The organism is Saccharopolyspora kobensis (assembly GCF_900108315.1).
In the GTDB taxonomy this organism is placed as follows: Bacteria; Actinomycetota; Actinomycetes; order Mycobacteriales; family Pseudonocardiaceae; genus Saccharopolyspora; species Saccharopolyspora kobensis.
In genome coordinates this window covers 1,030,971-1,077,102 of record NZ_FNVB01000002.1, presented here as the reverse complement: position 1 = coordinate 1,077,102, position 46,132 = coordinate 1,030,971, and the positions used below count along the sequence as shown (strand labels likewise).

Below are 46,132 nucleotides of genomic sequence, written 5' to 3'. Positions count from 1 at the left end.
ACTGCTGGAACGGGACGACCAGTGGGCCATGACGACGGAGACCGGGAGCAGGCGGATCGTGCGCAGTGATGCGGAACGAAACCGGCGGCGGCTGATCAAGTCGGCGGCGTTCCTCGTCAACAGGCGCGGAACCACGGTGAAGATGACCGACGTGGCCGAGCGCGCTGAAGTCGCCACGGCCAGGGCGTACCGCCACTTCAGCTCGATCGACGAGATCCTCGCCGAATTCGGGTGCAATGTCGGGCTCCGTCTGCTGAAGTTCCAGCCAGAAGCCCGAGAGCCGCGGCGTGGCGCTGCTCTCCGAGGTGAGCGCTGAGTGGGTCCACCTGGTCGTCAAACACGGCCGAGCGATGGTGCACACCCGGTCCGACGAGGGCTGCGTGGCCAGGCTCCGCTCCGGAGCGCGCTACCTCACGGTCCAGGCCGAAACCCTCGAAAGCCCGATCACCGAGGCAGCCACGGAGCTCGGCATCCCGGACCCGCCGGGCGACGAAGGAATGTTCCTCTGGAACATCCTGTGCGCCCCGCGCGAGCTCTTCGACCTCATGAGCACCGTCGTCCTCTCCGAGGAGCAGGTCAGCCGCCGCCTGGTCACGGCGTACTGCGGAAGTCTCCAAGGCTGGTCGGCCGACGCCTAGCTGTGATCCGGGTGGTGAAGCGGCTGCGGAGTTGGTGCCGTGGACTCCTTTACTTCGCCTAGTAGACTGTGTGGTGACCTCGAAGAATGAGTTTGAGCATGCCGCTGTCCCTCGCTTTAGCTGGAGTCAAGGGGCCGCAGGTTCAAATCCTGTCATCCCGACGGAGAGAAGAGCCCATTGATCGGCACGTAAGTGGATGTCAACGGGCTTTTTTGCGTATGGTCGTGGTTCTTCGGTGATCACTCCGGAGGGGCCTGTCTCGGATTTCGGCGATTTTTGGGGGTTTTTGGGCTGACCTCTGTCTGGACGAAATGGGGCCGGGCTGAGCCTGATCGGGATCGGCACCTGTCTGGGCGAACTGGGTTGTGTCATGGGCCGCTGTTGATGTGGCTGTGGCGCTACGTCGGGGGTGCTCGTGATGATCACGAAGGTGTGGGCACAGGTCGTCGTATAGCTCGCCGGTGGCGCTGGTTGGAGGTGTCTGTCGGATTGACGCGCTCGTCGTGTGGTGACCGGTTGCCGTGGTCACGGTTTCGGCCGGGCATTCCACGACGGTGCGCTACCTGCGTCGCCGTCCTATTCTTGTCGATGCACGTGCGTCGCGCCGCGCATCCAGGCTCTTGGAGAGCGTTGCTTCCAAGCACCGCCCACTGCATTTGGTCCGGACTCACGACAGTCGCGTTGTGCTCCTCACGTCACTCTTCCTCGCCGGCCGAACTTTCAGACGACGTGTTCGTGTCAAAATGCACCCGGTTCTTGCTGGCCCGCTTCTTGCGGCCGCCCGCAGCCGCACCGGCGGCAGACGTCTCGTCGGCCGCGTCCATCTCCACGTCGCTGGCCTCGCCTTTCACCTTGGTCTTGTGCTCGGGGCACTGGAGTTGGATCGACGCGAAGGTGCCGCCCGCACGGACGATGGCACGGTGGATCTCATCCGCGAGGGCCCGGACGCCGAGCGGGCTGTAGTTGTCGAAGCCGACGTTGGCTGCTTTGCTCGGCCAGTACGGGCCGGGGCGTATTCCGGGCGCGCCCTGGAAGAGGTCGACGTAGCAGGCAACGCACGGCCGCTTCGTGCCCGCGGTCGGGCCGGTGAGTATGGCGTTCCGCCCGACCTTGTCGGCCAGTCGGCGTTCCGCATGCTTGCCGTCCGGTTTGGCGTTCTCGGGCACTACGGGCTTTGCGGTGAGGGCCTCCCGAATCTCGGCGTAGGCCTCCGGATTCGCCTCCTCGGTTAGCCGGTCGCGGGCCTTGTTCTTGTGCCGTTCCTGCCGTTCGTTGAGGCTTCCTCTGTCGTTTGCCTCAATCAGTTCCTTCAGGAACTCCGTTCCGGTCGCCTTCTTCTCGGCAAGCTGCCGCAGCACGTTGTTGGCGGCGTTCGTGTTGGACGAGATGTACAGCACCTTGTTGTGGAGGGTGGCTTGCACCTCCTCTGGGTGCTTTTTCAGGTCGTTGAGATAGTTCAACGCGAGCGTCGAGATCCACCGGATGGCCTGCTTGGCCCGATCGTTCTTGAACGACTTCGGTGGCACGGTGTTCTCGCTCCCGCCGTAGATTTTCGCCCTGCCCGGGGGTTTGAGGTTCTCTTCCTTCGCCGCCTCGGCGGGGTTTTCCGCATTGACCGTGTAATGCATGGTGAGGGTTCGAGTAGCGCCGTACGGCTTCCATCCGCGGTGCCTCAGCTCTTTCTTCATGAGTTCGGCAACCGTCTCGCCCTTCGTCTTCTTCCCGGCGATCGTGAGATTGGCGAAATCTTTCACGAGTTTGTCGGATGCTTTATCGCTCGCATTCTTGCGACGTGTCTGCTTCCTCCTGGTCTTGGTTTCTTTATCCTTGCGCTTGGTCTTGGTTTTTATCGTCGTCCGCTGGATCCGGTCACTTCCGCTCTGCGTGGCATCCGCGTGTGCTTCCGGCTGGGCGCTCGGGGACACTGTTCGGCCAGCTTCTCTCCAATCTGCCGCGTGCTGCGGGCGTTCCGTGTCCCGCACGGAGGGCATCCCCTGGGACATCACCTGTCGTGCGTTGGCCTCCGCCTCCTGCTCGAAGCGGTCGGTGGGGTCGCTGATACTCAGTCCGGCGCCGTTGTCCGTGCCCGCAACCGGGCCGGAGCGCTGTTGCAGGACGTGGCTGAGTTCGTGCGCCAGGGTGTGCTTGTCCAGGCTGGCAGTGCCGGCGACGATGTGATGGCCGGAGCTGTAGGCACGCGCCGATCTCGGCCGCGGAGCGTTGAGCGGCCGTGTCGGTGTGCATGCGGACGTCGGAGAAGTCCGCACCGAGTCGGGCTTCCATCTCGGTGCGGGTGTTGTCGTCGAGGGGACGGCCTGGCGAGTGCAGGACGTCGGGCACCGCCGAGCGCTGCACGGGCTGGTCGTTGTCTTCGCGAAGGTCATCACCCTCACATCGCTGGGCTTCGATGAGGTGGGCCACGGCGGCGTTGCCGACGGTGCGCTGCAGGTGCAGGAACGCCTGCGGTGCCAGGGACATCGCAGGGTGGACAGGCACTGGCGCCGGGGCGGCGGCCTGCGTGGGCGCTCGCCGTGGCCGCGACCGGGATGTGCTGGTCGGTTCCTGGTCCTGTTTTCGCATGAACCCCACTACTCCTGGCGGCCGGGAAGACGTGGCGGTTGCGTATGACGTTGCCAGCCGGGACCAGGCGGAAGGAAGGGTCGCGAGGGCACGGTCTCCTTCCTCGTCATAGCCCGGGAGGGCACCATTGCGGCCGCCCAAATGGTGGCGACATCGTTCCCGCTGCAGGCCCCAACGATCCCCGTTCCGCCTGAGCGTGGGGGTTCCAGGACTTCTGGTTGCAGTTCTGGGGTGCTTCAATCGAGCGGTGACCTCCAACAGCCAGTCCCCGAATGTCGTGACCAGCTACCGGGAGATCGCCGCCAGTGCGGAGCGGATCTTCGAACTGATCGCCGATCCGGCGCAACAGCCGCTGTGGGATGGCAACGACAATCTCGCCGAGGCTTCCGAAGGTCAGCGCGTGCGCGCCACTGGAGAGGTGTTCACGGTGACGCTCACCCAGGGCAGCGTCCGGGAGAACCGCGTGGTGGAGTTCGAAGAGGGACGTCGCATCGCCTGGCTGCCGTCGGAACCGGGCCAGCAACCACCCGGGCACCTTTGGCGGTGGGAGCTGGAGCCGGCCGGCGAGGGGCGCACCAAGGTCAGGCACACCTATGACTGGTCGCGCTTGACCGACGAGAAGCGCCTGGCCCGCGCCCGCGCCACGACTTCGGACAGGCTCCGGGCTTCTCTGGACCGGCTCGCCGAACTCGCCGAGTCGTGATCGGCCGCGCGGTCTGATCGGGTGGCCGGAAACCGGCCAAGAGCCGCAGGACTCGGCTCCGGCCCGCGGCATGTCGCGGACAGGGTCACACCGGGCCCGGCCGCGTTCTCACCGCCCCTGCGTGGGAGTGCAACATGATCTCGTCGACGGCGTGCAGCGCCGCTTCGGCCGGTTCTCACCGCCTACGAGGCGAATGACACCTCCAGCCGCAGCGGAATGGCAACCTCCTGGCTCAGTCATGGACACGGGTGGCGTTCGGGTCGGCGCGGAAGGCGTGAGCGCAGCCGGGTGGGGCGACCAGGAAGTGTTACCCGGTCCCACGAGCATCTCGATCGTCCCGTCGACGACGAAGAATATTTCGGGCGAGTGGTCGTGCCGATGCAGGACCGCGCCATCGGCGCCGTGAGCTGAGCGCACCGTGGCGCCAGTCAGTAGATGGTGACCGATCTCGGGCGGCTTTTCGGCCTCGCCGGAGCGGATGACAACCGGATCGTGCGGGTTGGCCGCAAAGCAGACATGTGCAACCCTATGCCATCTAGGTTGCTAGCATGCTAGCATCGGTGCATGGGTGATGCGGAGGTCAAGCAGTTCAACGTGTACCTGCCTGTGGGGCTGATCAGGCAGGTCAAGCATCACGCGATCGAGGAAGGCATGTCCTTGTCGGCGTTGGTCGCCGACGCGTTGCGCGCCTACCTCGACGACGCTCACGGGCAGCGACAGCACTCTTCCGAAAAGGAGTCGTGACATGGCAACCGAAGGGATCGAGGCGGTTTTCCTGGAGACCCACAACTGGGGGAAGGCCGCGAAGTTCTTCCAGGCGCTGGGTTTCGAACTGGAGGTCTCCGCCGGCGATGGTTCCGGCGTGTTCCGCAACGGCGAGGGGACTTATCTCGTCGTTGCGGAGGTCCCCGAGGACCGAGAGCCCGGGGTTCAGGTCGCGCTGAGGGTGCCCGATGCGGACGGGTTCCGGCCCGATCCTGCCGTCGAGGTGGTCATCCCGTTCGAGGACACCCATTACGGGACCCGGGAGATGACCGTCCGGGATCCCGACGGGCGGCTGTGGAGCCTGCAGGCCCCCATCAAGAACTGACGCCCATTTCTTCGGTCGCCCCTGTGCCCTGCGCTGTGATTCCTGGGCCTGTTTCGACCTGCTCGCCGGCGAACCGGTGGAGACGAGGGCGCCCGGGATGCACCGGCTGCGTATGACGGATGCCGAACACGACCGGTTGTCAGGCCGGCGAGCCGCTTCGCGGTTTTCCGGAGCAGCCCGCGCCCGGGCGCCCCCAGGGCGCTCGCCTTCCGGCTCGGCGCCGTCCAGCCTGCGCGGGGGTTCGATCAGGCGCCTGCGGGCGCAGTGCCACACGAAACTGGGCTGAATGCGGGGCGCCGGCCGAGGCATCCGGAGCAGCAGGCCTGTTGACCCCGCCCGATGGCGGCGCTTTCCGCCGCCGGCCGTGGGATGCGAGCAACAAGATGCGAGCAACAAATGGTGGGATTCGAATGACCAAATGGCGCGGCAATCCCTGGGCGGTGCTGCTGACGCTCAGCCTGGGCTTCTTCCTCACACTGCTGGATCTGACGGCCGTCAACGTCGCCATCCCCAGCATGATCGACACCCTCCACGCGTCACTGGACGAGGTGTTGTGGGTGATCAACATCTACATCCTCGCCCTCGCCGCGTTGCTGATCACGTCCGGTCGGCTGGGGGATGTGCGTGGGCCACGAACCATGTTCATCGGGGGCGTCGCGCTGTTCACGGTGGCGTCCGTGCTGTGCGGCCTGTCGCAGGATCCGGCGCAGCTCATCGCCGCCCGCGCCCTGCAGGGCCTGGGTGCGGCAGCGCTGGTGCCGCAGACGATGACGATCATCATGGCCACGTTCCCGGCCGAGCGTCGGGGCACGGCGCTCGGCGTTTGGGGCGCGGTCGCGGGCGTGGCCACGATCTCCGGGCCCACACTCGGCGGGCTCTTGGTCAGCACGGTCGGCTGGCGCTGGATCTTCTTCGTCAACGTCCCGATCGGCGCGATCGTGCTCGCGATGGCAGTCGCGCTCGTGCCGGATGTCCGGCACGGAGCCCGCCGCAGGCTGGACGTCCTGGGCGTCGTGCTCGCCGCCGCAACGCTGGTGTGCCTGACCTTCGCGCTCACCGAGGGTCAGCGGTACGACTGGAACGCCGGGATCTGGGCGTTGCTCGGCGGGGCCGTGCTGCTGCTGGTGGTGTTCCTGGTCCACCAGCGCAGTCGGCAGCACGGTGAACCGCTGCTGCCCTTCGTGCTCTTCCACGACCGAAACTTCGCGGTCATGAGCTTCGTGTCCGCGACAGTCCAGGTCGGGATGCTCGGCCTGTTCCTGCCGGTGATGATCTACCTGCAGTCGGTGCTGGGCTTCAGCGCGCTCAAGGCCGGTCTGGTGATGGCGCCTGCGATGGTGGTGTCGGCGGTCCTGTCACCGGTCGCGGGCCGGATGGCGGATCGGTTCGGTGGCAAGTACGTCCTGATGAGCGGCCTGACCCTGTTCGCGGGCGGCATGGCCGGGCTCGCCTGGGCCACCGATGTCGGCCGCGCGTGGTGGGAATTCCAACCGGCGCTGCTCGTCACCGGAGTGGGCATTGGGTGCGTGTTCGGCCCGATGGTCACAGTCGCGATGTACAACGTGAAGCCCGAGATGGCCGGGGCCGCCTCTGGTGTGCTGAACACGATCCGACAGATCGGCACGGTCATCGGCAGCGCCGCGGTCGGCGCTGTGCTGCAGAACCGCTTGGCCGCCTCGCTACAGGACGAAGCGGCCAAGCAAGCCACCGACCTTCCGGAGAGCGTCCGCGGCCAGTTCGTGGCCGCCTTCGACAACGCCGCCAAGGGCGGTCTGGAGGTCGGTGCCGGGCAGTACGGTACGGCGTTCCAACCGCCGCCGGGAACGCCGACGAGCCTCACCCAGCACATCCAGCAGACGGCGGCGTCGGTGTTCGAGCACGGGGTCGTCCACGCGATGCGGCCGACCCTGGCGGTGCCCATCGTCGTGATCGCGGTCGGCGCCGTCTCGTGCTTGTTGGTGCGACGCCGGCGGGTCGACAGCCCGCGAAAGGCTCAAGAAGAAGTCGGGGCCTCGGGCTAGCAACTGCGTAGTCCCACCCTGCGCTGGTTGGTGCCGAAACTGTCCGATCGGGGTGCATGCGTCGTCGGGCGTATTCGCGTTGGGCGGACTCGGCTCGGACACGTTCGTCGGGACGTGGTGCTGCAGCGCTCCGTTCTGCGCCAGCGCAGCCCTCGTTCTGGTGGGCCTGTACATCCGGCGGTGCGACTGCCCCTTGCGTTCACGTTCTGGCAAGTGCTCACCGCCCATGCGCGGGAGCAACTGGCGATCAACCGAGTGCGACAGCGCCACGGCGGCTGTCGCCGTCTACTGTGGACTTTGTTTGGGCTCAGAGGGGCCGCAGGTTCAGCGCTCGATGCGCTGGTCCGCCGCAGCGATGACGACAACTTCGGCAGCGCGTGGTGAAGTGATCTGCCGACCAGCGGCCCGGGAATCTCGCCAGGTGCCATCGAACTGGGAGAGGACCATGTCGGCGGGGGCCGTCCGGCGTCGATGAGCAGCCGGGCTTGCCAGCGGATCGGTGGCGCCGAACGCGTTGATCGGCCGGTTAAGCTCGGCTGCGTGAGTGATCAGTGCGTGTTCTGCGGCATCGTGGCCGGTGACGTCCCGAGCGTGAAGGTGGCCGAGGACGAGACGACTTGCGCGTTCATGGACATCAACCCGGCCTCGGACGGTCACCTGCTGGTGGTTCCCAAGCGGCACAGCAAGGACCTGTTCGAGATCCCGGCCGATGACCTGACCGCCGTCACCTTGGCCGCGCAGCGCGTCGCCAAGGCAGCGGCTGGAGCGTTCGGTGCTGACGGGGTGAACCTGCTCAACTGCTGCGGCGCTGATGCGTGGCAGTCGGTGTTCCACTTCCACCTGCACGTGATCCCCCGGTACACCGACAAGGCCAAGGACCGCCTGGTGCTGCCCTGGAAACCGGAGGTGCCGGGCGACGCGGAGGCGATCGCCGTCCTGGGCGGCAGGCTCTCCGCCGCGCTGGCCTCGCAGCAGGCATGATCGTCGTAGATCCGGAGGACGTGGAACCGAAGCCGTGGCGCAACGGCAGGGGGATCACGCGGGAGTTGTGGGCGGAGCCGTCCGGTTGCGGCGCGGGGGATGACTTCGAATGGCGGCTGAGCCTGGCCGATCTCGGTGAGGACGGGCCCTTCTCCCGCTTCGACGGTGTCGAGCGCGTCTTCACCCCGGTCGTCGGCGGATGTTTCGAGCTCACCGTCGACGGCCGCACGCACCGCGCGACCCGGTATCAGCAGGTCCGGTTCCCGGGCGAGGCCGCGGTGGCCGTGCGCGGCCTGACCGAACCGGCGCGGGTGCTCAACCTGATGACGCCGCGCGGCCGTTGCCGCGGTGATGTCCAGGTGCGGCGGTGCCACGGCGAGATCGCCTGGCGCGCGGGTGTCCGGTCGTTGCTGCTGGTGGCTGGACGGCTGGCGGTCGGGGGTGTCGAACTGCCGCAGCTGGGGCTTGCGGTCACCACCGGGCCAGCGTTGTCCGGAACGGCCGAAGACGCCCTCGTCGCAGAGGTCCACATCTTCCGCGGCGTGCGGCCGGGAACCGGCTGACAGCCCAACCCGCCGGTCGATCGTGGCGAACGACCGGTCTGTCGCTGGACTCACCCGGTCGGCGCCGAACAGGAACCGACGTCCTGATCGCCGCCGACCGGGAGCGCATCCGCGGTGGCCTCACCGTCCCCGCGCGGATGCGGCGGAAGAGCCCTGGGGCGCGAGCGGGCTGATCAAGGGGTGGTCATCGGCCGACCTTGTCCAGCCCCGTCCGGAGCCGGGCCAGGGTTCCCTCGACGTCGCCGAGCTTGTCGAGTCCGAACAGGCCGATGCGGAAGGTGGAGAAATCAGCCGGCTCGTCGCAGTGCAGTGGCACACCGGCCGCGATCTGGATGCCTGCTTCCTTGAAGCGGGCACCGCTGCGCAGCTCCGGGTCGTCGGTGTGGACGACGACCACGCTGGGGGCGGCGAACTCGTCGGTGGCCACCGAGGGGAGCCCGTGCTCAGCGAGGAGCGCGCGCACTCGGCTGCCGAGGTCGACTTGCGCGGCGCGGAGGTCCTCGAGCCCGCGATCGCGGGTCGCGAGCATGAGTTCCAGGTTGTGCGCGAGGGTGTCGGTCGGCATGGTCGCGTGGTAGGGGGTCTGGCCCCGGGTGTAGGCGTCGGCGATCGACAGCCACTTCTTCAGGTCAGCGGAGAAGCTCGTCGACGTGCTCGCCTCGACCGCGGCGCGGCCGGCCTCGCTGAGCATGACGTAGCTGGCGCAGGGCGATCCGCTCCAGCCCTTCTGCGGCGCGCTCAGCAGGACGTCGACGCCGAGATCGGTCATGTCGACCCAGAGCGCCCCGGAGGCGATGCAGTCCAGGACCAGCAGACCACCGGCCTCGTGGGTGGCCTCGGCCAGGCGGCGGACGTAGTCGTCCGGCAGCAGCATGCCCGCGGCGGTCTCGACGTGCGGCGCGAAGACCACATCGGGCTGCTGCTCGCGGATGACGGCGACGACCTCGTCGATCGGCGCCGGCTGCCACGGGGCCTGATGCGACGAATCGACCGGTCGTGCCCGGCACACCGCGTGTTCCTGCGCGATCGAGCCCATTTCGAGGATCTGCGACCAGCGGTAGGAGAAGAGCCCGTTGCGCACCACGAGGCAGCGGCGGCCAGTCGCGAGCTGGCGGGCGACGGCCTCCATGCCGTAGGTGCCGCCTCCGGGCACCAGCGCGACGCTGTGCGCTCGGTAGGTGGTGCGCAGGACATCGACGATGCCCTGCATCACGTCCACGAAGCGCTGGGACATGTGGTTCAGCGAGTAGTCGGTGAACACCACGGAGTACTCGAGCAGGCCACCGGGATCAACATCATCATGAGGCAGAGCCATGCCCGTAGCCTGACACAGGCGGAGAAGTCGGGTGCGGACAGCATCGCGGGGCCGCGATGCCGACCGGGGCTGCACGGCGTCCGCGGCTGCGGTCGATGGTCACCACCACGGCTCCCGGGCCGCATCCGGTTCCGGAGCCGGTTGCGCATCGCGCCTGTTCCCGGATCTCCTTCACGCGGAACGCGAGGACCGGCTGCGGACGCAGAGCGCGCACCGATCAGGTTTTCGCGCCGCGCCCGTCCGTACGTGTGAGATCGACTCACGGGAGGCTGATGCCATGCGGAAACTGACCTTCGGGATGAACGTGACCTTGGACGGCTACATCGCCGCGCCCGGCGACGACCTCGGCTGAAGCGGGGGTGAGGGACCGGACTCGTCGCCGAGCGACGAGCTGTTCCAGTGGTGGTCCGACCGGGTGGCGGCGACGGGCCTGGCGCTGTACGGGCGCAAGCTGTGGGAGGCGATGAGCTCCCACTGGCCGACCGCCGACAAGCAGCCCGGCGCCGCCCCGGCGGTGGTCGAGTTCGCCCGCCGCTGGCGGGACATGCCGAAGGTGGTGTTCTCCTCGACGATCGACCAGGTCGACTGGAACACCCGCCTGGTCACCGGCGACGCGGTCGCCGAGATCACCCGGCTCAAGGCCGAGGACGCGGGCCCGATGGACATCGGCGGTGCGACGCTCGCCGGGGCTGCCATGCGGGCCGGGCTGATCGACGAGTACGTGCTGGTCACCGCGCCGGTCATGGTGGGCGGCGGCACGCCGTTCTTCACCGCGCTGGACAGCTGGGTGAACCTGAACCTCGTGGAGACGCGGACGTTCTCCGGTGGCGTGGTGCTGACCCGCTATGAGAGGAGGCGATGAGCACGCGCCGGACGATCGGCTCGTGAGACCAGGTCGAAGTCGTTCCTGGCGTGCTCACCGTGACCCTCGGCTATGACGGAACCCTTCCCCCGGCCCTTTCCTCGCGTTCCGAGCGACCTGTTGTTGTTCCTCGAGCGACCAGGGCGGCGGCTGCTTCGCGACCGGCTCGTGCGCTAATCACCGGTGGTCCGCCGGTGGATCGTCTAGTTCGGCTCGGAGGCGTTGCAGCTCGGTGAGGGTTTCGTCGAGCGTGTCGCGGTGCTGCTCGATCCCCGCGATCACCTTGTCGATCACGGTGCGCTTGCCCTCGACGGTCTTCGCGTCGACCTCGGCGTGCACGCGGTTGGTGACGAGCTGGACGAGCTCCTCCGCGCTGTCGGTCAGGCGCGCGATCGGCGACCGGCGGCGCTCCGCCTCCTGCTCGGGATCGCGTTCGTTCCACACCGCGTCACTCATCGTGTGCGTGAGGGCTTCATCGATGGCGCGGAAGTTCAGGATCACCCGCTGCATCGCGTCCCGCACCGCGGCCTGACCGTCCGGCCCGGCCGGTCGCTCCCGCCAGTTCCGCTCTCCGCCGCGCCGCTTGTAGTGCTGCTGCATGGCCTGCTTGGAGCGGTCGCCGTAGACCGAGCCCAGACGTTCCCACGTCCAGCCGTTGTCGATGACCGACTCGATGAGGGTGAGCTCGGCGTGGTTCACGGTCTCGTGCGCCCCGGCCATCATGCGCAGCGCGGCGACGGACTGGGTGATGGCGGGTGGCTCTCCCGCGGTGGCGGGGTCGATGTACTTCACACCGTCAACGTATGCGTTGACGGATGCGATGTCAACGCATACGTTGACGTCCGCTCGACGTCTCCGCGGACGTGCTCGGCGAACGCCCGGTGAGTGCTGGCCACGCTCGGGTGGCGCGAGCTGGGCGACCGCACGCCGCCCAGACAGCCGTCGCCGAGCACCTTCCGTGGCGGACGTCGGCTCAGCGGTGTTCGAGCCTGGCGTTGCTGTGCTGCCCTTCGGGACTTCTGGGGCGGGGCACCGGGTGGTGCGTGCTGGGGTCGAGCAGGACCAGTCGGGCGGAGTCGATCGCGGCCATCCAGTCGTCGAGGGTGGCTTCCGGGTCGGTCAGTTCGAGGTCGGTCAGGCTGCCTGCGACGGGCAGGTCGGTTTCGGCGGCGCGGTCGGCGGGGACCAGCGCGTTCCACCACAACCAGTGGTTGGTCACCGCCGCGGCCACGATCAGGGCACCGTGTCCGTCGTGCTGGCCCTGGATCCAGTCGACGGTGTCGCCGGGTGCGCCCACGACCACGGGCACTCCGCCGATCCGGCAGGCGGGCAGGGTGGCCAGGCGGGCTCGCAGTCGCTGATCGCCGAGCGCCTCCATCAGGACTCGGGTGGCGTGATCGCGCTCCAGGACCCTGTCGTCGAAGGCTTCGCGCACCCACAAGCCATCACCGGCCGCGTGCTCGGTGTGCTCCACCCATTCCGACCGCTGGCCGTTGCCCGCGACGGTGGCAGCCATGAGCTGTTGGGCCTGTCCCAGCGAGTCCGCGCGCACGTGGACGGGGATGCCGTCCGTGCTCGCCGCATAGCCGCGCCACCGCAGCGGCTGGTCCAGTTCGCTCCGGTAGATCACATGCCGCGCAGCCATCGCTATGCACACCACCTTCCACTGGCGAATACCTCACCACGTGCCGATAAAGAATGTGGCCCAGTGGCCTTGCAAAAATTGCAGTGACGGTTTCAGAATAATTGGTGCAAGGCTGTTGGCAAGAGGCCTACCAGCACAAACAAGGGGGTGAGGAACTGGCGTTCATTGCTCCTGCGGAGTGCCGGCCGGGTGCGTCCGGATTCCGGGCCGTTCCTCCGCACTCCGCTTCCGATCACGTGTTGAATCGACGAACATGCGTGACAGGAGTGGTCAGTGATGACGTTGGCGTTCGATCCGTTCTTCCGCGATCTTAACCGGCTGACCAGTGAGGTGTTCGGCAGCGCCCGGGCACCGCAGACGATGGCCATGGACGCCTACCGGGCCGGGGACGAGTACGTCGTCGAGTTCGACCTGCCCGGCATCGACCCCGAAACCCTGGAAGTCAGCGCGGAGAACAACACCCTGACCGTGCGCGCCCAGCGCCAAGGGCGCCCGACCGGGGAGGGCGATTCCGAGGTCAGCTACCTGACCGCCGAACGGCCCCGCGGTACCTTCTCCCGCCAGCTCTCCCTCGGCAGCGGCCTGGATGTGGACAACATCCGAGCCGACTACACCGACGGGGTCCTCACGGTGACCTTGCCGGTGGCCGAGCGGGCCAAGCCGCGGCGCATCGAAGTCGGCCACGGCAGCGGCCGCAAGGTCATCGAAGGCGGAACCCGATGACGCCCACGTCCAGGTCCGCAGCCGCTGCGGGCCTGGACGTTCCCCGCTCGCACATCGCGTGAGGTGGGTATGACCGATCATCCCCCGACCAGCCGGGCAGCCAACGCGTTCGACGACGACTACCCCGCCTACACGATGGGGCGCGCGGCCGACATGCTCGGTGTCACGCCGGAATTCCTGCGCAGCCTCGATGCCGCCGGCCTGCTGGCGCCCGACCGCTCCACCGGCGGGCACCGCCGCTACAGCCGCACCGAGCTCGTCCTCGCCGCCCGCGTCCGCGAACTCCTCGACTCCGGGCTCACCGTCCTCGCCGCCTCCTGCCGCATCACCAGGCTCGAACGCGACCTGGCCGCCGCCCACGCCCGGATCGCAGAGCTCGAACGCACGACCTCCGTACCTCCGACATCGCGCAGCTGATGACATCGGGCGCTGGTCGCTCCGATCCGTGCGGCAACCATGCGGCGATCTCCCAGATCGCCGACCAGTTCTCGCTCGCATTCGTCTTGCCCGCACGAGGGGGGCTGGATCGGTCAGCCGAGTGACAGGCCATAGATTCTGCCCATGACAGACACGGCGATCACTGACGAAACCCACGAGGCGAGGGCCGCTCGCTTCCGTGCCGAGGCCGCCGCACGGGGCATTCCGGCTGCCGAGGTGGAGGCGTACATCCGCACCGCCCGCACTGCGATCTACCTCGCTGCGGACGGCCCCGGCCCGAAAGTCGCGCTCACCGGCGGGAATCCACCGCTGCCCGAGGGCGCCCCGGCTCCGAAGGCCGCGTTCGTCGCGGCCGTCGACTGCGCGGCCCTGCCGCTCGGAGCGACGGACCTGCCGCTGCCCACCGAGGGCCGACTGCTGTTCTTCGCCGACCCCGCGCCGGGCACCGGGGCAGTGGTCGCCGACGCCGTGCGCTACCTACCGGCCGGCCAGCCGGCGACGGAAGATCTGGCCACCCCGGACGACGGGTTGAGCACCTACCGCCGTGCCCGACTGGACTTCTGCTTCCACCAGTGGTCGTGGCCTTGGCACGAGGAGGACGACGACGAGGAGTCGCAGCGGGTCGCCGAGCTGGAGTCGGCCTGGTCGCACGCGGTCGGCTGGCGCCCCCGCTGGCGATTCCAGCTCGGCGGTGAGCCGATTCTCTTCAACTGGGATCCGGTCGAGGCGGCCCAGGAGGACGTGCCGCTGCCCGCCGCGGACGGCGACGAGTGGGCGCTGCTGGCCACCTGGCGCGGTGACGACGACTGCGACGAGCTGGAGGCGGGCCTCTTCCACTGGGTGATTCGCCGCGCCGATCTGGCCGCTCTCCGCTTCGACCGGGTGTACGTGTACGTGGACGCCTTCTGATCGCCGAGGCCGCGGACGGCAATTCCTCACCGAACTCGGGCGGGGAAGCGAGGCACGACCGCCCGGGAGCGAGCGGTCATCGTGGCGGTGCCGCGTAGGTGGCGGCGCCGGACCAGTCGATCGCGATGTAGTCCTCGTCGCCGACGACCCATGCGTCGTGCCCGGGGGAGACGACGCCGGTCTCGCCGGTGCTGATCTCGCTTTCCTGGCCGTCGTCCATCACGATGTGCAGCCTGCCGGACAGGACGTACATGGTGTGGGCCTGCTGGCAGCTTTCGGTCTGCACGATCGGCTTGACGTCGTTCGACCAGCGCCAGCCGGGGTGCAGCACGGTGCGTCCGACGGTCACCCCGGGAAGCTCGACGATGTCCAGCTCGCCGTGCTCGAACGTGCGCGACTCGTCCGGCTTGCCGAGGTCCTTGACTTCGAGCGTCATCGATCCTCCTCGAGTGCGTGCGACTTTCGTCCAGTTCGAGTCTGTGCCGCGCGGGGTTCGGGGACCAGGGTCGAAGGACGCATGCCGGACCGCGACCTGCCGGACGTGGCAGAGGTGCGGTCCGGTCAGCGCCTCGACCACTGCACCGGTGCGAGGTGCAGGCCGCCTTCTCCCCAGCCGGCGCTGGTGATCGAGGTCGTGCCGTCGGGTTCGGTGACGATCTCGGAGGCGTGGGCGTTGATGTGACCGGCCGGTCTGTCCACAGAGAAGCGGAATGGGTTCGTGCTGGAGTAGACCCGGGTGTCCTTGTAGCCGGGGTCGCAGCACACGAACAGGTACCAGCCGTCCGGGCGCCGTACGACGAACGGGGATTCGGTGGGGCCTCCGAAGGTGCCCGAGGCCGGGTGCTCGAAAGCGACCCGCTTCTCGCTCCAGTGCACCAGGTCCAGGCTGGTCCGGTAGGCCACCTGGTGGTTCCCACCGGAAGGAGCGCTGGTCGCGGTGTAGTACATGACCCACAGGACGCCGACCCTGGTGACCATGGGGTCTCTGGCGTCGAATCCGTCGGTGAACAGCGGGTTGGCCGCGCTGCGGGTCCAGTTCCACAGGTCGGTGGAGGTAGCGAGGTGCATCCGGTAGGCCGTGTGGTCGGGGGTGCCCGCGGCGTAGAACATGTGGTAGACGCCGTTGGCGAAGACCACGTGCGGTGCCCAGATGTGGCTCTCGCCGGCGGCCGGGTCCGCGGTCAGCGCGAACGGCTGCTTCGTCCAGGGACCTCGCGGCGAGGGGGCCGTGGCGTGCCCGAACTGCTTCTCGTCCAGGGGATCGGCCGGTTCGGCGTGGGTGATGGCGTAGACGTGCCACACACCGGTGGCCGCGTCCAGGATCATCGCGTGGTCGTTGTAGTACCACTGCTCGGCCTCGCCGACCGACGGGTCGTAGACGTGGATGAACTCGCCCGCCGACACCGAACCGGCCATCGAAGCGGACGCGGTGCCCGTCGTGGCCAGCTGCGCCACGACGAACAGGGCTATCACCGAGCGGAGCACTCTTCTACCGGACGCACTGATCATCGTCGACCCCTGCCTGTCCCGGCCGTTTTCATCTCGCTCGAAGCGGCGTGTCACTTCGGTATAGCGACTGCCCGGTTCTACCGATATCCGCGAATCGGGTGTTTGGCGCGGGAGTCCTTACCATCAGTGCCCGCGAGGTCATGCCGCCGAGAACCAGGAGGTTGCGGTGCCCGACGTGCCGGCGGACGAGCAGTTGCGGATGTCCGGGCTGGCTTCCGATGCGCTGTCGATGTTCCGGTTGATCGCGTACTTCGACGTGCTCAGCGAATCCGCCGCGAACGCCGACGCTCTCGTGCGGTCCGCCGCGCTGCTCGCGGAGTGCCCGGTCGGTGCGCGGTGGGCCTCGGGCACGGTGATCAGGTACGGGGCGTTGGGCGATCCGCTCGACGAGAGCTTCCCCCCGACGCCGAAGTCCGCGGAACCGGCCGTCTGGCTCGAACGCGCCGCCGATGCCGAGCACCCGCTCGATTCGCTCCTCCTCGACCGGCTCCAGCACACCTTGCGCGTCGCGGCGCCGCGGTCGGGAGGTGGGCCGCGGCTGGGGCACCCGGCGCTGCTGGAAGTGGTGCTCTCCGACAAGGAACGGCGCGAGGACCGGGTTCGGGCAGTCGGCCTGCTCGGGCTGGACACGTCCCGCGAGGTGCGCGCGCTGGCCGTCTCCGCGGCGTCGAGCAAGGCCGCTCTGGACCTGGTCGCGCGCAGCTGCCCGGGTCGCCTCGTGCATTCGGTCGAGGTCGGGAACTTGACCGCGGTGCTCCTGCAGGACGACTCGGACGACGGGGAGCTGGCCGAGGGCCTGCACGCCGCGATCGTCGCCGAGCACCCGATGGCGCTCAGCGGTACCGGTGGCCTTCGCGGCCCGTGGGTGGGGATCGGCGGCCGGATGAGCGTGTACGCGGCGCCTGCGTCGTGGAAGCAGGCGCGTCGAGCGCTGCGCTTCGCGTCCTCCACCCGGTACGGGCGGCGAGCGGTGTCCTACGGCGCGCTCGGCTCCCTGGAGCTGTTGGCCGAACTGCCGCTGAAACGCCTGCTCAACGATCCTGATGCGGCGCGGATCAACGCGATCGCGACGTCTCCGGGCGGTGAGCAGGAGGTGGCCACCTTGGAGGCCTACTGCGTCTTCGGATCGCTCCGGCGCACCGCCGAGGAGATGCACGTCCACCACAGCACCGTCGCGGCCAGGCTGGCGCACCTGGAAGCGGAGATGGGGTGGGATCTGGCGGATCCGATGGACCGGTTCAAGGCGACCCTGGTGCTCATGGTCCGCCGGGTGACGCTGTCGTCGACCGAGCTGGCCTCCTCGGCGGTGTTCGGCGAGACCTTCTGAGCTCCTCCGACGCGCGTCGGGGGAACCGGTCGAACCTGCCGACGCGCGTCGGGTGATCCGGCGACGTTCCGGGGCCACGATCTGGCGTGACATCCGCTCCCGCAGAAGGGAACGCCCCGTGGCCGTCATCGATCCCAGCCGCACCTGGGAACTGCTCGAGAAGCGCCTCGCCGTCACGACCGACGAGCGGCACCGCGTCGTCCTCGGCATCGTGCTCGAACACATGAAGGCGGAAGCCGAACCGGACCTGGACCGCCTGATGGCGACGTTGAGCCCCACGCCGAACTACCACTTCTGGCAGGGCGGCCAGGACGTCGGCCCGGAAGGCTTCGAAGGGGTTCGGACGTATTACGCGGAATTCCTCGAGACCCGGACCAACATCCTCGAGTTCGCCCTGGACCGGCTGGTGGTCGACGACCACTGCGTGGTCACCGAAGGGTTCCTGAAGATGCTCTACCCCGGTTCCCACGCCGCCCGGAGCGGGATCCCGGTGGGCGACGAGTCGGCCGACTACCTCGTCGTCCACCGGCAGGTGATCCTGTGGCCGGTCGACGAGAACGGCCTGGTGCGAGGCGAGGACTCGTACAGCTCCGGGCCGGTCAGCGTCACCGAGGTGCCGTTCGACGAGCTGCCGCAGGCCTACATCGATCTCGTGCACCCCTCCAGCGACCGAGCGACGCCCACCGGCACCTGAACCCCGCCGAACGCACGGCCGGGGCAGTCGCTTCGGCCGTCGCGGGCGGTTTCCGGGTTCCGCTGTCAGCGGGGGCGGGGCCAGCTGCCCGCGCCATCCTCGGTCAGGTTGCGAAGCCGTCGAGGAAGATCTTCATGCAGTCCCTGGTCAGGTCTTCTGCGGTGTAGGCGTCTTCCGGGTGGCGCCACTTGACGGAGAGCCAGACCGCGTCCCGGATGAAGCGGTGGAAGACCTTGGTGGGAACGTCTTCGCGGAAGACCCCGGCTCGCTTGCCGTCGTCGATCGCTTCCAGCCACACCTGCTGGGCGGCGTCGGCCAGCTTCTTCGCGTCCTGGTAGCCGGGATCGTCGCGGAGGTTGGGCAGTTCGTTCTGGTAGACGATCGTGGCGTGCGGGTTCTCCTCTGCGGTGCGCAGCGACACCTCCACGATGGCGCGCAGGCGCTCGCGCGGGTTGAGCCCGCGCGGTGCGGCCTCGTCGTAGCGGGCCTTCAGCTGCTCCAGGTAGTTGGTGACGACCTCGCGCGCGATCGCGTTCTTCGACGGGAAGTAGTGGTACAGCGCGCCGGAGCGCACCCCGACCCGGGCGGCGATCTGGCGCACGGTGGTCGATGCGACGCCCTTGTCGGCGAACAGCTCGGCGGAGGCGTGCAGGATGTCGGTCCGGCGGAGCTCGACGGCGGTCATCCGCCTCCTCTCGGCGATTGAGCGCTTGCTCAATCGAGTTTAGAGCGCCGATCGCGCCGGGGTCAATCGAGTTCGCTGGGTACAGCCAAAGTGACTGGCGAGTAGGGGTTTTCGCTCTACTCCGGGGGCCGCATCGCCGGATGCCGACGTATTGACCAAGCGCTCGCTAGGGAGTAATACTGCCTCGCGTCGGTCCGTCGGAGGGCCGGAACGGAAGGCCGGTGGTGTCGGTGACGGGCCGGAACGAATCCCTGGACAAGTGCTTCTCGCTGGCCGATCTGCATCACGTCGGCGTCGTCGTGGCCGACATCGAGCAGGCCGCTGCCGACGTGGAGCGTATCTACGGCACGCCGGTCGCGCTGTTCGACGAAACCCGCTTCACCTGCCGGATTCGCGGGATCGAGCAGACCGTGGTGCAGCGCATCGGGCTCACCCCGGGACCGCCGCACCTCGAACTGCTCCGGGAGGTGCGCGGGTCCGAGATCTGGACGCCCGTTCCGGGAATCCACCACCTGGGATTCGTGGTCGACGACCTGGCGAGCGCGGCGGGTGAGTTGGAGCGGGCGGGCGCGCCGGTGTGGATGGCCGGAGTGCGGCGCGGGATCTGCCCGGCGGGCGCCACCTACCACCGCGATCCGCTGGGGCAGGTCTTCGAACTGCTGGACCGCGCGCTCGCCGACTCGATGGCCCGCCGCATCGACCACAGTGGACTGCGCAGCTGAACTTGCTGCAACAGAGGGAATCCGTTCGAGAGGAAGGCGCGAGGATGAAACTGGCGGGCAAGGTCGCGTTCATCACGGGAGCTGCGCAGGGGCAGGGCCGTAGCCACGCCGTGCAGCTGGCCGCCGAGGGCGCCGACATCATCGCGCTCGACATCTGCGAACAGCTCGACTGCGTGGCCTACGAGATGGGCGACGACGCCGGGCTCGCGGAGACGGTCCGGCAGGTCGAAGCCCAAGGGCGCCGGATCCACGCGGCCAAAGCGGACGTGCGCGACGCGAAGGCCGTCGAAGCCGTGGTCGCCGAAGGCGTGCGGAAGCTCGGGAGGCTGGACGTCGTCGCCGCCAACGCCTCGATCTGCACGGTGCAACCGCACGAGGAGCTGACCGCCGAGGTCTGGCGGACGACGCTCGACGTCAACCTCACCGGTGTGTGGCATACCTGCGCCGCGGCGATTCCGCACCTGGTCGCCGCCGGTGGCGGCAGCATCGTCATCACCGGATCCACCGGCAGCGTCGTCGGCCTGCCGTTCTACCTGCCCTACGTGGCCAGCAAGCACGCGCTGATCGGGGTGTGCCGGTCGCTCGCGCTGGAACTGGCCGACCGCAACGTCCGCGTGAACGTCGTCCTGCCGACCGGCGTGGACACCGCGCAGGGGCACTCCGAGGTGCTGCCCGAGCTGCTGGCCGGACGGCCCGACCTCGGGCCGGTGTTCATGAACAGCCTGCCGGTCACCCGCATCGAGTCCGTCGACGTCAGCAACGTCCTGTCGTTCCTCGCCTCCGACGAGGCCCGCTACATCACCGGTATCGCGATGCCGGTCGACGCCGGTTCCACCATCCGCTGAACCCCGAGCACAGAGGAGAACTCATGAGTCCCCGTGTTGTCTACGCCCGCAGCGTGCACGACGACGCCGAGATCGACGCTTGCCTCGATGTCCTGCGCGGCGGCCCGTTCGGGCTGAAGATCGGCAAGAACGTCGCGGAGATGGAGCGCACCGTCGCAGAGCTGTACGGCAAGCGGCTCGGCGTGATGTGCAACTCCGGATCCTCGGCGATCTACCTGGCGCTGGAGCTGCTCGATCTGCCCGGCGGTGCGGAGGTGATCACCTCGCCGCTGACCTTCTCCACCGACGTCGCGCCCATCGTGCGCGGTGGCTGGGTCCCGGTGTTCGCCGACGTGGAGCCGGACACCTACAACGTGGACGCGGGCAGGATCGAAGAGCTGATCACCGACCGGACGAAGGCGATCCTGATCCCCAACCTGGCCGGGAACGCGCCGGACTGGGACGTCATCCGGGACGTCGCCGACCGCCACGGCCTGAAGGTGATCGAGGACTCCTGCGACTGCATCGGTACGACGTTGCGCGGCACCAGGACCGGCAGCCGGTCGGACATCACGGTCACCAGCTTCGCGATGGCGCACATCGTGACCTGCGCGGGCAATGGCGGCATGGTGTGCCTGGACGACGAGCTGCTGCGGGACAAAGCGCTGATGCTGCGGCGGTGGGGACGGCGCTCGGAGCCGCACCTGTTCGGCTCGGCCAGCACCGGGCGGGTGTTCCGCGAGGATCTCGACGGGGTGGCCTACGACAACGACTTCATCTTCGACGTGCTGCCGTGGAACTTCGAACCGTCCGAGCTCGGGGCGGCGTTCGGCTTGCAGCAGCTGAAGAAGCTCGATGCCAACTTCGCCCGGCGTGCGGAGATCTTCGACGCCTTCAACGACGCCTTCGGCAGCTACCCCGCGTTGTTCTCGCTGCCCCGCCAGCTGCCGGACTGGCGCACCGCCTGGCTGTGCTACCCGGTGATGGTCCGGCCCGGGGCCGGGTTCGCGCGCAGCGACCTGCAGGAATCGCTCGAAGCCGCGGGCATCGACACGCGCACGGTGTGGAGCGGCAACATCACCCGGCACCCGATGATGCGGGGCGTCGAGCACCGGGTTCCCGAGGGCGGGCTGCCCAACGCCGACGCGGTGTTCGAGCGCGGCATGTCGCTGGGGATGAGCCACGGCACCACGGCAGCGGAGCTCGACCACGTGGTGGCCAGCATCCACGCCTTCGCATCGCGCTTCGCGCCCGCCGTCGGCCCGGTGGGATGAGCGCCGATGCCGAGCAGACCCATCAAGACCGCGCTCTACGCGCCGGCGCTCGGGCGTGATGTGGCGGCGTGGCAGGCGGAGCTGCGCCGGCTGGACGACAGCGGGCTGTCCGCGCTGTCGGTGTCCGACCACTTCATGGTCGGGCGGGTGGATCCGGTCGCCGCGCTGACCGCCATCGCGATGAGCACCCGGCGGTTGCGGGTCATGGCGCTGGTGCTGTGCAACGACTACCGGCACCCGGTGATCACCCACCACGCCGCGGCCAGCATCGACGTGCTCTCCGGCGGTCGGCTGGACCTCGGCCTGGGCGCCGGTTACCTGGCGGCCGAGTACGCCGCGGCCGGTCTGCCCTACGACCCGCCGGGACAGCGCGTCGACCGGCTGGCGGAGTCGGTGGGGGTCATCAAGGCGCTGTTCGCCGGTCGGCCGGTGCACCACGAGGGCGCGGCCTACTCCGTGACCGGGCTGGCCGGGGTCCCGGCGCCGGTGCAGACCCCGCACCCGCCGCTGCTGATCGGTGGCGGCGGGAAGCGGATGCTCACCATGGCCGGGGAGCACGCGCAGATCGCCGGGATCCACTCGAACCTGCGACACGGCTCCGCCTACGACGCGGCCGTCATCGAGGACATGCTGCCGGACCGGATGGCGCGCAAGATCGCGTGGGTCCGGGAGGCGGCGGAACGCGCCGGACGTGACCCCGACCAGCTGGACTACCTGTCGATCACCTGGACCTGCCGGGTGGTGGACAGCCCGCGGCAGACCGACGCCGCGCTCGCCGAGGTGTGCCGCGCCTACGCGGTCGATCCGGAAGTCGGGCGGCGGTCCGCGGGCCTGCTGGTCGGGACCGTCGAGCAGTGCGTCGAGCAGCTGCTGCAGCGGCAGGACGAACTGGGGCTGAACTACGTCGACTTCGGGGCCGCGAAGGCCGCGGAGGTCGAACCGCTGGTCGCAGCATTGTCCGCTTTGGACTGAGAAGTTCCCGGATCCGACAACGGAGTCGAAGATGTCCGAAACCGCCGTGCGTAGATCTCCCGACCAGGCCGTGCTGCGCAAGGTCGCGCTGTCCGGCCTGCTCGGCACCGTCATCGAGTACTACGACTTCCTGCTCTACGGAACGCTGGCCGCCATCGTCTTCGGCGAGCTGTTCTTCCCCGGATCCGACCCGGTGGTCGGCACCATCGCCTCGTTCGGGACGCTGGCCGTCGGTTACGTCGCCCGGCCCGTCGGCGGGATCGTCTTCGGGCACTTCGGCGACCGGATGGGCCGCAAGTCGATGCTCGTGGTCACCATGGTCATGATGGGGCTGGCGAGCGTGCTGATCGGCCTGCTGCCGACCTACCACGTGATCGGGGTGTGGGCGCCGGTTCTGCTGGTGCTGTGCCGGATCGTGCAGGGCGTGGCCATCGGCGGTGAATGGGCCGGTGCGACGCTGATGGTCGTCGAGCACGCCGACGCCGGGCGCAGGGGCCTGTGGAACGGTCTGCTGCAGATGGGTTCGCCGCTGGGCTCGGTGCTCTCGACGATCGCGGTCGCACTGGTGACCAGGCTGCCCGAGGAGCAGCTGATGTCCTGGGGTTGGCGGGTGCCGTTCCTGTTCAGCGCGGTGCTGCTCGGCGTCGGGCTGTACGTGCGGATCAGCATCACCGAGAGCCCGCTGTTCGAGCAGTCGCGGAGCGCCGCGGACAAGCCGAAGGTCCCGCTGGTGGAGGTGCTGCGCAATCCCGGCACCTTCCTGCTCGCCAGCGCCGTCGGCATCGGCCCGTTCGCGCTGACCGCGTTGATCAGCACCTTCATGATCACCTACGGCCGGTCCATCGGGTACGACACCGCCGACGTGGTGACCGGAGTGCTGATCACCGCCGTGATCGGGCTGGTGGCCATCCCGCTGTTCTCCGTGCTGTCGGACCACCTCGGCCGCCGGACCGTGGTGGTCGGCGGTGCAGCGGGGATCGTGCTGCTGGCCTTCCCGATGTACGCCCTGGTCAACACGAAGGTGGTGGCTCTGCTGTTCGTGGGCATGGCGCTGGGGCAGTTGCTCCAGAACGCGATGTACGCGCCGCTCGGCCCGCTGCTGTCGGAGATGTTCGGCACTGGCGTCCGCTACACCGGCGTCTCGCTCGGCTACCAGGTGGGCGCACTCGTCGGCGGAGGCTTCACGCCGCTGCTCGCCAGCAGCGTGTTCACCGTCTCGGGCGTGCCGTCGAGCACTCCGCTGGCGGTGCTGGCGGGCGCCTGCGGCCTCGTGACGCTGCTGGCCATCTGGCGCACCGGTGAGACCCGCGGTCGCGATCTGTCGCGGGAGGTCGAGACGCGCACTGGTGCCGCGACGTGAGCAGGCGCGAGCCCGTGCTTGCGGCCCACTGACCGGGAATCGGCCTCGCTCCGCCGGTTCCCCCGCGTGTATGGTCCCACCGCGCCAAGCAGAAGACGTTGCGCCGTAAGGGTTTCCATGCCCGGTTGAACGGCTGCGCCGAGGAGGGCGATCGTGTTCGACGAAGAGGTCGCGGCGGTCATCCGGTCGCTCGACGCGGATTTTCCGCGGGTCGAGGAGATGACCGGACCCGAAGCACGCGCCGCCATCGCGGCCCGGCGGCAACCGGTGCGCAACCCGGACGTCGTGGCCAAGACCGAAGACCGGAGGATTCCCGGGCCCGGCGGCGAGATTCCGGTCCGCCTGTACTTCCCGCACCGCGACGGGGACGGGGTGCTGCCGGTGGTCGTCTTCTGCCACGGCGGCGGCTTCGTGTTCTGCGACATCGAGTCGCACGACGGGTTCTGCCGCGAGCTGTCGGCAGGAACGGAGTCGGTGGTGATCTCGGTGGACTACCGGCTGGCACCGGAGCACAAGGCACCCGCGGCAGCCCACGACGCCTTCGCCGCGCTGACCTGGGCTGCCGAGAACGCCCGCGAGCTCGGGGGAGACCCGGACCGGCTGCTGATCGCCGGTGACAGCGCCGGCGGCAACCTCGCGGCCAGCGCCTGCCTGCTGGCCAGGGACGCCGGAGGGCCTGCGGTGGCGGCTCAAGTGCTCATCTACCCCGCGCTCGATCCCGCTTGCGACACCGCGAGCTACCGCGAACGCGGCACCGGTTACGGCAACACCAAGGCCGCCATGGAGTGGTACTGGCGCCAGTACCTGCCCGCCGACGGCGCGGTCGAACCCCGGTACCAGGTCGAACCGCTGGCCGCGGACACCTTCCGCGGTCTGCCGCCCGCCATCGTCGTGACCGCCGGCCTGGACCCGCTGGCCGACGAAGGCCGGGCCTACGCGGTGGCCCTGGCGCGGGACGGGGTGGCGGTGACGCACCGGCACTACCCGGGCCTGTTCCACGGATTCCTGACCATCCTGCCGCTGCGGGCCGGGCGATCGGCCCGCGACCTGCTGTGGCACGACCTGCGCGCAGCCGCGAAGCGAGGAGCACCATGACCACCGGAGTTCACGAGGTGCGCGACGTCCTGGTCGTCGGAGCCGGATTCGCCGGTCTTTACGCCGTGCACGCCTTCCGCGAGGCCGGACTCGACGTCGGCTGCCTCGAAGCGGGCGAGGCCATCGGGGGGACCTGGTTCTTCAACCGGTACCCGGGCGCCCGCTGCGACGTGGAGAGCATCGACTACTCGTACTCGTTCGACGAGGACCTGCAGAACGACTGGGTGTGGAGCGAGCGCTACGCGACCCAGCCGGAGATCCTCGCCTACCTCGACCACGTGGCCGACCGCTTCGCCCTGCGCCGGCACATCCAGCTGGGCAAGCGGGTCGTGGCCGCGCACTTCGACGAGCAGGCGTCGCGTTGGACGGCGCGCACCCAGGACGGCGACGAGCACATCGCGCGGTACCTCGTGTTCGCCACCGGCTCCCTGTCGACGCCGAACAAGCCGGACATCCCCGGTGCCGACTCCTTCGCCGGCGAGACGTACTTCACCGCGCGCTGGCCGCAACCGGGCCCGGCGCTGGAGGGCAAGCGCGTCGGCGTCATCGGCACCGGCTCGTCGGCGATCCAGTCGGTGCCGATCCTGGCCGAGCGAGCCCGCTCGCTCACCGTCTTCCAGCGCACGCCGAACTACAGCGTGCCCGCGCTGAACCGGAAGCTCACCGACGAGGAGCAGCGCCGGATCCGCGCGGAATACCCGGCGCGGCGGCGGAAATCGCGCATGAGCGGCGGCGGTTCGACGCACGAGCCGTACCCGAAGCCGGCGCTGGAGTGCACCCCGCAGGAGCGGGAGGCGGCGCTGGAGGCGGGCTGGCGCAACGGCGGTGTGCTGTTCGGCAAGACCTTCCCGGACCAGTTCACCAACAGCGCGTCGAACGACTTCGCCCGCGAGTTCGCCGCGCGCAAGATCCGGGAGATCGTCGAGGACCCGCGAACCGCCGAGGACCTGATCCCCACCGATCACCCCATCGGCACCAAGCGGATCTGCACCGATTCCGGCTACTTCGAGACGTTCAACCGGGACGAGGTCTCGCTGGTCAACCTGCGCCGGGACCCGATCGAGCGGATCACCGCCACGGGCATCGAGACCCGCGCCGGGTTCCACGAGCTGGACGTGCTGGTCTACGCCACCGGGTTCGACGCGATGACCGGCGCGCTCATGCGGATCGACATCACCGGCCCGCTCGGCGACCGGATCCAGGACGCGTGGGCGGACGGGCCGGTGACCTACCTCGGCGTGCAGATCCCGGGCTTCCCGAACCTCTTCACCGTCAACGGCCCGGGTTCGCCGTCGGTCCTGGCCAACATGGTGCTGACCGCGGAGCAGCAGGTCGACTGGCTCACCGAGCTGATCCGGCACGCCGACGACACCGGGGCGGTCCAGGTCGAGGTGCGCCGCGATGCCGCGATCAAGTGGACCGAGCACGTCCAGCGGGCCGCGGACGCCACGCTGTTCCCCCGCGCGAACTCGTGGTACCTGGGCGCGAACATCGAGGGCAAGCCGCGCCGGTTCATGCCGTACGTGGCCGGGCTGGGCGCCTACCGCCGACGCTGCGAGGCGATCCGGGACGACGGCTACGAGGGGTTCGTGTTCACCTCCCGGGGAGTCCTGAACAGCGGGACTGGCGCTGGGACTGCCCGGAGAAGCGTGCGAACGTGACGACGTGCGTGCATCGACAGCCGGTACCAAGAACTCCCGAGACCTCTCGATCGCCGACGCGGTCGCCCGCCTGAGCGCAGCCGAGCGGACGGGAACGCCCGCGGCACCGGTGCGGGACGTGCTCGGCGACACCGACATCGCCCTCGCCTACGCCGTGCAGCAGGAGCTCGCGCGGCAGCGGGAGGCCGGGGGCGCGGTGGCGGTGGGCCGCAAGATCGGGCTGACCTCGCCCGCCGTCCAGCGGCAGATGGGCGTCGACCAGCCCGACTTCGGGGTGCTCTTCGCCGACATGGACGTCTCCGGCCGGGCCGAGATCCCGTCCGGCCGTCTGATGCAGCCACGGGTCGAAGCCGAGATCGCCTTCGTGCTGGCGGAAGACCTGGCCGACGGTGAGCTGGACGTGGCGCGGGTGCGCGCTGCGGTGGACCACGCGGTACCGGCGCTGGAGATCGTCGACAGCCGGATCGCCGGTTGGGACATCGCGATCACCGACACCGTCGCCGACAACGCCTCCAGCGGGCTGTTCGTGCTGGCCGACCGGCGGTTCTCGGTCGAGGAGTTCCAGCCGCGGGACACCACCATGCGGCTCTACGCCGACGGCCAACTGGTCTCGGAGGGCGACGGGACTGCGTGCTTGGGCGATCCGCTCGCCGCGCTCGCCTGGCTGGCCCGCACAGCGCGGTCCTTCGGCGACCCGCTGCGAGCCGGGCAGATCGTGCTGTCCGGGGCGCTGGGGCCATTGGTCCCGGCGAGCCCGGGAATGAGCTTCCGCGCCGAGATCGACCCGCTCGGCGAGGTCACCGCGACGTTCTCCTGAACGCCCACCTCGCGCTCGCACGGCGGAGTCCCGGTGCCCATCACGGGAACCGGTGCCCGGACAACAACGGTCCGACGAGCCGGTGGGCCGCCAGCCGGATGTCGGTCTCGGCCTGCCCGGCGGTCGTCTTGCCGCTGAGCCGCGAGATGAGCACGCCCCACCAGCTGAACACCAGCAAGCGGACGGTGCTCTCGACCTCTTCACCGGGCGCGGACCGGGTGAGGGTGTCCAGGATCGCGTGGAACAGCGCCGAATCGCGCTCCGCCGACCCGAACGGTCCCGAGGTGTAGTTGGTGGCGGCGCTCTGCACCATCGCGGCGCACAGCCGGGGGCGCCGGAGCAGCTCCTGGCTCAGCGATACGAGGGCCTCGCCGATGTCGTTGACGAGGTCCTCGCTCTCCGCCGGCCACAACCGCCCGAGGAACGCGCCGAGCTGCGCCTCGAAGACCGCGGCGAACAGGTGCGTCTTGGACGGGAAGTAGCGGTAGAGCGTCCCGATCGCGACCCCGGCGTCCTTGGCCACGTCGTTCATCTGCACGTGGTCGAGGTCCGCCCGGGCGCCGAGTTCGGTGGCGGCGTCGAGGATGCGGTCCCGGCGCGCCACCTGGTCCTCGGACATCGGAGCTGCGGGCGGCCGCGTCTCGGCGATTCTCGCCACTGTTCCCCCGTTCCGGTCGCGCCTGGTTCGAGCCCCAGGACAGGGGCGCGTCAGCCGGCGGACCTGCCATCCCGTCGGGTGAGGAAGGCGAGGGCCGCGCCTTCCCAGAGCTCCTCCTGCTCGATCATCGCCCGGTGCCCCGCAGCCGGGGACTTCACAACCAATCACCACCGACCGCGAGCAGCTGGGCGACCGGCTCGTTCGGCCACGACCGCTGGGCGATCGGGAGGTCCGGTCGCGGCTGCTTCGGCACGTCCGCGATGGTGGCGAGTTCGGTCGAGATGGCGTGGGCGGCCTGGACGAGCAGGGGAGCGACCCGCTCCAGGGGCGACTGCACGTCGCCCACCAGCGAGATCGCGCCCACCGGCCCTTCCCGTCCGCGCAGCGCGATGCCGACGCAGCCGACCGTCGGGAAGCACTCGCCGCGTTCGAAGGCCAGTCCGCGGCGGCGCCGGATCCGGTCGAGTTCCTGGTGCAGGACGCCGGGATCGGCGATGCTGCGCGCGGTGCGGCGGACCGCGTCGCGGTACTCGGCCTCGACCCGTTCCACGGGCAACCAGGCGAGCATGGCCTTGCCGAGCGCGGTGCAGTGCGCCGGGGCGCGGCCGCCGACGCGCGAGGGCACCTCGACGGCTGAGCGGCCGCCCACCTTGTCCAGGTAGTACACCTCGGTATCGACGAGGACGGCCAGGTGCACCACCAGCTCGGTGCGGATCGCCAGGTCGTGGAGCACCGGTGCCGCTGCGCTGCGCAGCGCGTTCTGCCCGATCTCGCGGCCGCCGAGTCCGAGCGCGCGCTTGCCGAGCCGGTACCCGGACGTCGTGTGGTCGAGCCACCGCAGGCGGACGAGCTGGTCGAGGATGCGATGGGCCGTGGAGCGGGGGAGGCGGGTCCGCCGGGTCACGTCCTCCAAGGTCTGATGGGTGTGCGGGCGTTCGAACAGGTCCAGGATCAGTGTCAGCCGCTCCACCATGGACGGCGGGACGCGCTGCTCGACTGCCGACTCGGCACTCGTCCTCAGCGTTGAGGTCATGCCACACCTCTCGATCGGCTCGATCGGCGGAATGAAATTGATTCTAACGGCATGCTAACAGCGGCGGGCGCGGCCGGAAAGCGCCTGAGCGGTGAAATCCGTTGTGCGGGAGCGGAAACCGGACATGGGGGACGGGAGCATCAAGGTTCCGGTCCGGGTCCCGCACAGCGGGAGCGGGCGTTGAACCGCGGCCTCCGGTCGTCTTCGCTCCCGCTGGAGCGAGGTGCCCGCGCGGACCGGTGGCCGCGGAGGCCACTGTGGACCGACCGCCGCCCCGCGATCGCCGGAACGGTTCCGATGGAGGGGATTCATGCCCACAGCGCGGGAGGTCTTCGCCGGAGGTCTCGCCGTGGTGACCGGAGCCGGGGCCGGTATCGGTGCCGGGCTGACCAGGCACCTCGCCGGTGATCTCGGCATGACGGTGATCGCCGCCGACGTCGACGCGGAAGCCGTCCACCGCATCGCCGGTGAGCTGGGGCGGCACGTGGTGCCGCACGTCGTCGACGTCCGGGATCCCGACGCGGTGGACCGGCTGGCCCGCCACGTGGAAGAGGAGTTCGGCCCCGTCCGGCTGCTGATCAACAACGCGGGCGTCGAGCAGTTCGGCTACCTGTGGGACGTCTCGCCGACGAACTGGCAACGCGTCGTGGAGGTCAACATCAGCGGGGTCTTCCACGGCATCAGGGCCTTCCTGCCCGGCATGATCGCCGCTGGCGGGCGCAGTCACGTGCTCTCGCTCGCCTCGATCGGCGCGGTCACCTCGCTGCCCCTGCAGGCGCCCTACATCATGAGCAAGCACGCGGTGCTGGCCATGACCGAGTGCCTGCACCAGGAGGTCGCCGAGGTCGGCGCCGACATCGTCGTCTCGGCGGTGCTGCCGGGGCTGGTGGAGTCCGACATCTTCCGCTCGGCGGGCGGCGTCGAATCCGGCGACGTCGCCGCTGCCGAGGAGCAGCGGAGGACCATGCTGGCCATCCGCGAGCAGGCCATCAGCGCCGACGAAGCAGCGGAGGCCATCGTGGCGCAGGCGGCGCGCGGCGAGTTCTACATCGTGACCCACCCCGAGCTCGTGCACGCGGCCATGGCGGCGCGCGCCGAGCAGCTGGTGAACCGCCGCCCACCGGCACCGCACCGGAGCCGGTTCGCCGCGGCGGAGCAGGCACGCCGACGCATGCGGCGCCAGTCCCGTTGAGCGGGAGGAACGCTGCACCGCAGGTGAGAGCAGTGGTGCGATGCCGTCGAACGCCAGCACCACGCCGAGGAGACGTCGATGCCAACGAGCACACCGCCCGCGCCCACTCCCGCGCGGGATGCGGCAGTCGACCTGGTCGTGATCGGTTCCGGCACCGGGATGGCCGCCGCGCTCGCCGGGCACGAGCAGGGCCTCGACGTCCTGATCGTCGAGAAGACCGACCACGTCGGCGGCTCGACGGCCCTGTCCGGTGGCGCGTTCTGGATCCCGGCGAGCTCGCTGCTGGCGGAGGAAGGCGCGGTCGACTCGCCCGAGCGCGCCGAGGCGTACCTGCGTTCCGTGGTCCGCGGCACCTCGCCGGACGAGCGGTGGGAGAGCTTCCTGCGCCACGGCGACGAGACGATCCGGATGCTGCAGCGCACCACGTCGATGCGCTTCATGTGGAGCAAGGGCTACTCCGACTACCACCCGGAACTGCCCGGCGGCGTCGCTGCCGGCCGCAGCTGCGAGTGCAAGCCCTTCGACGTCGCGACGCTGGGCGCCGAACGCGCCCGGCTCCGTTCCTCGGCGCTGAAGTCGCCGGTGCCGATGCCGATCACCGGTTACGACTACAAGTGGATGAACCTCATGGCCCGGGTGCCGAGCCGCGGCGTTCCGCGGGTGGCGCTGCGGATGGCGCAGGGCATCGGCGGGAAGCTCCTCGGCCGCGAGTACGTCGCGGGAGGCCAGGCGCTCGCCGCGGGACTGTACGCAGGAGTGCTCCGGGCCGGGATCCCGGTGTGGACGCGGACCGCCCTGCAGCGGTTGACCGCGGAGGACGGCCGGGTGACGGGAGTGGTGCTGGAGCAGGGCGGGCGCGAGGTGACGGTGCGGGCCCGGCGCGGCGTCGTGCTCGCCGCCGGCGGTTTCGACCACGACATCGCGTGGCGCAAGGAGTTCCAGTCGGAGGCGCTCGAACCCGGCTGGAGCCTGGGCAACAAGGGCAACACCGGCGATGCCATCCGGATCGGTCAGCAAGCCGGGGCCGACATCGACCTGATGGACCAGGCGTGGTGGTTCCCCGCCGTCGCACCGCTGCCCGGTGGGGCGCCGTCGGTCCTGCTCGCCGAGCGGTCGCTGCCGGGATCGCTCATCGTCGACGGGCGCGGAAACCGGTTCGGCAACGAGTCCACCGACTACATGAGCTTCGGCCAGCGAGTGCTGGAACGGGAGCGCTCCGGCGACGCGGTCGGGCCGATGTGGATGGTGTTCGACCAGCGCTACCGCAACAGCTACGTCTACGCGGGCGGGCTGTTCCCGCGGATGGCGCTGCCGGATCGCTGGTACGAGGCCGGCATCGCGCACCGGTCGGACGACCCGGCGGACCTGGCGCGTCGAGCGGGGCTGCCGGAAGCGGACTTCGTCGCGACCCTGCGCCGGTTCAACGAACTGGCCGCAGCGGGTGTGGACGACGACTTCCACCGCGGAGCCAGCGCGTACGACCGCTACTACGGCGACCCGACCGTCACGCCGAACCCGAACCTGCGCCCGCTGAACGGCCCGCTGTACGCGGTGCGGATCATCCTCGGCGACCTCGGTACCTGCGGTGGCCTGCGCGCGGACGGTCGCGGGCGCGTGCTTCGGCCCGACGGATCCCCGATCGGCGGGCTCTACGCGATCGGCAACACCGCGGCCAACGCCTTCGGCGCCACCTACCCGGGCGCCGGAGCGACCATCGGCCAGGGGCTGGTCTTCGGCAACGTGGCGGCGAAGCACGCCGCAAGTCAAGGTTGACGACAGCGAGTGGCGAACGGCCCCCTCGACCTCGGGCCCGGTCGGCGTGCGCGCGGTCGGCGGACTTCTCCCGAAGACCTGCTCTCCCGGTCAGTGGGACCGGCCCGCCACGACGGGGCGTCCGGCGAGCATCGTGCTCCCATGGCGATCTGGGACGACGAGTGCGACGTGCTGGTGGTCGGTTCCGGCGGCGGCGCGCTGACCGGGGCGTACACGGCGGCCCGCGAGGGGCTTTCGGTGCTGGTGGTCGAGGCGGCCGACAAGTTCGGCGGCACCACGGCGTATTCCGGCGGCGGACTGTGGTTCCCGGGCAACGCCGTGCTCAAGCGGGCCGGCGACCAGGACACCCCGGAGGAGGCGAAGACCTACTACCGAGCGGTGGTGGGCGACCGCACGCCCCGCGAGCTGCAGGACGCGTTCTTGGACAACGGTGCCCGACTGGTCGACTACCTGGAGGAGGACGACGACTTCGAGTTCATCGTCTACCCCTGGCCGGACTACTACGGGTCGGCGCCGGGAGCCAGCGCGACCGGCAGGCACATCATGCCGATGCCGATGCGGCCGGAGCGGATCGGCTCGCTGCGGGAGCAGCTCCGGCCACCGGTGGACGTCGACCGGGCGGGCGCACCGCTGCCCGACCTGCTCGTCGGCGGCCAGGCGCTGATCGGCAGGCTGCTGCTCGCGCTGTCCAAGCAGGACTCCGCCCGGCTGCGGCGCGGATCGGTGTGCGACGAGCTGCTGACCTCCGACGGCGGCGTGATCGGCGCGGTGGTCGAGGAGGGCGGTGAGCGACGGCGGATCCGCGCGCGGCGCGGCGTGCTGATCGCCTCCGGCGGGTTCGAGCGCAACCAGGCGATGCGGACCGAGCACGGGGTGCCGGGCGCGGCGCGGGACACGATGGGGCCGGCGGAGAACCTGGGCAAGGCGATCCGGGCCGGGATCGACGTCGGCGCGGGCACCGACCTGATGGCGGAGGCCTGGTGGTCGCCGGGCATCACCCACCCGGACGGGACCTCGACGTTCTCGCTGTGGTTCACCGGCGGCATCTTCGTCGACGGCGCGGGCGAGCGCTTCGTCAACGAGTCCTGGCCGTACGACCGGATCGGCCGCGCCGTCCTCGACCGCCTCGGCGCGGGCCGGATGGCGCTGCCGTTCTGGATGATCTACGACGACCGCGAGGGCGAGCGGCCGCCGGTGCGCTCGACGAGCGTCCCGATGGGGGAGACGGCTGACTACGTCGACGCCGGGCTGTGGTTCAGCGCGGGCACGCTGGCCGAACTCGCGGAGAAGATCGGTGTTCCCGCGGAGAACCTGGAGCGGACCGTGGCCCGGTTCAACGGTTTCGCGACCGCCGGGACCGACGAGGACTTCCACCGGGGTGACGAGCCCTACGACCGGTCGTTCGCGGATGGGGGCTCCCCGCTGGTGCCGATAGAGAAGGGCCCGTTCCACGCCGCGGCCTTCGGCCTCTCCGATCTCGGCACCAAGGGCGGTCTGCGCACCGATGCGCGTGCCCGGGTGCTCAGCACCTCGGGCGAGGTGATCCCCGGCCTGTACGCCGCGGGCAACTCGATGGCCGCGGTCAGCGGGACCACGTATCCGGGCGGGGGCAACCCGATCGGGTCCTGCATGGTGTTCAGCCACCTCGCCGCGCTGGACATGCTCACCCGCTGACCCACGAGGAGCACCATGTCTTCGCCGAACACACCCGTGCTGATCACCGGCGCCGCTTCCGGGATCGGTGCTGCCTGCGCTCGCGCCCTGGCCGCCGGCGGGCGACCAGCGGTCCTGTGGGACCGCGACGAACGCGGTGTGGCGGCCGTCGCGGAGCAGATCGAGCGGGCAGGCGGCGTGCCGGTCGTCGCGACCGGGATCGACGTCGCCGACGTGTCCCGGTACGACGACGCGCTGGCCGAGGCGCGCCGAATCGTCGGCAGGATAGGCGGTTTCGTGCACTGCGCCGGGATCGTCGACTCGACGCCGATGACGGAGGTCCCGCTGGCGGCGTGGCAGCGCGTCTTCGACGTCAACCTCACGGCCTTCGCCTACGGGACCGCCGCGCTCGCCGAGGACCTGATCGCGTTGCCGGACTCGGCCGTGGTGGCGATCTCGTCCATCAACGCCACGCTCGGGCAGGCGGACATCCCGTCCTACAGCGCCTCCAAGGCCGGACTCCTCGGGCTGACGCGGTCGCTGGCCGCGCAGCTCGGTCGCTCGGGGGTCCGGGTGAACGCGGTCTGCCCGGGCTACATCGAGACGCCGATGCTCCGCCGCAGCCTCGCCGATGCCCGCCGCGGGGCGCGGATGCGCGGTGACGCGATGCTCGGTCGCGTCGGGCAGCCGGAGGAGGTCGCATCCGTCGTCCGCTTCCTGCTCAGCGCCGAGGCCGGTTTCGTCACGGGCAGCACGGTCTTCGTCGACGGCGGGGTCACGGCCAGCGATCGCCTCGGTTCCCTCGACTGACCCGCCCTCCCGCTCGGCGACGCCGCTGCTCCCGACTCACGGCATGTCGGCGTCCGACGCGCCGACGCCTGCGGGTGTTCTGCGCGATGTCAATGGAAATCAGACGTTGGATTTCCATTGAAATCGCGGGAACTGGCCGCGGGCGTCGGTCCCGTTGAGCGGGAGAGGGCCTGTTCCGGGTGGCCCGGACTTCTCACCATTGAGGCGGGTCCACGCTACGGAGTCGGAGGAGTTCCTCATGGCAGCACCGCGGACGGCTGATGAGAACGAGGTGCGGGTGATCGAGGCGGAGGCCCCGCCGACCCGCTACGCGCGCGGCTGGCACTGCCTCGGCCTCGCCGACGACTACCGGGACGGAAAGCCGCACGCGATCGAGGCTTTCGGCACCAAGCTGGTGGTGTTCGCCGACGGCGGCGGGAAGCTGAACGTGCTCAACGCCTACTGCCCGCACATGGGTGGTGACCTGAGCCGGGGCGAGGTCAAGGGCGACGAGGTCGCCTGCCCGTTCCACGACTGGCGGTGGTCGGGCAGCGGGCGCTGCGCGAGCATCCCGTACGCGCGGCGGGTGCCGCCGCGGGCGCGCACGAAGGCGTGGACCGTCCTGGAGCGCAACGGGCAGCTGTTCGTGTGGAACGACCCGCAGGGCAACCAGCCGCCGCCGGAGGTGACCATCCCGGAGATCCCCGGCGCGGGTTCGGACGAGTGGACCTCGTGGACGTGGAACTCGCTGCGGATCGACGGCTCGAACTGCCGCGAGATCGTGGACAACGTGGTGGACATGGCCCACTTCTTCTACATCCACTACTCGTTCCCGACCTACTTCAAGAACGTCTTCGAGGGCCACATCGCCAGCCAGACGATGCACAGCAAGGCCCGGCCGGACGTGAAGATCGGCACGAACTACAGCGACGACAGCACGCTGCGGTCGAGCGCCTCCTACTACGGGCCCTCCTACATGATCGACTACCTGTGGAGCGACACCGGTGAGGCGACGATCGAGACGGTGCTGATCAACTGCCACTACCCGGTGTCGCCCACGAGCTTCGTGCTGCAGTGGGGCGCGATGGTCAAGAAGCCCGACGGGATGTCCGACGAGGACGCCGAGCAGATGGCGCAGGGCTTCGCCGCCGGCGTCGAGAAGGGCTTCCTGCAGGACGTCGAGATCTGGCAGAACAAGGCCCGGATCGACAACCCGCTGCTGTGCGAGGAGGACGGGCCGGTCTACCAGCTGCGGCGCTGGTACGAGCAGTTCTACGTCGACGTCGAGGACGTGACCCCGGAGATGAACCGGCGGTTCGAGTTCGAGATCGACACCGAGCGCGCGATCGAGTTCTGGCAGGCCGAGGTCGACGACAACCTGGCCAACGGCCGCGTGATCGTGGACGACAGCGCTCCCACCGTCTGATCGGAGGCAGCAGGTGCAGCCCTTGTCCTGCCGCAGCTGCGGCACGTGCGTGCTGGTCAAGAAGAACAGCGCGGCCCACACGCAAGTGCAGTGGACGACCGACACCGACCGCTGCGCGGAGCTCGCGCAGCACCCGGCCGCCGACCGCGCGAGCGTGCTGACGTGCCTGCAGCTGCGCGACAGCATCGAAACCGCGGTGCGGCGCGGGGAGCTCCAGGTGGACGCGCCGTGAAGGTGCACCGGGTACGACGAGACCAGGAGGAACCATGCCGGAGCAGTCGGTCATCCGCGACGCCGTGGCGAGCTACCTGAAGGCTGTCGCGACCGGGAGCGCAGCGGACGTCGCGGCCCTCTACGCCGCGGACGCCACGCTCGAGGACCCGGTGGGCAGCGACCCGGTCCGCGGGCGTGCCGCGATCACCGAGTTCTACACCGCTGTCGAGAACATGCGCCAGGACGTCGAGCTGCTGGCGCTCCGGATCGCCGGGGACAGCGCGGCGTTCCACTTCCGCGTTCGCACCGAGCTGCCGGACGGTGCCGCCGAGATCGAGCCGATCGACGTGATGACCTTCGACGAAGCGGGCCGGATCACGGGCATGCGCGCGTTCTGGTCTCCCGAGGACGTCCGCATCGCCCGGTGATCCGCCGAGCGTTCCGGGCGTGCTGTGCGGTGGTGGAGGCCGGAGAACGGGTCCCGGTCAGCGGGAGCGGGGGTGGGGGCCGTCAGCACGTCGGTCCTAGCTTCATCGAACCGCCGCGGACCGGTGGCGGAGGCGGTCGTCCGAGCAGTCCGGAGGTGCGGGCATGGCGCACGAGGTGGTTCGCCGAGTGGAAGAGGTCGCAGCCCGGCTCGCGGCGACCGCGGAGGACAGCGAGCGGCTGGGCCGGCTCGCGGACGAGAGCGTCAAGCTGGTGCGCGAAGCCGGGGTCATGCGGCTGCTGCAGCCGACCGACTTCGGCGGGTACGCGGCACATCCGCGGGACTTCGCCGAAGCCGTGATGGCGGTGGCGAAGGCCTGCGGGTCGACCGGCTGGGTGTGCGGGGTGGCCGGGGTCCACCCGTGGGAGATGGCGCTCATGGACCGGCAGCTCCAGCAGGAGGTCTGGGGCGAGAACCCGGACACCTGGATCGCCTCGCCGTACATGCCCAGCGGCATCGCCACCCCGACCAGCGGCGGTTACGTCCTCAAAGGACGGTGGCAGTTCTCCTCCGGCACCGACCACTGCGACTGGGTCTTCCTGGGCGCGCTGGTCGGCGATGCCGGCGGCAAGCCCGCCCAGCCGTCCAAGGTGCTGCACGTGGTCCTGCCGCGGCAGGACTACACGATCGTCGACGACTCCTGGGACGTCATCGGCCTGTGCGGCACCGGCAGCAAGGACGTCGTCGTCGACGGCGCGTTCGTCCCGGCGTACCGGACGATCGATTCGGAGGAGGTCGCCCGGGGAGAGCTGGCCGCCGAGCGCGCCGGCCGCACCGAGACGGTGTACCGGCTGCCGTTCTGGACGATGTTCCCGCTGGGCATCACCTCGGCGGTCGTCGGCATCGCGGAAGGCGCGCTGGCCTGCCACCTGGAGTACCAGCGGGACCGGGTGATGGCGGCGGGCACCCGGGTCCGCGACGATCCGCACACGCTCTACGCGATCTCCGAGGCGGCAGCGGAGATCGCGGCTTCCCGCACGCAGCTGCTCGACGGCGTCAGCCGCCTCCACGACCGGGCCGAAGCGGGCGAACCGATCACCTTCGAGGACCGCTCGACGGTGCGCCGCAACCAGGTCCGGTGCGCGTGGCGCGCGGTGTCCGCGGTCGACGAGATCTTCGCCCGCTCCGGCGGCAACGCGGTGCGCCGCACCAACGCGGTGCAGCGGTTCTGGCGCGACGCGCACGTCGGCCTCCAGCACGCCATCCACATCCCCGGCTCGATCTACCACTCGAACGCCCTGACCTCGATGGGCATCGAGCCCGCCGAGCAGCTCCGGGCCCTGATCTGAACCGCGATCCACCACTGGAGAGGAAGTCATGACCGACATCAGCTCGTTGGGCTACGTCCGCGTCCGCGCCACCGATCTCGAAGCCTGGCGCGAGTTCGCCCACGACACCATCGGTTTCGCCGAAGGCAGCGGTCCGGAGGAGGACGCGCTCTACCTGCGCCTGGACGAGCGGATCGGCCGGATCGTGGTGCTCCCGGGCGACGAGGACAGGGTGGAGGCGGTGGGCTGGGAGGTCCGCGACCACCTGGCCCTGCGACGGGTCCAGTCCGCCGTCGAAGCAGCCGGGCTCGCCCCGAAACCGCTGACGCCGGAGGAAGCCGACACCCGCAGGGTGGAGGCGGGCATCGCCTTCGAAGCCCCTGGCGGCACTCCGCTGGAGATCTTCCACGGCCCGGCGCTGGACCACAGCCCGGTGGCGACGAAGTTCGACAACCGCTTCGTCACCGGTCAGCTGGGCCTGGGCCACGTCGTGGTCCCGGTCAGCGACCTCGACGAGGCCTACCGCTTCTACGCCGAAACGCTCGGTTTCCTGCCCCGCGGTGCTTTCCGGCTGCCCGCCCCGCCGGAGCACGGCCCCGTGCGGCTCCGGTTCATGGGCGTGAACGCTCGGCACCACAGCCTCGCGCTGCTGCCCTCACCCGATCTCAAGGCGCCCGCCCTGGTGCACATCATGGTGGAGCTGGAAGATCTCGACCAGGTCGGCCGCGCGCTGGACCGGGTGGTGGAGGCCGGATTCCACGTCTCTTCCACGCTGGGCCGCCACACCAACGACAAGATGGTCTCCTTCTACGTCCGGACCCCGGGCGGCTGGGACCTCGAGGTCGGCTGCGACGGCATGCTGGTCGACCAGAACTCCTACACGGCGGAGGAGATCACCGCCGACAGCTACTGGGGCCACAAGTGGGACTTCGGGGCCTGATCCACCCGGCGGCGCGGCGCGGAGGGCTTCCTCCGCGCCCGATCGGCACAGCGAAGACGTGGAGTGGGACATGAAGCGCTACGAACGCCGGCGAGTACTCATCACCGGGGCGGGCTCGGGCATCGGACAGGCGACCGCGCTCCGCGTGCTGGCTGAAGGCGGCCGCGTCGTGGCGGCGGACATCAGCGAGCAGGGCCTGGCCGACACCGCGCACAAGGCCGGTGCGGACGCCGGCCGGCTCACCGCGCTCGTGCTCGACGTCTCCGACGAGGAATCGGTCAAGGACGTCGTCGCCAAGGCCGTCTCCGCGCTCGGTGGCCTGGACGTCCTGGTCAACGCGGCCGGAATCCTGCGGTCCGCCCACAGCCACGAGGTGTCCCTCGCGGACTTCCAGGAGATCCTCTCGGTGAACCTGGTGGGCACCTTCCTGGTGATCCGCGAAGCCATCCCGGCGCTGCTGGCGGGCAACGACTCCGCCGTGATCAACTTCAGCTCGACCTCGGCGGCCTTCGCGCACCCGTACATGGCGGCCTACGCGGCGAGCAAGGGCGGCATCCAGTCCATGACGCACGCCCTCGCCGGTGAGTACGCCGAGCGCGGCATCCGCTTCACCGCGGTGCAACCCGGCTCCATCTCGTCGGGCATGACCGACGGCAGCGGCGCCAGCAGGACCAGCGTCGGGCCTGGCCTGCCCGAGGACGCCGACATGTCCCTGTTCGCGAAGCTGAGCCCGGCCATCGGCGACGGATTCGCCGGTCCGGAGACCGTCGCGTCGGTGGTGGCCATGCTCGGCTCCGAGGACGGCAGGTTCATCACGGGCACCGAGATCCGCGTCGACGGCGGAACGCACTTCTGACGCCCGGCCCCGGCGTTCCGGGAGGAACGCGCGCCGGGATCGATGTGCCGGGTCCGGCACCCTCCTGGCCGCCGCCGAGGGCGGCGATGACTTCCGGTGCGTATCCAGCGGCGAGCAGCGGCTGCCGGATGTCGCGGTCGTGGTCGGGCAGGTAGCCGACCAGGAGGTCGGCCGGGCCGGTGAGGACGATGCGGCCCAGGACCGCGGGCAGCAGCAGGGTTTCGGCCGGGCCGAGTTCGCCCGCCCAGTCCGGTGTTTCCAGTCGGGTCGGTGCGCCGGCGTTGCTCAGGATCAACGCGCGGTCGACAACGTGCTCCAACGAGGTGCGGGCGGCGAGACGCCAGCGCTCCAGGGCGAAGTACGGTCCGGCGCAGCACAGGAGCCGGTCGGAGTCCGTGGTCAGCGGTAGGCGCAGGCCCGGTGTCGGGTGGGGGCGCGCGTGCGGTTCCCACTCGTCGAGGAGGCGTTCGATGTTGGCCCGGCGCTGATCCGGTTCGACAGCGGAGCCGTCTTCCATGTTCCAGGGCATGGCGTGCTGCTGGATGTTCGAGGTCTGCTCGATCTCGTAGATCACCGTGCTCGGCCCGAAGCTGTGCAGCGTCCCGCCCGGGATGTAGATGGTGTCGCCGGGCCGGACGGGCAGCGTGCGCATCACCGAGTCGAAGTCCTCGTCCAGCAGCGCATCGCGCAAGGTGTCGCGGTCCACGCCTCTCCGGACGCCGATGTAGGCCGTGGCGCCCGGGACGGCTTCGAGGACGTGCCAGGCCTCGGTCTTTCCGTTGGGCTGGCCTTCGAGACGCTGCGCGGTGGCGTCGTCGGCGTGCAGGTGCACCGGCAGCATGCCGGTCGCATCGATGAACTTCGTCAGCAGCGGGAAGACGTCTCCGCGCCAGCCTCCACCGACCAGTTCCTCGGGGTGCTCTCGAGTGAGCTCCCGCAGCGTCCGGCCCGCCAGCGGGCCGTCGAGAACCGTGCACCCGCTGCCCTCGACGTCGCTGACTTCCCAGGTCTCGGCGATGCGACCGCCTGGCAGCCCGCGGCGGCCGAGCCGATCGGCGATGGCCCGCCCACCGAAGACGTGGGCGGCGATCGGCGTGGACAGCCGCAGCGGGTACCAGTGCGTCCTCATAGGATCGGCACCCCGCCGGTGACCGCGATGCGGGCGCCGGAGACGTAGCTGGACTCGTCGGCGGCGAGCATGACGTAGGTGCCTGCGAGCTCGGCGGGTTGCCCGGGACGCCGCATGGGGACGTCCTCGCCGAAGTGCTCGACCTGCTCGGAGGGCATCGTCGCGGGAATCAGCGGGGTCCAGATCGGTCCGGGGGCGACGCTGTTCGCGCGGATGCCCCGCGGGCCGTAGAGCCGCGCGAGCCCGGCGGTGAAGTTGGCGATACCGGCTTTGGTGGTGTCGTAGGCCAGCAGTGACGGCGGCGGCATGTCGGAGTTCACCGAGGTCGAGTTGATGATCGAGGAACCCGGCCCCATGTGCGGCAGCGCGGCCTTGCACAGGTGGAACATCGCGCTGAGGTTGACCGCCAGGGTGTAGTCCCACTCCTGGTCCGGGACGTCTTCGAGCCGCTCGCGCGTCATCTGGAACGCCGCGTTGTTGACCAGCACATCGATCCGGCCGAAGGCGTCGACGGCGCGGTCGATGATGCCGCGGCAGTGCGCGGGATCGCTGAGGTCGCCGGGCACCAGCACCGCCTTGCGGCCCGCTTCCTCGACCAAGCGCGCGGTGGACTCGGCGTCCTCGTGCTCGTCGAGGTAGGACAGGAGCACGTCGGCGCCCTCCCGGGCGTAGGCGATCGCCACGGCCCGGCCGATGCCGCTGTCGCCGCCGGTGATCACGGTGGCCTTGCCGGTCAGCCGCCCGGAGCCGACGTAGCTGGTTTCGCCGTGATCCGGCACCGGGTTCATCCGGCCCGTCACGCCGGGTGGTTCTTGTTGCTGCGGGGGTAGGCCCATCACCGCCTCCAAAGCCGAGACATCTCGTTACCCCCATACCCGGGGTTCGGGCGCGGAACACCGCATCGCCGCTGTCGGCTCACCGGGTCGAGGGCTCCGCGACCGGGCATCCTGAACGAGGACTAGCCGACAGCCGGGGGCGGTCGATGGTGGGATCAGTGCTGCGGGCGGTCGGCCGGCGCGTGCGCCACACCACCGTGCGGGTGCTGCTGGCGGCGGTGACGGCAGGCGTGGCGTGGTGGCTCGCCCAGCTCCTGCTGGGTCAGCCGGCGCCGATCTTCGCGCCGATCGCGGCCGTGGTCAGCCTCATCGACGAGCCCGGTGCCCGGGGGCGCCGGGCGTTTCGCATGCTCAGCGGGGTTCTCGTCGGTGTCGCGGTCGGTGAGGTGCTGGTCCGCCACACCGGGGCGGGTCCGGTCGAGATCGGGGTGGCGACCGCGGTGGCGATGTTCCTCGCCTCCGCGTTCAGCACCAACCCGTTGCCGATCCTGCAGGCCGGGATCGCCGCGCTGCTGGTGGTCGGCGTGCACACTCCCGAGAGCGGGTTCAGCCGCCTGTTCGGGGCGCTGATCGGAGGCGCGCTCGCGCTGCTGGTCAGCCAGGTGCTGGTCACGCCGTCACCGATGGCCATGCTCAGCGACGCCGCCCGCACCGTGTTGACCCCGGCCGCGAGGGCGCTGCGCGGCGCCGCCCGGGCGCTCGCCGATTCGGACCTCGATGCGGCCGAGGACACCGCGAACATCGTGCGGGAGGCTCACAAGGACGTGGCCGCGTTCGACGCGGCGCGGTCGGCGACCAGGGAGATCGCGTTGCGGACGTTGCGCGGTCGCCGGGAGCGGCGCCGAGCACGACAGCTCGACCTCCGGCTCAGCGGACTCGACTCCTTGCACGCGAGCGTGGTGCTGATCGTCCGGCTCACCCAGGAAGTTCTGCGGCAGCACGACGAAGTTCCGTCGTGGACGTCCCGGTCGATCGCGGAGTTGGCCGAGGCGGTCGAGATCCTCGCCGAGTCACCCGCTTCGGCTGAACATCGCCGCCGAGCGCACGATCTCGCCGAACGCCTGGCACGCCTGGAGACCACCGGTCTGTCCCATCCGGTCGCCGCGCTGGTGACTGAAGTCCGCTTGGCCGCCGCGGACCTCGTCGAGCTGACCGCGACGGGGGAGCAAGCCACCTAGCACCGCACGCACCCGGCCGAGCAAGCTCCGCCCGCTAGATCCCAGCGCCGGCTCGTTGGATCTCCTCGTCGACGCGGTGAGCGAGATCGACGTCCAGCCGGGTGACCCCGCCCACTGCCTTGGTTCGCAAGGTGAGCACGGCGGTGCCGCCCTTGCGGTCGATGTCCGGTCCGCGCCCGGACCTGCGGCGCAAGCCGTCGAGACGATCCAGCACCGCGTCCAGGTTCTCCGGTGGCAGCTCGAGGACGCGGGAGATCCCGTCGGTGTCCCCGGACCACTGCGGCAGCCGTTCCAGCTCCTGGCGAAGCTCCTCATCGGTGAGGCGCGGCTGGTGACCGGTCGGGCCCGTCACGCCACCCCCGGCGTCCAGCGGTCGCGTGAGCGCGCGCACGTCCTCGGGCAGATCGAGCTGTTCGACCAGCTCCGGGTCCTGGCCGGCGATCGACGAGAGAACCGCCTGCGCCCGGTAGCGGGCCTCCTCCGGCGGTCGGCGCCCCAGCAGCGCGAGCCGCTGCACGAAGTCGGCCGGCTCGGACGGGTCTTGCGCGGTCTCGCCGGAGGTGTCCTTGGCCAGCTCCGCCGGCAGCTCCGCCAGCAGCACTGCCCGTTGCGACTCGTCGAGCACGTGGGCGAGCGCGGTCACGGTCACCTCGGCGGCGGCACGCGCTTCACCGGCACCGAGACCGGTCCTGCTGCCGATGTCGTCGAGCAGTCGGTCGTACTTCACCATCGGCTGCCTCCTTTCCCTCTGGATCCGCTTTCGCCGCACTGACGGGTTCAGCCCACAACCATGCGCCGCCGGACGTGCGGCAGGTAGCCGATGTCCTCGTGCGGGAGCCCGTCCAGGTCGATCTCCTGGGGCAGCGCCGCGGCCGGTACTCGCTCCAGCAGGTACCTGACCGACTCGACCACGAACTGCTCCTCATCGGGTGCCGCGACGTTGAGCTGGTCGAGGAGTTCCGGGGAGAACAGCACCCGGTGGGTCGTGGTCGTTTCGGCTTGGCGCACCTCGACGCGGTACTCCCCGCCCGCAGTCCGCAGCGCCGTCACGCCCTCAGCTGCCATTGCACCGCCCTCGTTCACGTGGTTGAACGGCCGGAGCCGCTTTCCTCGCCGGGTACCCGAACACCGGTGCTGGTACGCAGCAGGGCCGGAACGGCGCGGGCTCAGCTCGTGCTGCGGGGTCGCCGGTCGGCCCTGAACAGCCGATTCTTCCTGCGCATGGCTCAGCGCGAACTCGCCCAGCGGGTCGGTGTTCCTCAGTTTCACGCGAGTTCGTTTTTGCACCGGTGGTATCGGGTAGGGCGCACCTGGAGATGTTTCCGGACCGCCATCGCGCGGCGAATTGGGGTGACTAATGAGGACGGTGACCGACCTGCCGCATACCGTCGCGGAAGAGGAGCACGTCTGGGTGCCCCTGTCGGACGGCACCCGGTTGGGGGCGAGGATTTGGCGCCCGGTCGGTTCCGAGGAGTCGCCGGTCCCAGCAGTGCTGGAATTCATTCCCTACCGAAAAGGGGATTTCACCGCTCCCCGCGACTCGATTCACCATCCTTACATCGCAGGGCACGGCTATGCGTGCGCGCGGGTGGACCTGCGGGGCAGCGGCGAATCGGAAGGCGTGCTCACCGACGAGTACCTGGAACAGGAGCTGCTCGACGGGGAAGACGTGCTCAAGTGGCTGGCAGAACAGCCCTGGTGCGACGGACGAGTCGGCATGATGGGGATTTCCTGGGGCGGGTTCAACGCCCTCCAGCTCGCCGCTCGACGCCCTGAAGAGCTCCGGGCGATCGCCACCGTGTGCTCCTCCGACGACCGGTACGCCGATGATGTCCACTACATGGGCGGTTGCCTGCTCGGCGACAACCTCTCGTGGGCCTCGACGATGTTCGCGTACAACTCGTGCCCTCCCGACCCGGAGCTGGTCGGTGAGTCGTGGCGCAAGATGTGGCTGGACCGGCTGGATGGCAGCGGGTTGTGGCTCGACGAGTGGCTGCGCCACCCCACTCGCGACGAGTACTGGCGGCACGGCTCCGTCTGCGAGGACTACTCGGCGGTCGAATGCCCGGTGCTCGCGGTGAGCGGATGGGCGGACGGCTACACCAACACGGTGTTCCGGTTGATGGAATCCCTCGACGCACCCCGAAAAGGACTTGTCGGACCGTGGTCCCACACCTATCCGCACCTCGGCCAGCCAGGGCCCGCGATCGGATTCCTGCAGCAGCTCGTGCGTTGGTGGGACCGGTGGCTCAAGGGCATCGACAACGGCGTGATGGACGGGCCGATGCTCAACGTGTGGATGCAGGACAGCGTCCCGCCGTCCACGTCCTACGAAGAGCGGCCGGGGCGTTGGGTCGGCGAAACCACGTGGCCGTCGCCGGACGTGCACGTGCAGCAATGCCCTTTGGGATTGAACGCGCTGGAGCCCGCTGGTCGCGATGTGCCGGTGCGCCCGCTCAACGTGATGTCGCCGCTGTCGGTGGGCCAGTACGCGGGCAAGTGGTGCTCCTACAACACACCACCGGATCTTCCGTACGACCAGCGGGAGGAGGACGGCGGCTCGCTGGTCTTCGACAGCGCTCCGCTGCAGGAGCGTTGCGAGATCCTCGGTTCGCCGTCGGTCGACCTGGAATTCGAGGTGGACAAGCCGGTGGCGATGGTCGCGGCGCGGCTTTCGGACGTGGCACCGGACGGTCGGGCCACGCGCGTGACGTACGGCCTGCTGAACCTCACGCACCGAGATGGCCACGAGTCGCCGCGCACCCTCGAACCGGGACGGCGCTACCGCGTCAGGGTTGAGCTCAATGCGTGCGCGCAGGCCTTCCCTCGGGGGCACAAGATCCGGCTGGCGTTGTCGACTTCGTACTGGCCGCTGGCGTGGCCGCCGCCGGAACCGGTGTGCATGAGCGTCTACAGCGGACTGAGTTCGGTCGGCCTGCCGGTGCGGCCGAACTCCGCGCCGGATCGTCTCCCGGCCGTGCCCTTCGGCGAGCCCGAAGGCGCTCCGCCGGTGCTCCAGACCCAGTTGCGGCCGGGGGAGGAGCGCTGGCAGGTGTCGCGGAACCTCGCCGATTACGTGTCCGCGCTCGAAGTGGTCGGCGATGCGGGTGTGATCCGGTTGGAGGGCCTCGGGCTGGAGATCGCTCGCCGGTGCTACGAGCGCTACGGCTGGGTCGGCGACGACTTCGGCTCCGTGAGCGGCCAGGCCGAGTGGACGCTGCGATTCGCCCGCGACGGTTGGCAGGTGGAGACGGTCACCCGCACCGTGCTCACCTGCGACGCGGAGGAGTTCC

The 46,132-nt window shown here is 69.8% G+C and carries 45 protein-coding genes and 2 pseudogenes (1 of these 47 running past the window's edge); 34 read left to right on the top strand and 13 right to left on the bottom strand.

Going from position 1 to position 46,132, the window contains the following annotated elements:
• Both C4T78_RS04790 and C4T78_RS04785 read left to right on the top strand, forming a co-directional pair.
• Positions 1-316 (top strand): TetR family transcriptional regulator (locus C4T78_RS04790; protein ID WP_181138254.1); only part of this gene is annotated, 316 nt, incomplete at its 5' end.
• Positions 306-638: a hypothetical protein gene (locus tag C4T78_RS04785; protein WP_143185729.1), complete on the top strand. Its 333-nt coding sequence runs from the start codon at positions 306-308 to the stop codon at positions 636-638. The genes C4T78_RS04790 and C4T78_RS04785, both read left to right, overlap by 11 nt.
• 695 nt (positions 639-1,333) lie before the next feature.
• Here C4T78_RS04785 and C4T78_RS04780 read toward each other — a convergent pair.
• Positions 1,334-2,921, bottom strand: a pseudogene (locus C4T78_RS04780) (eCIS core domain-containing protein).
• Between the two features lie 544 nt (positions 2,922-3,465).
• Here C4T78_RS04780 and C4T78_RS04775 point away from each other — a divergent pair.
• The 6 genes from C4T78_RS04775 to C4T78_RS04750 all read left to right on the top strand — a co-directional run bounded on the left by C4T78_RS04775 (position 3,466) and on the right by C4T78_RS04750 (position 8,576).
• On the top strand, positions 3,466-3,921 hold the full coding sequence (locus tag C4T78_RS04775) for an SRPBCC family protein (protein WP_093346761.1): 456 nt from the start codon (positions 3,466-3,468) through the stop codon (positions 3,919-3,921).
• A 564-nt stretch (positions 3,922-4,485) separates the two neighbouring features.
• On the top strand, positions 4,486-4,665 hold the full coding sequence (locus tag C4T78_RS04770) for a ribbon-helix-helix domain-containing protein (RefSeq protein ID WP_093346763.1): 180 nt from the start codon (positions 4,486-4,488) through the stop codon (positions 4,663-4,665).
• Position 4,666: 1 nt separating this feature from the next.
• The gene (locus C4T78_RS04765) at positions 4,667-5,011 is read left to right on the top strand and encodes a VOC family protein (protein ID WP_093346766.1); all 345 of its coding nucleotides are present in this window, start codon (positions 4,667-4,669) and stop codon (positions 5,009-5,011) included.
• Positions 5,012-5,337: 326 nt separating this feature from the next.
• Positions 5,338-7,032 carry an MFS transporter gene (locus tag C4T78_RS04760; protein WP_218161446.1) on the top strand — a complete coding sequence of 565 codons (1,695 nt, stop codon included), beginning with the start codon at positions 5,338-5,340 and terminating at the stop codon, positions 7,030-7,032.
• A gap of 540 nt (positions 7,033-7,572) precedes the next feature.
• Positions 7,573-8,013, top strand: coding sequence for an HIT family protein (locus tag C4T78_RS04755; protein ID WP_093346772.1), 441 nt, complete (start codon positions 7,573-7,575; stop codon positions 8,011-8,013).
• Positions 8,010-8,576: a HutD/Ves family protein gene (locus C4T78_RS04750; protein WP_093346774.1), complete on the top strand. Its 567-nt coding sequence runs from the start codon at positions 8,010-8,012 to the stop codon at positions 8,574-8,576. Before C4T78_RS04755 ends, C4T78_RS04750 begins: the two co-directional genes overlap by 4 nt.
• 184 nt (positions 8,577-8,760) lie before the next feature.
• On the opposite strand, the gene C4T78_RS04745 is transcribed toward C4T78_RS04750, so the two are convergent.
• Positions 8,761-9,891: a pyridoxal-phosphate-dependent aminotransferase family protein gene (locus C4T78_RS04745; RefSeq protein ID WP_093346777.1), complete on the bottom strand. Its 1,131-nt coding sequence runs from the start codon at positions 9,889-9,891 to the stop codon at positions 8,761-8,763.
• A 277-nt stretch (positions 9,892-10,168) separates the two neighbouring features.
• Between C4T78_RS04745 and C4T78_RS04740 the strand changes: the two are divergent.
• A pseudogene (locus C4T78_RS04740) lies at positions 10,169-10,753 on the top strand (dihydrofolate reductase family protein).
• A gap of 177 nt (positions 10,754-10,930) precedes the next feature.
• On the opposite strand, the gene C4T78_RS04735 reads toward C4T78_RS04740, so the two are convergent.
• Positions 10,931-11,545: a hypothetical protein gene (locus C4T78_RS04735; RefSeq protein WP_093346779.1), complete on the bottom strand. Its 615-nt coding sequence runs from the start codon at positions 11,543-11,545 to the stop codon at positions 10,931-10,933.
• A 181-nt stretch (positions 11,546-11,726) separates the two neighbouring features.
• Positions 11,727-12,398: a hypothetical protein gene (locus C4T78_RS04730; protein WP_143185730.1), complete on the bottom strand. Its 672-nt coding sequence runs from the start codon at positions 12,396-12,398 to the stop codon at positions 11,727-11,729.
• A 276-nt stretch (positions 12,399-12,674) separates the two neighbouring features.
• On the opposite strand from C4T78_RS04730, the gene C4T78_RS04725 reads away from it, so the two are divergent.
• The 3 genes from C4T78_RS04725 to C4T78_RS04715 all read left to right on the top strand — a co-directional run bounded on the left by C4T78_RS04725 (position 12,675) and on the right by C4T78_RS04715 (position 14,468).
• A complete protein-coding gene (locus C4T78_RS04725; protein ID WP_093346784.1) occupies positions 12,675-13,121 on the top strand; it encodes an Hsp20/alpha crystallin family protein in 447 nt (148 codons plus the stop codon).
• A 69-nt stretch (positions 13,122-13,190) separates the two neighbouring features.
• Positions 13,191-13,538, top strand: a complete 348-nt coding sequence (locus C4T78_RS04720) for a MerR family transcriptional regulator (protein ID WP_093346787.1) — start codon at positions 13,191-13,193, stop codon at positions 13,536-13,538.
• A gap of 144 nt (positions 13,539-13,682) precedes the next feature.
• Positions 13,683-14,468, top strand: a complete 786-nt coding sequence (locus tag C4T78_RS04715; protein WP_093346789.1) for a DUF1963 domain-containing protein — start codon at positions 13,683-13,685, stop codon at positions 14,466-14,468.
• Positions 14,469-14,544: 76 nt separating this feature from the next.
• Here C4T78_RS04715 and C4T78_RS04710 read toward each other — a convergent pair whose 3' ends face one another.
• Both C4T78_RS04710 and C4T78_RS04705 read right to left on the bottom strand, forming a co-directional pair.
• Complete coding sequence (locus C4T78_RS04710; RefSeq protein WP_093346792.1) at positions 14,545-14,904, bottom strand: cupin domain-containing protein; 360 nt, start codon at positions 14,902-14,904, stop codon at positions 14,545-14,547.
• Positions 14,905-15,029: 125 nt separating this feature from the next.
• A complete protein-coding gene (locus C4T78_RS04705; RefSeq protein ID WP_107916144.1) occupies positions 15,030-15,977 on the bottom strand; it encodes a glycoside hydrolase family protein in 948 nt (315 codons plus the stop codon).
• A 166-nt stretch (positions 15,978-16,143) separates the two neighbouring features.
• Between C4T78_RS04705 and C4T78_RS04700 the strand changes: the two genes are divergently transcribed.
• Entirely contained in the window at positions 16,144-17,304 is a 1,161-nt protein-coding gene (locus C4T78_RS04700) for a PucR family transcriptional regulator (RefSeq protein ID WP_218161447.1), read from the top strand.
• Between the two features lie 118 nt (positions 17,305-17,422).
• Positions 17,423-17,998, top strand: a complete 576-nt coding sequence (locus C4T78_RS04695) for a nuclear transport factor 2 family protein (RefSeq protein ID WP_093346795.1) — start codon at positions 17,423-17,425, stop codon at positions 17,996-17,998.
• 103 nt (positions 17,999-18,101) lie between these two features.
• On the opposite strand, the gene C4T78_RS04690 is transcribed toward C4T78_RS04695, so the two are convergent.
• Positions 18,102-18,683, bottom strand: coding sequence for a TetR/AcrR family transcriptional regulator (locus C4T78_RS04690; RefSeq protein ID WP_093346799.1), 582 nt, complete (start codon positions 18,681-18,683; stop codon positions 18,102-18,104).
• Between the two features lie 230 nt (positions 18,684-18,913).
• On the opposite strand from C4T78_RS04690, the gene C4T78_RS04685 reads away from it, so the two are divergent.
• The 8 genes from C4T78_RS04685 (at position 18,914) to C4T78_RS04650 (ending at position 27,408) form a co-directional block, all read left to right on the top strand.
• Positions 18,914-19,405, top strand: coding sequence for a VOC family protein (locus tag C4T78_RS04685; protein ID WP_218161448.1), 492 nt, complete (start codon positions 18,914-18,916; stop codon positions 19,403-19,405).
• A 44-nt stretch (positions 19,406-19,449) separates the two neighbouring features.
• Positions 19,450-20,250 carry a mycofactocin-coupled SDR family oxidoreductase gene (locus tag C4T78_RS04680; RefSeq protein WP_218161449.1) on the top strand — a complete coding sequence of 267 codons (801 nt, stop codon included), beginning with the start codon at positions 19,450-19,452 and terminating at the stop codon, positions 20,248-20,250.
• Positions 20,251-20,273: 23 nt separating this feature from the next.
• Complete coding sequence (locus C4T78_RS04675) at positions 20,274-21,503, top strand: DegT/DnrJ/EryC1/StrS family aminotransferase (RefSeq protein WP_093346802.1); 1,230 nt, start codon at positions 20,274-20,276, stop codon at positions 21,501-21,503.
• 6 nt (positions 21,504-21,509) lie between these two features.
• Positions 21,510-22,475: a TIGR03621 family F420-dependent LLM class oxidoreductase gene (locus C4T78_RS04670; protein WP_093346805.1), complete on the top strand. Its 966-nt coding sequence runs from the start codon at positions 21,510-21,512 to the stop codon at positions 22,473-22,475.
• Positions 22,476-22,506: 31 nt separating this feature from the next.
• Entirely contained in the window at positions 22,507-23,835 is a 1,329-nt protein-coding gene (locus tag C4T78_RS04665) for an MFS transporter (protein WP_093346808.1), read from the top strand.
• A 153-nt stretch (positions 23,836-23,988) separates the two neighbouring features.
• Positions 23,989-24,930 (top strand): LipP1 family hormone-sensitive lipase, encoded by a 942-nt coding sequence (gene lipP1 / locus C4T78_RS04660; protein WP_218161450.1) that lies wholly within the window; start codon positions 23,989-23,991, stop codon positions 24,928-24,930.
• The gene (locus C4T78_RS04655; protein WP_093346813.1) at positions 24,927-26,591 is read left to right on the top strand and encodes a flavin-containing monooxygenase; all 1,665 of its coding nucleotides are present in this window, start codon (positions 24,927-24,929) and stop codon (positions 26,589-26,591) included. Before lipP1 ends, C4T78_RS04655 begins: the two co-directional genes overlap by 4 nt.
• 4 nt (positions 26,592-26,595) lie before the next feature.
• Positions 26,596-27,408, top strand: coding sequence for a 2-keto-4-pentenoate hydratase (locus C4T78_RS04650; RefSeq protein WP_235863025.1), 813 nt, complete (start codon positions 26,596-26,598; stop codon positions 27,406-27,408).
• 40 nt (positions 27,409-27,448) lie between these two features.
• Here the strand turns inward: C4T78_RS04650 and C4T78_RS04645 are convergent, their stop codons facing one another.
• Together C4T78_RS04645 and C4T78_RS04640 are read right to left on the bottom strand one after the other, a co-directional pair.
• Positions 27,449-28,027, bottom strand: a complete 579-nt coding sequence (locus C4T78_RS04645) for a TetR/AcrR family transcriptional regulator (RefSeq protein WP_093346816.1) — start codon at positions 28,025-28,027, stop codon at positions 27,449-27,451.
• Positions 28,028-28,220: 193 nt separating this feature from the next.
• Entirely contained in the window at positions 28,221-29,099 is an 879-nt protein-coding gene (locus C4T78_RS04640; protein ID WP_093346819.1) for an IclR family transcriptional regulator, read from the bottom strand.
• A gap of 310 nt (positions 29,100-29,409) precedes the next feature.
• On the opposite strand from C4T78_RS04640, the gene C4T78_RS04635 reads away from it, so the two are divergent.
• From C4T78_RS04635 to C4T78_RS04590, 10 genes are all read left to right on the top strand, one after another.
• A complete protein-coding gene (locus tag C4T78_RS04635) occupies positions 29,410-30,291 on the top strand; it encodes an SDR family oxidoreductase (RefSeq protein ID WP_093346821.1) in 882 nt (293 codons plus the stop codon).
• 78 nt (positions 30,292-30,369) lie between these two features.
• Positions 30,370-32,064: a 3-ketosteroid-delta-1-dehydrogenase gene (locus C4T78_RS04630; RefSeq protein ID WP_093346824.1), complete on the top strand. Its 1,695-nt coding sequence runs from the start codon at positions 30,370-30,372 to the stop codon at positions 32,062-32,064.
• Positions 32,065-32,205: 141 nt separating this feature from the next.
• Positions 32,206-33,738, top strand: coding sequence for an FAD-binding protein (locus C4T78_RS04625; RefSeq protein WP_093346826.1), 1,533 nt, complete (start codon positions 32,206-32,208; stop codon positions 33,736-33,738).
• Positions 33,739-33,753: 15 nt separating this feature from the next.
• Positions 33,754-34,527, top strand: coding sequence for an SDR family NAD(P)-dependent oxidoreductase (locus C4T78_RS04620; protein WP_093346829.1), 774 nt, complete (start codon positions 33,754-33,756; stop codon positions 34,525-34,527).
• Between the two features lie 238 nt (positions 34,528-34,765).
• Entirely contained in the window at positions 34,766-35,932 is a 1,167-nt protein-coding gene (locus C4T78_RS04615) for a 3-ketosteroid-9-alpha-monooxygenase, oxygenase component (RefSeq protein WP_093346832.1), read from the top strand.
• 13 nt (positions 35,933-35,945) lie between these two features.
• Positions 35,946-36,164, top strand: a complete 219-nt coding sequence (locus C4T78_RS04610) for a hypothetical protein (protein ID WP_093346834.1) — start codon at positions 35,946-35,948, stop codon at positions 36,162-36,164.
• Positions 36,165-36,198: 34 nt separating this feature from the next.
• On the top strand, positions 36,199-36,573 hold the full coding sequence (locus tag C4T78_RS04605; RefSeq protein ID WP_093346836.1) for a nuclear transport factor 2 family protein: 375 nt from the start codon (positions 36,199-36,201) through the stop codon (positions 36,571-36,573).
• A gap of 163 nt (positions 36,574-36,736) precedes the next feature.
• The gene (locus tag C4T78_RS04600) at positions 36,737-37,921 is read left to right on the top strand and encodes an acyl-CoA dehydrogenase family protein (protein ID WP_093346838.1); all 1,185 of its coding nucleotides are present in this window, start codon (positions 36,737-36,739) and stop codon (positions 37,919-37,921) included.
• Between the two features lie 28 nt (positions 37,922-37,949).
• On the top strand, positions 37,950-38,840 hold the full coding sequence (locus tag C4T78_RS04595; protein ID WP_093346841.1) for a VOC family protein: 891 nt from the start codon (positions 37,950-37,952) through the stop codon (positions 38,838-38,840).
• Between the two features lie 70 nt (positions 38,841-38,910).
• The gene (locus C4T78_RS04590; RefSeq protein ID WP_093346844.1) at positions 38,911-39,696 is read left to right on the top strand and encodes an SDR family NAD(P)-dependent oxidoreductase; all 786 of its coding nucleotides are present in this window, start codon (positions 38,911-38,913) and stop codon (positions 39,694-39,696) included.
• On the opposite strand, the gene C4T78_RS04585 is transcribed toward C4T78_RS04590, so the two are convergent.
• On the bottom strand, positions 39,653-40,825 hold the full coding sequence (locus C4T78_RS04585; protein ID WP_218161451.1) for a class I mannose-6-phosphate isomerase: 1,173 nt from the start codon (positions 40,823-40,825) through the stop codon (positions 39,653-39,655). The two genes, C4T78_RS04590 and C4T78_RS04585, sit on opposite strands and share 44 nt — an antisense overlap.
• Positions 40,822-41,661 (bottom strand): SDR family oxidoreductase, encoded by an 840-nt coding sequence (locus C4T78_RS04580; protein WP_093346846.1) that lies wholly within the window; start codon positions 41,659-41,661, stop codon positions 40,822-40,824. The genes C4T78_RS04585 and C4T78_RS04580 overlap by 4 nt, the downstream gene beginning before the upstream one ends.
• Positions 41,662-41,807: 146 nt before the next feature.
• On the opposite strand from C4T78_RS04580, the gene C4T78_RS04575 reads away from it, so the two are divergent.
• Positions 41,808-42,839, top strand: a complete 1,032-nt coding sequence (locus C4T78_RS04575) for an FUSC family protein (RefSeq protein WP_093346848.1) — start codon at positions 41,808-41,810, stop codon at positions 42,837-42,839.
• A gap of 34 nt (positions 42,840-42,873) precedes the next feature.
• Here the strand turns inward: C4T78_RS04575 and C4T78_RS04570 are convergent, their stop codons facing one another.
• Both C4T78_RS04570 and C4T78_RS04565 read right to left on the bottom strand, forming a co-directional pair.
• Positions 42,874-43,569 carry a DUF2267 domain-containing protein gene (locus tag C4T78_RS04570; RefSeq protein WP_093346851.1) on the bottom strand — a complete coding sequence of 232 codons (696 nt, stop codon included), beginning with the start codon at positions 43,567-43,569 and terminating at the stop codon, positions 42,874-42,876.
• 47 nt (positions 43,570-43,616) lie between these two features.
• Entirely contained in the window at positions 43,617-43,904 is a 288-nt protein-coding gene (locus tag C4T78_RS04565) for a hypothetical protein (protein WP_093346854.1), read from the bottom strand.
• Between the two features lie 292 nt (positions 43,905-44,196).
• Between C4T78_RS04565 and C4T78_RS04560 the strand changes: the two genes are divergently transcribed.
• Positions 44,197-46,132: the 5' portion of a CocE/NonD family hydrolase gene (locus C4T78_RS04560; protein WP_093346857.1), read on the top strand. Its footprint extends 89 nt past the window's final position; 1,936 of the gene's 2,025 nt are visible here — the first part of the coding sequence; it begins with the start codon at positions 44,197-44,199; its stop codon lies off the right edge, out of view.

Bases quoted from the DNA above. Each gene is read 5' to 3' on its own strand.
- C4T78_RS04770 (WP_093346763.1), top strand. From the start codon at position 4,486: ATGGGTGATGCGGAGGTCAAGCAGTTCAACGTGTACCTGCCTGTGGGG.
- C4T78_RS04765 (WP_093346766.1), top strand. From the start codon at position 4,667: ATGGCAACCGAAGGGATCGAGGCGGTTTTCCTGGAGACCCACAACTGG.
- C4T78_RS04750 (WP_093346774.1), top strand. From the start codon at position 8,010: ATGATCGTCGTAGATCCGGAGGACGTGGAACCGAAGCCGTGGCGCAAC.
- C4T78_RS04745 (WP_093346777.1), bottom strand. From the start codon at position 9,891: ATGGCTCTGCCTCATGATGATGTTGATCCCGGTGGCCTGCTCGAGTAC.
- C4T78_RS04730 (WP_143185730.1), bottom strand. From the start codon at position 12,398: ATGGCTGCGCGGCATGTGATCTACCGGAGCGAACTGGACCAGCCGCTG.
- C4T78_RS04725 (WP_093346784.1), top strand. From the start codon at position 12,675: ATGACGTTGGCGTTCGATCCGTTCTTCCGCGATCTTAACCGGCTGACC.
- C4T78_RS04720 (WP_093346787.1), top strand. From the start codon at position 13,191: ATGACCGATCATCCCCCGACCAGCCGGGCAGCCAACGCGTTCGACGAC.
- C4T78_RS04715 (WP_093346789.1), top strand. From the start codon at position 13,683: ATGACAGACACGGCGATCACTGACGAAACCCACGAGGCGAGGGCCGCT.
- C4T78_RS04710 (WP_093346792.1), bottom strand. From the start codon at position 14,904: ATGACGCTCGAAGTCAAGGACCTCGGCAAGCCGGACGAGTCGCGCACG.
- C4T78_RS04705 (WP_107916144.1), bottom strand. From the start codon at position 15,977: ATGATCAGTGCGTCCGGTAGAAGAGTGCTCCGCTCGGTGATAGCCCTG.
- C4T78_RS04690 (WP_093346799.1), bottom strand. From the start codon at position 18,683: ATGACCGCCGTCGAGCTCCGCCGGACCGACATCCTGCACGCCTCCGCC.
- C4T78_RS04680 (WP_218161449.1), top strand. From the start codon at position 19,450: ATGAAACTGGCGGGCAAGGTCGCGTTCATCACGGGAGCTGCGCAGGGG.
- C4T78_RS04675 (WP_093346802.1), top strand. From the start codon at position 20,274: ATGAGTCCCCGTGTTGTCTACGCCCGCAGCGTGCACGACGACGCCGAG.
- C4T78_RS04670 (WP_093346805.1), top strand. From the start codon at position 21,510: ATGCCGAGCAGACCCATCAAGACCGCGCTCTACGCGCCGGCGCTCGGG.
- C4T78_RS04665 (WP_093346808.1), top strand. From the start codon at position 22,507: ATGTCCGAAACCGCCGTGCGTAGATCTCCCGACCAGGCCGTGCTGCGC.
- C4T78_RS04655 (WP_093346813.1), top strand. From the start codon at position 24,927: ATGACCACCGGAGTTCACGAGGTGCGCGACGTCCTGGTCGTCGGAGCC.
- C4T78_RS04645 (WP_093346816.1), bottom strand. From the start codon at position 28,027: ATGTCCGAGGACCAGGTGGCGCGCCGGGACCGCATCCTCGACGCCGCC.
- C4T78_RS04640 (WP_093346819.1), bottom strand. From the start codon at position 29,099: ATGACCTCAACGCTGAGGACGAGTGCCGAGTCGGCAGTCGAGCAGCGC.
- C4T78_RS04635 (WP_093346821.1), top strand. From the start codon at position 29,410: ATGCCCACAGCGCGGGAGGTCTTCGCCGGAGGTCTCGCCGTGGTGACC.
- C4T78_RS04630 (WP_093346824.1), top strand. From the start codon at position 30,370: ATGCCAACGAGCACACCGCCCGCGCCCACTCCCGCGCGGGATGCGGCA.
- C4T78_RS04625 (WP_093346826.1), top strand. From the start codon at position 32,206: ATGGCGATCTGGGACGACGAGTGCGACGTGCTGGTGGTCGGTTCCGGC.
- C4T78_RS04620 (WP_093346829.1), top strand. From the start codon at position 33,754: ATGTCTTCGCCGAACACACCCGTGCTGATCACCGGCGCCGCTTCCGGG.
- C4T78_RS04615 (WP_093346832.1), top strand. From the start codon at position 34,766: ATGGCAGCACCGCGGACGGCTGATGAGAACGAGGTGCGGGTGATCGAG.
- C4T78_RS04605 (WP_093346836.1), top strand. From the start codon at position 36,199: ATGCCGGAGCAGTCGGTCATCCGCGACGCCGTGGCGAGCTACCTGAAG.
- C4T78_RS04600 (WP_093346838.1), top strand. From the start codon at position 36,737: ATGGCGCACGAGGTGGTTCGCCGAGTGGAAGAGGTCGCAGCCCGGCTC.
- C4T78_RS04595 (WP_093346841.1), top strand. From the start codon at position 37,950: ATGACCGACATCAGCTCGTTGGGCTACGTCCGCGTCCGCGCCACCGAT.
- C4T78_RS04590 (WP_093346844.1), top strand. From the start codon at position 38,911: ATGAAGCGCTACGAACGCCGGCGAGTACTCATCACCGGGGCGGGCTCG.
- C4T78_RS04585 (WP_218161451.1), bottom strand. From the start codon at position 40,825: ATGAGGACGCACTGGTACCCGCTGCGGCTGTCCACGCCGATCGCCGCC.
- C4T78_RS04580 (WP_093346846.1), bottom strand. From the start codon at position 41,661: ATGGGCCTACCCCCGCAGCAACAAGAACCACCCGGCGTGACGGGCCGG.
- C4T78_RS04575 (WP_093346848.1), top strand. From the start codon at position 41,808: ATGGTGGGATCAGTGCTGCGGGCGGTCGGCCGGCGCGTGCGCCACACC.
- C4T78_RS04570 (WP_093346851.1), bottom strand. From the start codon at position 43,569: ATGGTGAAGTACGACCGACTGCTCGACGACATCGGCAGCAGGACCGGT.
- C4T78_RS04565 (WP_093346854.1), bottom strand. From the start codon at position 43,904: ATGGCAGCTGAGGGCGTGACGGCGCTGCGGACTGCGGGCGGGGAGTAC.